The organism is Arthrobacter sp. efr-133-TYG-120, from assembly GCF_030209785.1.
Lineage (GTDB): Bacteria > Actinomycetota > Actinomycetes > Actinomycetales > Micrococcaceae > Arthrobacter.
This window is the reverse complement of sequence record NZ_JARVRI010000031.1, coordinates 1-56296: the sequence shown is the minus strand read 5'-3', so window position 1 is coordinate 56296 and position 56296 is coordinate 1. Positions and strand designations below refer to the sequence as shown.

Here is a 56296-nt window from a genome sequence, read left to right as displayed (position 1 = left end):
ATTCCTGGTCGTGGGTCACGGAAACCACGGAGGTGCCGGCGTCGAGCAGTTCGGAAAGGAACGACGCAAGCTCAGCCCACGTGTTCGCGTCCTGGCCGAAAGTGGGTTCGTCCAGCACCAGGACGCGGGGGTGCGCGGCGAGCACCGTCGCCACGGATAGCCGCCGTTTTTCGCCCCCGGAGAGCGTGTACGGATTGGCGTCCACGAGATGCCCCAAGCGCAGCCGTTCCAGCAACTCGTCCACCCGTTCCTCGCCATGGCCAAGATGCTTGGGGCCGAACATGAGCTCATCGAGGACGCGGCCGGTGACGAACTGGTGCTCGGGCTCTTGGAACACAGTCCCGATGCGGGAGATCAGCTGCTGGGCCTTCCACTTGAACGGGTCGGGGCCCGCGCCGTCGCTGAGCCCGACGGCGGCAGTCACCGCCCCGGATATCGGCGCCAACAGCCCCGCGAGGGTCAAAGCGAAGGTCGATTTTCCGGCGCCATTGGGACCGGTGATGGTCAGTGCCCGCCCGGCAAACACTTCGGCGTCGAGTCCGGACTGCACAGGACGCGGGGCGATCGTTTTGAACCCCCGGCGCCGTGTCCGTTCGCGGGACACCGCAAGCTCCTGGGTGGCGAGCAGCAACTCGCCCCCATTCCGGGAGCTCCCCGCCCCGGAGTCGGCCGCCGGTCCGGCGCCTGTTCCCGAACGTGGGCGGGTGGCCGGCACGTAACCAGGCACCCAGACGCCCGCAGCAGTGAGCATGTCCCTTGCTTGCGCCAGAACCGTGTTCGGGTCACCGTCCAGAAGCACCGCCGGCGTCGAACCTCCCGAGGAGGAACTGCCCGGCTGAAGCACCACAATCCGGTCCACGAGGTCTTTCCAGACCGATACCCGGTGTTCCACCACCACCAAGGTGGCGCCGGTCTTGTCCAGGCAGCGGCCCACGGCATCGCGCACTTCCAAGACGCCGGCCGGGTCAAGGTTGGCGGTCGGCTCGTCCAGGAGGATCAGGCCGGGACGCATCGCCAGTATGCCGGCGAGCGCAAGGCGCTGTTTCTGCCCGCCCGAGAGGGCCGACGTCGGGTGGTCGAGCGAAAAGTTGCCGCTGGCACTGCCACCGGCCCTCCGCAGCAGCCCGACGTCGTCGAGCGCTTCATGGACCCGCTTCCAAATCTCGTCCCGCGGCACGCAAAGGTTCTCGGCGCCGAACGCGACGTCGTCGCCCAGGCGGGAAAGCACCACCTGGGTTTCGGGGTCCTGTTGCATGAGTCCGGCACGGCCCCGCTGGGCCTTCGGGGAAACGCCGTCAACCAGCAACGAGCCGGTCTCGTCGGCGTCGTCGCCTTCCTCGCCCAGCACGCCCGCCAGGGCATGGAGGAACGTCGACTTGCCTGCGCCCGAGGGGCCAAGCAGCAGGACGCGCTCGCCCGGACGGATGTCCAGGTCCAGGGCGTGGATGGCCTGCGTGGTGCGGCCGGCGTGCCGCCAGCCCCAGCCCTGCGCGGAAATGGCGGCGGGTCGCACCACGGCAGAGGTGCCGGAATCAGGACTGGGCATCAGGAAAAGACGGGCTCCGAGGCGGCCTTGCGTGACGCGAACGCGCTCAGGACACCGGTCCTGGCCAGGCCGCGGGTAGCGATCCAGGACAGGGCACCGGCAATGACGGCCCCGGAGATCGTGCAGAACACGATGTACGCGAGCTTGTCGACCGGCTCGTAGGCTATGTTCCAGCCCCACGGCAAGAAGGAGTCGTTCAGGCCGCAGAACAGGCCCGCACCGGCACCGGCCAGCAGGGACACCGGCAGGTTGAACTTCTTGTACATGAAGGCCAGGAAAATGAGTTCCGCCCCCAAGCCCTGGAGCAGGCCCGAGATCAGCACCGTGGTGCCGTACTGGGAACCCATGATGAGCTCGCTCGTGGCGGCCACTGTTTCGCAGAAAATTGCCGCACCGGGCTTGCGGACGATGAGCATGCCCAAGACTGCCGGAATCATCCAGCCGCCGGCGATCAGGCCACTCAGGGGCGGGTAGCCCGCGGACATAGGCGTGGCAACCAAAGCCATCTGGTCCCATGCCCAGAAGATCACGCCACCGGCGATCGAGATGAGTGCCGCCACGACGATGTCCACGACGCGCCAGTTGTAACCAGGCTTGGTGAGGCCCGGCCTTGCAGAAATACCAGTCATTTTGTCCTCCTGAGGAACAGGAGGGGAAAGTGTTCCCGGTTGCCTGCGAGCGGCTTCCGCCGCGCCGGTCCGGACACTATGAGAACTCGACTCCCTTGCGCCGGTACTAGCCGGATCAGGTTCGAGGGTCTGCGGCTGTCCGCACTCTCAGCGCCCGTCCTCCGTGCCGCATTGCTGCGTGCCCGACGGCGGCGCTCCCCTGTCGTTATCAATCCACCCTTTTGGGCGTGGTTCAGTTTACACCTTGGCGGGGTTGCGGGCGCTGTGTTGGCGTCCGCGGAACGGTCACAAACACGCGGGGACGAGGGATTCTGCTGGATCACTCGCCGGGTGAGCGCAGGCCGGCCCGGAATGGCGCGGGCGGCCGCAGAAACTGGGACAATGATCCAGCAGAATGTGACGCGGCAGAGCGGGCAAAGGAGCGGTCTTGGCAGGCAATGGCGAAGCGAACAGCACCACGGTGGCGGAACCGAGGCTCGCCGCAAGCGTGATCCTGGTCCGGGATGCCGCGGTTCCCGGGGGCTCTGAAGGTGCGGCGCAGGCTTTGGAGGTGTTCGTCCAGCACCGGGTTTCCACGATGGATTTCGCCGCGGGCATGGTGGTCTTCCCCGGGGGCCGGGTGGACCAGGTGGACAGCTCCGGCTGGGACTTCGCGGACGACGTCGTCGAGCAGCACGCCGCTGCATGGCACCGGAGCAGCATCGCCGTCGAGCCTGCCTCCGCCAGGTTCAACGCCGGCCGGGTGCTGGCGGCCGCGCAGCGTGAGGTGTTCGAAGAGGCCGGGCTGAAGCTTGACGCCGCCACCCTCCGCCCGTGGGCCAACTGGGTCACTCCGCAGGACCAGCCCAAGCGCTTCGACACGTACTTCTACCTTGCCTGCCCGGTTTCCGGTGCCGAGCCAAGGCACCAGACCACGGAAGCGTCGTCGTCCTTGTGGATGCCCGTCCGCGGAATCCTGGACGCCGAAGTCGCCGGAACACTCAAGCTCATGCCGCCCACGCTGGCGCTGCTGGATGAGCTCCTCGCCCTCGGCACAGTGGAAGCGATACTGGGCGAGGACCGTGACATCGTGCCTGTCCGTCCAAAGCCCGGGGCCTTGGAGGAGTTCTTCCGGCAGAGGCGCCAAGCTCCATCCGTTGCTCCGGAACTGCCCTGAAGTGGGGTTAGGCTGGGGACGGTCCTGTTTCCACCCGCAAGGAGTCCCGGAATGAACCTCCTCATCAAACTGCTCGGCACCGGCGTGAGCATCGGCGCTGGCTTTGTCGGCACCAAGCTCGTCAATGCGCTGTGGGAAAAGTCCACCGGCAAGAAACCTCCCAAGGGTCACGATGATATGGAGGCAAGCCTGCGCTCTGCACTGACCTTCGCCCTGATTTCGGCGACTGTCAGCGCCGTCATCCAGGTTTTCGCAAGCCGCAGTACCCAGCGCGCCATCTCGCGTTTCTCGAAGACACAGGACATCGTCTAGGCTGACGGCCCGCCGTTGGCGCCGTGAGGGCCTGGGCTCCCACCGTTCCCGCTGTGGGGAGTTGTCGGGTCGGCTTGGGCTTTCTCCGCTGCCCGTTGACCGGCGGCCCGCAGCACCACGGCCTCGAGTTCGTCGATGCTCAGCAACTCGGGGTGCAGGTGCTTGGTCCGGTAGCCTGCGCGGCCCACCATGTGTGCGGACACCGGCACCGTCAGCAATTGGAAGATCCAAGCGACGGCCAGGATCGGCCACACCCACCATTCGCGCATCTGCAGCCCGATGGCCGCCAAGACGAGGAACAGCCCGAGCACTTGCGGCTTGGTAGCTGCGTGCATGCGGCTCATCAGGTCCGGGAAGCGCAACAGGCCGATCGCCGCGCCCAATGACATCACCGCACCGACGATCAGCAGCACCGCGGTGACGGCATCGATGACGGCATCCGCTCCGGTGGCGTCAGGAGTCATTGACCTGTCCTCTCCGGTCGGCCACGAAGCGCGCCACCGTCACCGATCCGATGAAACCGATCAGCGTCAGCGCGACGAGCAGCACGAGGTTGTTGAGGTGCCTGTTGACGGCCATGTCGATGGCCAGCGCAGCACCCAGTATGGCGAGCAGCACGTCCGAGGCGAGCACCCGGTCCAGCAGGGACGGCCCGACGGCGATCCTGTAGATCGCGCCGGCGGCGGCGAGGCTAAGGATCACCGCCGTGACGATCAGCACGATGTCTTTCACGAGCGAGCTCCCCTCGTTGCAGGCCAGCCTTCGGCCTGGAGTGCGTCCATTTCCGCCTGGGTACCCATGATCCGGATCAGCGAGGCCTCCGTGTCTTGGACTTCCTTGCGCAGCTTGGCGGTGTCCACATCGTTGCGGACATTGAGCCCATGGATATAGAGCGTGGACGTCGAGCGGTCCACCTCCACCACCAAGGAACCCGGAATCAGCGAAATCACGTGCCCTGTTGCGGTCACCATGAGGTCGGAATGGCTACGGAGGGGAACAGCGACGACGGCGTTGGTTACCAAGGGCCCGCGGAAGACCGCGAGGTACATGACCTGGAAGCTCGCGGCCACCACTTTGCCAAGGAACACGACGGCGAAAGGAATGGCGCGCAGCACGTTGAATCGTCCGCTGAGCTCCACTGGAGGCAAGTAGAAGACCCTGGCTACCACCACGGCGATCAGCGCACCGAATACCAGGTTGCCGGGGCTGAAGTCCCGCCAGAGCGCACCCCACACGACCACCAGCCAGACCAGCAGGGGCAACTCGGTGCGGAACGAAATCCGCTTGCGGCTCACTTGCCAACCCCCTGCAGTGGGGTCGACGCACCCGGCGCAGCGATGCCCGGGACTTTGGCATTCCCGCCGAGCACGGAATGGATATACGCCGTACGGTCCAGCATCTGTTCCGCGGAGTTTCCGGCCAATTGGAACAGCGGACCTGCGAAGACTGTCAGCGCCACGCCAAAGACCACCAGCGCGGCGGTTGGCCCCACCATGGTCCTCGGAAGCAGGCCGACGGCGGCAGTGTCCTTGAGGACGGCGGCCGGGTAGTCAGCGTCCTCGGGCTTCCGCCAGAATGCGCGGTTCCAGACGCGGGCAATGGCCAGCAAGGTCAAGAGGCTCGTGACCACCCCGCCCACCACCAAGGTAATGGCCAGTGGTGTCCCGAGGGCGATGCCTGCCTGCAGGAGTCCGAGCTTCCCCAGGAACCCGGAGAAGGGCGGAATTCCCGCGAGGTTCATGGCCGGAATGAAGAACAAGAGCGCGAGGAGTGGAGACAGCTTTGCGAGCCCACCCAGCCTGTCCACCGACGAGCTCCCACCGCGGCGCTCGATCAAGCCGGTCACCAGGAACAGGCTCGTTTGGACAGTGATGTGGTGGGCCACATAGAAGACGGCGGCAGCAAGCCCGGCTACGGAAGACATGGCAAGCCCGAACACCATGTAGCCGATGTGGCTGACCAAGGTGAAGGAGAGTAATCGTTTGATGTCGCTCTGGGCTATGGCACCAAGAATGCCCACGAGCATGGTGAGGAGCGCAACCACCATCAACGGGGTGTTCAAGGTATCGCCCGGGAAGAGCAGGGTCTCCGTGCGGACCATGGCGTAGACGCCCACCTTGGTGAGCAAACCGGCGAACACGGCAGTGACCGGTGCCGGTGCGGTCGGGTACGAGTCAGGCAGCCAGAAGGACAGCGGGAACACGGCGGCCTTGATGCCGAAGGCCACGAGCAGCATGACGTGGAGCAGGTTCCTGGTGCCCGGATCCAATTCGGCCAGCTTGATAGCCAGATCCGCCATGGTGATGGTTCCGGTTGCTCCGTAGATCATCGCAATGGCGATCAGGAACAACACCGAAGACACGACGGAAACCACCACGTAGGTGACCCCGGCGCGGATGCGCGGACCGGTACCGCCCAGTGTCATGAGCACGTAGCTCGCCGTCAGCAGGATCTCGAAGCCGACGTACAGGTTGAAGAGATCACCGGTGAGGAAGGCGTTCGAGACACCGGCCACCAGGATCAGGTAGGTCGGGTGGAAGATCGACACCGGTGCCTCACGGTCGCCGTCGGCCATGCCCTGGCCGGTGGCATAGATCAGTACCGCGAGGCTGATGACGGAGGAGACCACCAACATGAGCGAGGAGAACTGGTCCACCACCATCACCACGCCAAACGGCGGCTGCCAGCCGCCCAGGGTGACGGATGCAGTGCCTGTGGTCCATACCGAGGCAAGGAGCCAGCATTCCAGGAGCAACGTGAGGGACAACAAAGCGATGCTGACCGCGCGTTGGGCCAGCGGGTTCCTGTTCAGGGCGAACGTCAGTGCGGCACCGAGGATGGGAAGCACGACGGCGAGCGGCGCCAGGCTGGCGATGTTCACAGGGGGCCTCCTTCCTTGGCTGCTTCGGTGACTGCCGTAACCGGGAATTCGGATGTTTCCTCGGGAACCACCGAGTCGTCTTCGGCGTCAAAGCTGGGTGTCTTCGCGACGCGCCTGTCTTCGGCGTCGTCCTGGATGTCGTCCTGCCGTGCCAATGCCCAGGTCCGGTAGATGATGCCGAGCATGAATGCCGTCACCGCGAAGGAAATCACGATCGACGTCAGGATCAACGCTTGCGGCAAAGGATCGTTGTAGTCGCGCGGATCCGTCGATTTGTTGAACAGCGGGGCAAGTCCGGCATATCCACCCGTCGCCAGGATCAGCAGGTTGGTGGCGTTTGCCAGGAGCATGAGCCCCAGGAGAACGCGGGTCAAGCTGCGTTCCAGGATCAAATAGATCCCACAGGCGTAGAGCACTCCCATGACGATCAACAAGGTCAAGTTGACGCTCATGGGGTCCCCTTCCCGAGCGAGGTTGTTGCCGACTGCGCCGTGGTTGCGGCCGTTGGTGCGGAGGTGGGAACTTCCAATCGGGCATCCCCTGAATCCCGGACGTCTCCGCTGGCGGTCTCTTCGAAGTGTTCGTCGATCTCGGCTCCCAGGCTCCGCAGCACGTCCAGGGCCAGGCCTACGACCACGAGGTACACGCCGATGTCGAAGATCGTGGAGGTCACGAACTTGATGTCCCCGAACAACGGTAGCCAGAACTCGATGATGGCGCTTTGGAACACCTGGCCGCCCAGAAGCAACGGTACGAAGCCCGCTGCGGCCGCCGTCGCAAGGCCGGTTCCCAGCAGCATGCCGGCGCTGATCGGTGCGGCTTCCCGCAACTCGAACCGTCCGCCGGCCAAGTAACGGATGGTCAGGGCAAGCCCGGCCGTGAGTCCGCCGGCGAAGCCGCCACCCGGAAGATTGTGTCCCGCCAACAGCAGGTACACGGAGAAAACGATCATCGAGTGGAAAATCAGCCGCGTGACCACTTCGAAGATGATGGAACGCCGTTCCGGTGCAAGGGTTCGGCCGGCCACGAGCCAGGGGTCCGTCAGGGAGCCCGCGAACTTGCGGACGAGTGCCAGCGAGGCGTCGTCGCGCGAACTGCCCCCGGCGGCGGCGCGCCTTCCCACCGTGCCCTCGGGAATGGTGGCGGCCTTGTTGAGGCGCTCGCCCCTGCTGCGGACAAAAATCAAGCTCGCGACGCCGGTGGCAGCGACCGCCAGCACCGAGATCTCGCCGAAGGTGTCCCACGCCCGGATGTCCACCAGCGTCACGTTGACCACGTTGAGTCCGCCGCCGCCTTCATAGGCCAGCCGGGGGAACGAAAGCGATACAGGCTCGGCGATGCGGGCGCCCATCGCGTAGATCGCCACGAAGATCATGGTGACCGCGAACGCCACGCCAATGATGACGCGAACCACCCGGTACTTGCCGCCGGTGCGGTCACGGAGCTCCGGAGGGAGGCTGCGCATCGCCAACACGAAGGCCACCAGGATGATGGTCTCCACCAGCATTTGCGTCAATGCGAGGTCCGGGGCTCCCTGCAACGCGAACATGAGTGCGATGCCGTAGCCGGTGACCGACACCATCAGCACGGCGAGGAAGCGCTTGTTGGCTCGGACCGCCGCGAGAGCGCCAACAACGATTCCTGCCGCGGCGATGAGCTGGAGCGGGGAATTCGGGTCGATCACATAGAGCCCGCCCGGGAGCGGCTTGTTGGCCACGATGAGTGCCGTCAAGGGGACAGCGAAAGCCACCGTGAGGATGACCGCAAGGTAGAAGTACAGGGAACCGCGCTGCGTGCGCCCCGTGACCCACACGGCGACGTCGTCCAAGGCGCCGATGGTGCGCTGGTACGCGCGGTCGCCGTCCACCCAGTCCGGGATACGGCCCTGCGCCCGCGACACGAAGTTCCGGCCGTAGAACATCGCGACGCCGGCCGCGAACGTCACGGCGGTCAGTCCCAAGGCGGGCGTCAGCCCGTGCCACAGCGCGAGGTGGCTGGCGCTGGCTGCGTTTGTTCCGACTGCGTTGGTTCCGGCAGCGTTTGTTCCGGCGTCGGGCACCACAAAAAGCGCCGCATACGGCTGGATCCAGCCGTCAACGGGATCCGGCCACAGGCCGTACACGATGGTGAGGAAGCTCAAGATGGCCGGGGCCGCCAGGAACGATGGCTGGATGGCTTTGAACGGAGTCCGCTCCACGCCCGGCTTGGTGGCGAACGCACCCCACATGAAGCGGGCGCTGTACGCGAATGTGAGGATGGATCCCAGCACCAAGCCGACTAGCAGGACCAGTCCCCACGGTTGGGAAGCAGGGGCAGCGCCGGAGTGATCTGTGCCGTAGTGGACGAACGCTTCGAACACGGATTCCTTGGCCACGAAACCCGCCAGCGGAGGTATGCCGGCCATGGACGCGGCAGCGATGCCCGCCACGATGGCGAGCGCCCTTGAGGACTTGTATACGCCCGAGAGCTTGCGGATATCGCGCGTGCCGGATTGGTGGTCGATGATGCCCACCACCAGGAACAACGCGGCCTTGAAGAGTCCGTGCGCCAGCAACAGCGCGAGGCCGGCCAGTGCGGCGTCGGGCCGGCCGAGACCCACCACCATGGTGAGGAAGCCGAGCTGGCTGACGGTTCCATAGGCAAGGATGAGTTTGACGTCGGTCTGCCGGAGCGCCCGGTAGCCGCCTACCAGCATCGTCGCCAGGCCGAGCCCAAGCACCAGCGGCAACCAGTAGGGGCTTTCGCTGAACCCCGGCGCCAGGCGGGCGACGATGTAGATGCCGGCCTTCACCATGGCCGCTGCGTGCAAGTAAGCGCTCACCGGGGTGGGCGCGGCCATGGCGCCGGGGAGCCAGAAGTGGAAGGGGACCAGCGCCGATTTGGTAATCGCACCTACCAGGATGAGTACGACGGCGGCAGCAACCGCACCTTGCGCAGGTCCCGTGACGAGGGTGGCCGCTTGGGTCATGATGGCCGAAATCCGGTATGTTCCGGAGGCCTGGCCCAGAATGATGAGGCCCACGAGCATGGCCAGGCCGCCGGCGGTGGTGACCATGAGCGCCTGCAAAGCCGAGCGCCGCGCGGACAGGCGGGTCCGCGCATAGCCGATCAGCAGGTAGGACAGGACGGTGGTGAGTTCCCAGAAGATGAACATCATCAGGAGGTCGTCCGCCGTCACCAGGCCGAACATCGCGCCGGCGAAGGCAAGCAACTGGGCCCCGAATCCGCCGAGGTCGGCATCCTTGTTCTTGAAGTACCGGGCGCAATAGACCAGGACCAGCGCGCCGACCCCCAGGACCAGCAAGGACATCACCCACGCCAGGACGTCCATGCGGAAGGCGAATTCAAGCTTGAGGTTCGGAATCCACGGGAGGGTCTCTTCGATAAAGCCGCCCGTGGAGGCCCCGCCTTTTCCGGGATAGATCCGGTCGTACTGCAGGAGCAGCCAGATAAAGGCGAGGGTGGGAACGGCAGCAAGGACGTAGAAGGCATTCCGCTGAAGTTTCCGGAAGATCCAGGGCGCCACAGTTGCCGCTGCAAAGGTCACGGCAAGAACTGTGATCACTGGAATCTCCGCAAAGTCAGGAATAAGTTGTCAAAAGTTGGAGCAGGCGGTCAAGCGTTGGGTTCGGTGCAGGTAGTTTATCAACCATGAACATGGCAACTGCGCCTGAGGCCCCGCACCCGGCATCCGAGCTTGCTTCGGGGCCAGCCCTGTCGAACAAGGGCCAAATCCTTGCGTGGGCATCCTGGGACTGGGGTTCCGCGGCATTCAATGCCGTCATGACCACCTTCGTGTTCACCGTCTACCTGACGTCCAAGGCATTTGGCGGGGAAGACTCGGCGTCGGCGACGTTGGGTGCCGCGCTGGCGATTGCCGGCGTCGCGATTGCGCTCCTGGCACCGGTCACCGGGCAGCGCTCCGACTCCGGTGGCCGCAGGAAACTGTGGCTGGGGGTCAACACCGCCCTCGTGGCTGTCCTCACGGGCTCGTGCTTCTTCGTTTTCCCCAAGCCCGAGTTCCTGCTGCTGGGCGTCACCTTGGTTGCGCTCGGAAATGTGTTTTTCGAGTTCGCCGGTGTCAATTACAACGCCATGCTGGCCCAGATCTCCACCCCTGCCAATATCGGCAAAGTGAGCGGCTTCGGTTGGGGAATGGGGTATCTGGGCGGGATTATCGCGCTGCTCGCGGTGCTGCAGCTTTTCGTCCAGCCGTCTTTTGAATGGTTCGGGGCCTCCACCCAGGACAGCCTGAATATCAGGCTCGTGGCTGTCTTTTCCGCGCTCTGGTTCTTCATCTTCGCGCTACCGGTCCTCTTCGCCGTGCCGGAGCTCTCCGTCAAGAAAGCGGAATCCCGGCTCGGGTTCCTGGCCTCTTATGGTTTGCTCGTCCGCCGGATCAAGGCCATCTATCGAACCAGCCCGCACACCATCTACTTCCTGCTCGCGAGCGCCATCTTCCGCGACGGCCTGGCGGCGGTCTTCACCTTCGGAGGGGTCATTGCTGCCGGGACTTTTGAATTCGAGCTCAAACAAGTCATCTTCTTCGCGATTTTCGGCAATGTGGTGGCCGCCGTTGGCGCCATGATCGGCGGATTCCTGGACGACAGGATCGGGCCCAAGTCCGTCATTGTCATTTCCCTCATGGGACTCCTGGTCGCCGGCACCGTCATCCTGGTGCTTGGCAACGGCGACTACGTATTCTTCGGGACCCATTGGGCAGGCAGCACGACTTTCTGGGTGTTCGGACTGTTCCTGTGCCTCTTCGTGGGACCGGCGCAAGCTTCCTCCCGCGCCTACCTCGCGAGGCTGGCGCCCGACGGCGAATCCGGCGAGCTGTTCGGGCTCTACGCCACCACCGGCCGGGCCGTGAGCTTCCTGGCGCCGGCACTTTTCACCCTGTGCATCACCTTGGCCACGCCCCTGGTTGCCCCGGGCGCGGCCCAACGCTGGGGGATCCTGGGCATCATGGTGGTGCTCCTGGCCGGCTTGCTGGTGATCCTGCCCGTCAAGGCACCCGACAAGACGGAAATCGCCACAGTGCCGCTGAGCTGACAGATGGGGCTCACACAATCTGCCACAAACCCTTGATCTTTGATTGTTAGTAGAGTTTACTAACTCACATGGAAGCCCTTCGTGACCGCCAGCGCACCGATCGAGCAAGCGCAGCGACCCTGCCTTCGGACGGGCGCGCCCACAATCTCTCCTTGGTGCGCCAAACGCTCCACTCTGCAGGGGCGATGAGCCGTGCGGAACTTTCCCGGGTCCTGGGCCTGACCCGTGTCACGGTATCGGACCTCGTCTCGGACCTCCTCGAACGCGGCCACGTCGTGGAACTGGGACAGTCCGATGAAGTCCGCCCCGGCAAGCCGGCCATCCTGGTAGACATCAACCGCCGGGGCCTCCAAGTGATCGGCATGGACTTGGCGGAAAATTCCGTGCTGCGTGCCGCCGTCCTGGACCTTGACGGCAACATCCTCGAAAGGGTCGAGCGGTCCATCTCCGAGGAGACCGGCCCGGACGTCGTCAACGAGGTCCTCGAACTCGCTTCGGAAGCCGTCGGCCGGGCCACCGCCACGCTGCTCGGGATCGGCGTCGGGACCCCCGGCATCGTCAATGCGGGCGGCGAGGTCACCACGGCCCCCAACTTCGGATGGAAGGACGTCGCCCTGCGCGATCTCCTCCAGGAGCGGACCGGCCTTCCGACCCTCGTTTCCAACGATGCCGACGCCGCAGTCCATGCGGACCACACTTTCGGCGGCGGCAGCGACGACGAAATCCTCGTGAAGATCGGCCGCGGTGTCGGTTCAGGACTCATCGTGGGCGGCAGGCGTGCCCGGGGCGCCCACTCCGCGGCTGGCGAAATCGGTCACGTCACAGTCGGCACCGACGGCGGGACCGTGTGCAAGTGCGGTAAGACAGGCTGCCTCGAAACCTGGATGTCAGTCCCCAGCCTCGAACGTGCCCTGGCCGAAGCGGCGGCGAGCTCCCAACCGGAGGCCGCGGCCGCCGTCGTACTCCGGGAAGCGGGCGAGCGGCTCGCCATCGCCCTCGCGCCCGTGGTTGGCGCCCTCGATTTGGGCGAAGTGGTCCTCAGCGGACCCCGGGAGCTTTTGGAAGGCCCCCTTCTCAACGCCGTCCAGCAGACCCTGCTTGAGCGGCTCTTGCACCAGGACCCTTCACCGGTGTCCGTCCGTCTCGCGGCAGACGCACAGGACATCGTCCTGCGCGGAGCCGCCGTGATGGTCCTGTGGAACCAGCTTGGTGTGGCCTGAGTGCCGCCCCGCCGTTTCCAACCCTGACTACAGACCAAGCGTCCCTTCGAAGGAGCCGGACATGGACACGATTCAGTCCCCCGCTACCCACTCTCTTGCCACCGGGCCCGCCCGCGCCCACCTCCGCCGTCTCGCGGCAGGCACCCTCATGCCCGGATTTACCGGCATCGCCGTCCCCGTCTGGATCCTTGAAGCGTACGACGCCGGGTTGGCGGCTGTGTGCCTCTACGGCACCAACGTGGCGTCCCCCGTCCAGTTGCGCGAGCTCTGCGCCGGGCTCCGCGCGCATTCCCCGAACACGCTCATCGCCGTCGATGAAGAGGGCGGCGATGTCACGAGGCTGCACTACCTCACGGGATCGACGCAGCCCGGGAACGCGGTGCTGGGGCGTCTGGACGACGTCGAACTGACCGCCGCCAGCGCCAGCGCCATCGGCCGCGAGCTCGCAGGCCTGGGCATCAACTTGAACCTGGCCCCGGATGCCGACGTCAATTCCGCTCCGGACAATCCCGTGATCGGAGTGCGTAGCTTCGGGGCCGAACCGGGCCTGGTGGCACGGCATACCGCCGCCTGGATCCGTGGACTCGAAGACGCCGGTGTTGCGTCCTGTGCCAAGCACTTCCCGGGCCACGGCGACACCACCGCCGACTCCCACCTGGCGCTCCCTAGGGTCACGGCCGACGCCGCCACCCTGGACGCACGCGAACTGGTCCCGTTCCGCGCGCTCGTCGCGGCTCGCGGGGCCACCGTCATGACGAGCCATATCCTGGTCGAAGCCCTGGACCCGGACCACCCCGCCACGTTCTCCCCGCGCATCCTGCAGGACCTGCTGCGCCGTGACATGGGGTTCGAGGGCGTCATCATCACGGACGCCCTGGACATGGCCGGCGCGTCCGCCCAGACCGGCATTCCGGAAGCAGCCGTCCGCGCACTGATCGCCGGAGCGGACCTGCTGTGCCTTGGTTCGGAAACCGGACCGGCCCTCTTCGAACAGACGATCACCGCGATCGCCGATGCCGTTGGCGACGGGCGGCTGCCCATGGAACGCCTGGCAGACGCTGTTGCCCGCACGCAAGCACTGTCCTCGCGGTTCCCCGCCGCGGGTGCCGCGGAAATCCAGGAAGCCGCCATCAGGGGCCAGCTCGGCCTGCCCGGCCAGCCGCAGCATGCCGGGGTGCCTGCCGCGCCGAAGGCGCTCGACGGGGAGCGCATCGCCGAGGCCTTCGAGGTGTCCGAAGCCGCCGAAAGGTGGCTGGCGCGGGAGGAACCCGTAGCGATCGTGCAGGTCGAAACCGGGTCCAATTTCGCGGTCGGCCGCGTGCCGTGGGGCCCTGCCGCCACAACTTCGGCAGTGGTCCGCGAAGGCGAGGTGCCCGACGGCGCGCGGGTCGCCGTCGTCGGGCGCGGCTTGGATGCCGAACACCCGCTGTGGACCGTCTTCGCCCGCTTGAGGGCCGAGGGGCACGCGGTGATCGCCGTCGAGTGCGGCTGGCCGCGCGGCGGGGCGGACATCGTCACCTATGGTGCGTCGCTCACGGTGTCCCAGGCCCTGACGGCGCTGCTGAACGGCACTGCCAAAGCCTGACCGCACCACGCCCAATCCATCGACAGAAAGTTGCCATGGAAGTCATTGTCACGCCCACTCCGGAATCGGCTGCTTCGGCCGCCGCCCAAGCCGTCCTCTCAGGACTCCCTGCGGGCGCGGGACCAGTACTGGGACTGGCCACCGGTTCGTCTCCGCTGGGACTGTATGCGGAGCTCGCAGCCGCGGCCGCTGCGGGACGCGTGGATTTCTCGGCCGCCAAGGGATTCGCCTTGGACGAATATGTGGGCCTTCCGGCTGGACATGTCCAGTCCTACCGCGAGGTCCTGATCCGCGAGGTCTGCGAAGTCATCGGGCTTCCCATGGCCGGGCTGAATGTCCCCGACGGTAGCGGCGCCACCCAGGCCGAGCTCGAAGCGGGAGCGGCTGCCTACGACGCCGCCATAGCTGCCGCCGGCGGGGTCGACGTGCAGATCCTCGGCATCGGCGCCAACGGCCATGTGGGCTTCAATGAGCCCGGATCCTCGCTGTCCTCGCGGACCCGTTTGAAGCGGCTCACGGCCCGCACGAGGCTGGACAACGCCCGTTTCTTCGAGCACGACGGCGACGTCCCGACCCACTGCATCACCCAAGGATTGGGGACCGTGCTGGAGGCGCGCCGGCTGGTGCTCATCGCCACCGGCGCCGCGAAGGCCGCCGCGGTCGCTGCCGCCGTCGAGGGCCCGCTGACGGCGTCGTGCCCGGGTTCGATCCTGCAATGGCATGCCGACGCCGTGGTGGTTCTCGACGAGGCGGCAGCGTCCGGATTGGCTAACCGCGAGTACTACGACGACGCCGCGCGCGGCCTGGCTTTGGCCCCCTAGAAAGGCGCGGGCCGCTTTGCGCGACGGCCCCGAGTGGCATCATTCCGCCGCCCCTTCAAGAGGGCTAGGGTGGACGTATGAACGTGGATGAGACAGAACTTCCAGGCCTCGGGGTCCGCAAGGATTTCATCACGGCCTCGGGACGCCGGATCGGTGTTGTCGAGATGCGGGAGGGTGAGACCGAGCTTTTCGTCTCCACGTGGGACGATCCCGATACCTGCCAGGCATCCATCCCGTTGACCGCAGACGAAGCCGCCGCCCTGGGCAACCTCCTGGGCGGTCAGCACATCGCCATGCGTTTGGCCGAAGCCCACAAGGAAATCCCCGGCATTGTCACGCGGCAGTTCTCCATCACCGCTGACTCCCCTTTCAACAACCAGCCCATGGGCAAAGCCCAGATCCGCACCCGCAGTGGTGTCTCGATCGTGGCGATCATGCGCGAAGGCGAAGTGGTTCCCTCACCGGCTCCCGACGTCGTCCTTCACACGGGTGATCTGCTGGTGGCTGTCGGTACGCAGGAAGGTCTTGACTCTGCGGCTGCCATTCTGCGCAACGGCTGACGTTCATGGACCCCCTGGCCCTGACCCTCATTGAGCTGGGCGCAGTCGTTTTCTGTCTCGGCCTCTTGGCTCGCTTGGCCGGCAGGATCGGCATGTCGCCCATTCCGCTCTATCTGGTGGGGGGACTGGCGTTCGGGGCGGGTGGACTGATCAAACTGGATGGCATGCACGAGTTCGCCCATCTTTCCGGCGAAATCGGTGTCATCCTGCTCCTGTTGATGCTCGGCTTGGAATATACGGCGGCGGAACTCGTCACGGGGCTGAGGCGCTCGTGGCAAGCCGGTGTGCTGGACCTGGTGTTGAACTTCCTTCCGGGTGCCGGCATCGCCGTGTGGCTCGGTTGGGGGCTTGTCGGGGCGATCGTCATGGGCGGTGTCACCTATATTTCTTCCTCCGGCATCGCCGCGAAGGTGATCACGGACCTCGGCCGGATCGGTAACCGTGAGACGCCGGTGGTGCTGGCCATCTTGGTTTTCGAAGACCTCACCATGGCCATCTACCTTCCGATCCTGACGGCGATCCTCGCAGGCGTGGGCTTCCTGGGCGGGCTCCAGACGGTGGGTATTGCGCTGGCCGTGGTCACCTTGGTGCTGGTGGTGGCCCTCAAACACGGCCACCGGGTATCCCAGGCCGTGCACAGCGAAAACTCCGAAGTCTTCCTGCTCAATCTCCTCGGAGCCGCGCTCTTGGTGGCCGGCATCGCGTCCGCCCTCCAGGTCTCCGCGGCCGTGGGGGCGTTCATGCTGGGCATTGCGATTTCGGGGGCAACGGCCCACAACGCGACGCGGATCCTTGAACCGCTCCGGGATCTCTTCGCGGCCATCTTCTTCGTAGCCTTCGGCCTCAACACGGACCCGTCCAGCATCCCGCCGGTCCTGGGCTGGGCCCTGCTCCTGGCACTCGCGACAGCCGTGACCAAGGTACTGACCGGATTCTGGGCGGCAAAGCGGGCAGGGATCGCCGTTCCCGGCCGTTTCCGCGCCGGGGCCGCCCTGATTGCCCGCGGTGAATTCTCCATTGTCATTGCGGGCCTGGCCGTGGCGTCGGGAGTCGTACCGCGCGAGCTTGCCGCCCTCGCTACCGCGTATGTGCTGCTCATGGCCATCATCGGACCGCTCGCAGCCCGCTTCGTGGAGCCCACGGTCAAGGCCTTCCGCAAGTCCCCGCGCAAACCGAAGGCCTCCGAGCCTATTGCGTCCTTCGAAGCGTGAGCATCGGCCGTTCCCCGACGCTCGCTCACTTTTGGGGCGTTTCCTTTGGACGCTCGCTCACATGATGAGCGAGCGTCTCCGCTATTGCCCACATATCTGAGCGAGCGTCTTGGAAAACCCAAGCAGACAGGGGCTAGACCGTCGTCCGGTGGAAGTTCAAGTGGCTGCGGCTCGCGGTGGGGCCGCGCTGGCCTTGGTAACGGTTGCCGTATCCGCCGGAACCATAGGGATGCTCAGCCGCCGAGGAGAGCCGGAAGAAGCACAACTGGCCGATCTTCATGCCGGGCCACAGCTTGATGGGCAACGTGGCAACGTTGGACAGCTCCAAGGTCACATGGCCTGAGAACCCGGGGTCGATGAAGCCGGCCGTGGAGTGCGTCAGGAGGCCGAGGCGCCCCAGCGAAGACTTTCCTTCAAGGCGTGCGGCGACGTCGTCCGGCAGGCTCACGGTCTCGTACGTTGAACCGAGCACGAACTCGCCCGGGTGCAGGATGAAGGGTTCGTCGCCCTCCACCTCAACCAGGCGGGTCAGCTCAGGCTGCTCCTCGGAGGGGTCGATGTGCGCGTATTTGTGGTTGTCGAACAGCCGGAAGAAGCGGTCAATCCTCACATCCACCGAGGACGGCTGAACCATCGCGGGGTCGTAGGGCTCCAGGACGATACGTCGGGAGTCGATTTCGGCACGTATGTCGCGGTCAGAGATCAGCACAGGATCAAAAGTACCGTATCCACCCCGTACCCCGTGGTGCCGGAGTGGCGCATGGGACTATAGTGCACCACATAGACTGCCGTTACCGCTGTTGTGTTTGGGAACGGTGGCACGATGCGAATCTGGGGAAACATTGAGACGAATTGCGGTGCCCGTTGCCGTAGTGGTGGCCTGCCTTCTCACGGTGATGGCCCCTGCCTCCGGACCGCTAACCGTCCCGGCCCTGCCCTCCGGAACTGCCGCCCCCTCCACCTCAAGCACCACCGCAAGCGCTGAAAGTACGACGACGGCGTCCGCACCGCCGTCGGGATCCGGCCTTCCACAGGCCGCACCTGCGCCGGGGTCACCAACTGCCACCCCCGCAGCACCAGCAGCGGCCGCCCCCGCCCAAGCGGCACCCGCTGCTGCGGGCACCGCGTCAACGGTCCAAGCGGCGGCCTCGCCCGCGCAGGCAAGCCCCCCCGTCGCCCCAGGCAACGGCACGTCACCCCAGGCAGCGGCCGGCCCGCCCCCGGTGCCCTCCATCCCGCCGGCTTCGGGCCCGGACCCGCTCCCCGGCGCCGCAGGGGACGTCCCGCCGCCGGATCCGGCTCCAGCCCCGACCAAATCCTCCCCCGCGGCCGTCCCGCTCGTCTCAGCGCAAGCATTGGTCAATGACGACAATTCCGCCCAGGTTCTGGCCGTGTTCAACGCCATCAATGCCTACAGGACGTCGCTTGGCTTGAACCCGGTGAAGTACAACCCCACGGTGTCCACTCTTTCGCAGGACTGGTCCAACAACATCGCCAGCCGCCAAGTGATTGAACACCGCCCCAACTTCTGGACCGATCCCAGGGCCTTGAACCCCAACAACGGCGCAGGTGAAGTCATCGCTGTCCGCTGGGATCGGGATGCCGCCCAGCTTGTCGAATGGTGGAAAAGCTCGCCCGCCCACGACGCACTGCTGCGTGATCCACGTTTCAACGTGATTGGCGTCGGCATCACTTTCACCGACGGCAACTACCAAACCACCCCCAATAGCTACACGATGTGGGGCGTGGTCAATCTCTTCGGCTACACGACGCTGCCCGCCGGCACAGTCAACAGCCCGGGCGCGGGCACGGCCCCTCCCCAACTTCCGCCACCGACGGTCTGCGACCCCATCGTGAAGCACGAGCCGCCCACGCTGGACCTCAGTGCGGCAGCCATCCGCAGCGCAGGTGACCTCGTCGCCGTCGACCCTTCGGGAAACCTGAGGGACTACCCTGCACTTGGCAACGGCACGTTCGGTCCCGCCCGGACAGTCGGGACCGGTTTCGCCGGGGCGAAAGAAGTGATGACCACTGATTGGGACCGCGACGGCGTGATCGATGTCCTCGTCCAGATGCTGGACGGCAGGCTCCTGCTCTACCCCGGAGTGGCGAGCGGAGGGTTCAAAGCCCCAGTGGTGTTGGGCCTATCGGGTTGGCAGTCGATGACCATGGCCGTGGGCATCTGGTGCGGCAACAACCGGCTCCCGCAGATCCTCGCCATTGATTCCAGCGGCGCGCTTTACCTGTACCGGAACGTGGGGCTAACCGCCATGGTGGGGCGGACTCAAGTGGGCACGGGCGTCACTGCCATCCGGCTCAGCATGGTGGACTACGACGCCGACGGCTTCCAGGACCTGCTGGCCGTGGAAGCAAACGGGAACCTGCGCCTCTACCGCGGCTCCGGGCTCACCACGCCGAAGTCGGAGGCAAGGCTGGTAGTGGGAACCGGATGGACGGACTACTCCGGATTGCGCTCGCTCAACGGTGTCACGGGCCTCAACACGACTGGAATCGCGGGCCTCCTGAGCAACGGAACGATCGAATATTGGGACCTGACCGGCGGACGCCTCACGACGCCGAGCACTCCGGTCACCGGCTTGGGCGGACTCAAGCTGGCGCAGTAACTGGGCCCTAAGCCTCGGAGGTCTGCTCCTCGATGACCGACTTGAGCTGCTCCAGCTGGACTACTTCCTCTTCCATGGTCTTCTGGATCATGCTATTCATGAGTTTCTGCAAGCCCTTGGGGTGGTACTCCAGCGCGAACCGCAGGCGGGTATTGGGCCCCTCGGTGCTGAGGTAGTAGCCGCCGGTGGGCCGCGCAGGACCGGCAACGACGGCGAAGCGCACTTCGGCGCCCGGCCTGGCTTCAGTGATTTGGAAGTCAGCCGCGATCGGCCGCCCGCCCGGCCCCGCCAAAGTCTGCTGGTAAACGGCGCCTTTTTCGCCGGCATGTCCGGAACGGAGGGAAATGCTGCGGATTCCACTGCGCCACAGGGGATTGTTGAGCCCGTCCACCAGGAATTGGTAAACGGTCATGGCGTCGCGACCAATGAGTACTTCATGCTCTGCAAATGCCACGGAATCCTCTTTCGGCGTACGGCTCTTGGACATAGCCGGGTTCCCCATGACACAGCAGCTAACTGCTACAGAATAGTCAGGCGTGGCGCAGCGCAACACACCCACGTCGAGCCTTAACCGAATCTTTACGAGCCCGGCAGGGAATTTGATGAGACCGTGATACCGGTGAGTCTGTGTCCGGATCAGCGCGCCATCTGCGCTAAGCTGGGATCTGCTCCGGCTGGTTTGCGGAGCAATGCGGGCGTAGCTCAATGGTAGAGCGCTAGCTTCCCAAGCTCGATACGCGGGTTCGATTCCCGTCGCCCGCTCCATTTCTGCCCTGATACAAGGTGCCCAAGCCCTTGGGTGTATCGTCAGGAGCTAGGAGCCATTTCGGCTCTGCTCTAGGGAGCGATCATGGCTGACAAATCACCTCGCCAAGCTGCATCGAAAAAATCCGGCAAATCCATCAAAGAAAAGCGCGCGGATAAGAGGGCTTCAGAGTCCTCCGCGACCACGGTGGCCAAGCCGGCAACCGGCAACAAAAAGTGAGCGGCCATATAGGTGCCATGACCCTCGGCATCCTGTCGACATCGCGGAAGCCGGACGAGCGCCGGCTGCCCGTCCATCCCCTGCATCTGGAGCGCATTGCTCCGGAACTCCGGCAACACATCCGGCTGGAGCGCGGCTACGGCGAGCGCTTCGGCTTTTCGGACAGCCAACTTGAGCCGCTGGTCGGTGGCATGGCAAGCCGTGAAGAACTGATCTCGAATTCGGATGTCATCCTCCTGCCCAAACCGCAGCCGGAAGACCTGGCCGACCTCCGCGACGGGCAAGTCCTCTGGGGTTGGCCGCACTGCGTCCAGGACAGGGCCATCACCCAACTCGCCATCGACAAGAAGCTGACCTTGATCGCCTTCGAGGCGATGAACCATTGGGCCAGCGACGGCGGCTTCGGGCTTCACGTGTTCCATAAGAACAACGAACTTGCAGGCTACTGCTCCGTCATCCATGCCCTTGCCCTGACGGGCTCGACGGGTGACTACGGGAGGCGGCTGAGCGCCGTCGTGATTGGTTTCGGAGCTACGGCGCGTGGCGCGGTCACAGCCCTGAACGCGCACGGCATCCACGATGTCCAGGTGCTGACCAACCGCGGAGTTGCGGCGGTCGGTTCGCCCATCCACTCGGTGCGCATAGTGCAGTTCGACCACGACCAGAACGCCCCTTTCCTGAGCGAGGTCATTACCGATCGCGGACGCAAGCCGCTGGCTCCGTTCCTTGCCGCCGCCGACATAGTGGTCAACTGCACGCTGCAGGATCCGAACTCGCCGCTGACGTACCTGCGGACCGAGGACCTGGATGCGTTCCAGCCGGGCAGCTTGATTGTTGACGTCTCCTGCGACGAAGGCATGGGCTTCAGTTGGGCGCGGACCACGACGTTCGCCGAGCCCATGTTCACGGTGGGCGACCACATCAACTACTACGCCGTGGACCACAGCCCGTCCTACCTGTGGAACTCGTCCAGCTGGGAAATCAGCGAGGCGCTCCTGCCGTTCCTCGAGACTGTCATTTCGGGCCCCGAGGCCTGGGACGCCAGCGAAACAATCTCGCGTGCCATCGAGATCCGCGACGGCATCATCCGGAACCCGGACGTGCTCCAGTTCCAAGAGCGCTCAGCCGACTACCCGCACCTCGCGGCGTAGTCGCCTCGTAACCTCATAATGCGGCTGAGCCGGGCGCCTTGTGGGTGCCCGGCTCAGCCGCGTTTTGGCGACACTCCGCTACGCCGACTGCGGGACGATCCGCACCATCCGGCGTCGGTCCCGGACATTCACTTTGAGCCGCAACTCAGACTTCCGGGCCAGCACGACGGCGACCGTCGCCGCTGCAAGCGCCGGCACCCCGCCTGACACCAAGAGTGCAGCGTGCGGATTCAAGTGCTCGGCAAGCCAGCCCATCATGGGTCCACCAATGGCTTGGCCACCAATGAGCACCATGATGTAAAGGCTCATGACGCGGCCGCGGATGCTCATGTTGGCGCTGACCTGGACCAGCTGGTTGGCGGCGGTCAGGAACATGAGGCACCAGAATCCGGAGAGGACCATGGCAGCGGAGAGCCACACCATCGATGGCGCCAACGCGGCCAGGCACAGCATCAAGCCATACATCCCGGCGCACAGCACCACCGAGCGCAGGCGCAACTGGCGGCGGCGGGCCGACGTGATTGCTCCGGCGAGCGCGCCAAGGGCCACCATGGCGTTGAGCAAACCGTAGCCGCCGGCACCGGCATGGTAGATGTGGTCCGCGAAGGCAGCGAGGAGCACGGGCAGGCTCATCGCGAAGACCGCTACAAAGCCGGCCATGAGCCACGGCCAGTAGATCGTGGGCTTGCTGAGTGCGTATCGCAGTCCCTCCTGCAGCATCCCCTTGCGTTTTGGCACGGGCGTGCTGACATAAAGCTCATTCTTGCGCAGCATCAAGAGCATGGTGACCGTGGAGCAGCAAGCCACCGCGTTCGCCGCGAAGGCCCAGCCCGCTCCGACCGCGGTCAGCAGCACGCCGGCCAGGGCGGGACCAATGAGGCCGCCCAACTGGAATGTGGTGGAGTTGACGCTAATCGCATTGCGCAGGTATTTCGGCCCCACGAGTTCGTTGACAAAGACCTGCCGTGCGGGCTGGTCGAGGACCGTCACGAGGCCCAGGACAAAAGCGATCACGTAAACGTGCCACACCTCGATGTGGTGGCTCAACGCCAACACGGCAAGGATGGCAGCCAGGGAGGCCGCGACGCTTTGACACAGGATGAGGATGCGTCGCTTGGCGAAGCGGTCCGCCATCATGCCGCCCCAGGGGCCCAGGAAAAGCGACGGCGTGAACTGCAATGCCACCGTTATTCCGACGGCGGTGACGGATCCGGAGAGCTGTAGTACCAACCAGTCCTGGGCGATTCTCTGCATCCAGAGTGCGATGACAGCTACGAAGTGGCCTACGGCGAAGATCCGGAAGTTGGGTACTTTGAGGGAAATGAAGGTGTGCCGCCAAGGCAGCCGTTCGTTGACGACGGCAATCGGCTGGGTGACCGTGTCAGGGTCGGCAGCGTGCGGAATTCGGCTGCTTGCGGCGAGTGAATCGATGGCAGGTTGGCTGACGTTTGCCGCTGAGGGCGGTGGGGGTGCCAAAAGTAGTCCTTGGATAGGCGTTTCGCTGGGATGCCTTTAACGCTAGGGTTGGCCGCGGTGATTATGGAAGTGAATTGGCCGTATAACTAGCATTGCGAAGTGCAATACACCGGCGTGAGCGGCGGTGAAGGTAGCTATCCAAGGAGTCCCGTGTTCGAACCCGTGCAGCTGCGGTCCTTCCTGGCCGTGGCCGAGACTTTGAGTTTCACGAAGGCAGCCGAGCGCCTCGGCCTCGCCCAACCCACGGTCAGCCAGCATGTGCGAAAGCTGGAGATGGCGGCCAAACGGGCGCTCGTAGCCCGCGACACCCGGGATGTCCGGCTCACCGACAATGGCGACGCCATGGCAGGCTTTGCCCGCAATATCCTCTCAGCGCACGATTCCGCGGCGAGGTACTTTTCCGGTTCAGCCATGCGCGGCCGTTTGAGGTTCGGAACCGCCGACGACCTCGCGATCACGGGGCTGCCTCGGATCCTGCGCGAGTTCCGGCAGCTGTACCCCCAGATCAACCTTGAACTCACGGTCAGCCAGAGCGACCAGCTCTACAAACGGGTCAATGCGGGCCAGTTGGATCTCGTCTTCGTGAAGTGGGTGGGCGAGGCGAAGGACGGCACGGTGGTCCGGCACGACAAATTTGCCTGGGTCGGGGTCGAACAAACGGTGCTGGACCCAGCCAGCCCCGTGCCGCTGATCTGCTATCCGGCTCCGAGCGTCAGCCGGAAACTGGCCATCGACGCGCTGGAGGCCATGGGCCGGACGTGGCGGGTCACCTGCTCGACCAAGCAGATCGCCGGTGTCCTGGCAGCGGTGCGTGCGGGCATCGGCGTCGCCGTGATGCCGTCGTCGTTGGTTCCCGAGGACCTCACGGTGATCACCAAGCGCTTCGACCTCCCGCCCGTGGGCGACGTCGACTTCACCTTGATCCGCAACCCCTTGGCGAACGCCGAGGTGGTGGATGCGCTGACGCAGGCGATCATCGGCAGAACACTCAATAAGCAGGCGTAGCAAGCGCCACCAAACCGCGCGTGGCTAAACCGCGCTGCGCTCCGGGGCGAGCGCCTGCGCGGCGAGAAGGACGGTCCGGACGATCGCCTTCCGGCGCCGCTCCGCCCTGATTGGCCCCTTGCTGCCGGCCATGAGGCCATCCAGCTCGGGCAGTACCGGCCACGCGTCACACAACGCAATGATGGTGAGCATCAGATCGGCCGCGTCTTCCTTGGACGTCCCCGGCATGGCCCGGATGACACCGTCAACCTTGTTCCTGCAGTTCGCGGCCCGGTCCGGACGGTTCACCACATATTCGCCCCGCTCCAGGCCCTCCCAAAACAGCAGCCTCGGAAGGGTGGCGTCCTGGTGGTGATGGTCGAACAGGCGTCCGGCGTAATCGGCCAAGGCTTCGGGACCGGCGCCCTCGATGCGGACTTCGTCCACCACTTTGCTGAGCTGGGACGCGATCACGGCGTCGAAGAGAAGATCTTTCTTACCGAAGTACTGATAGATGCGTTCCTTGTTGACTCCGGCCGCAGCAGCGATGCGGTCCACCCTGGCGCCGGCGAGTCCGAATTGGCAAAACTCGGCAGTCGCCGCCTCAAGGAGGAGTCGCTTGGTCCGCTCGGTATCCCATGCCATGTGTCCATCTTAACAGATTCCAACCAAGTAGTTGCAGTTTTCGAGGGTGGGGTCTAGTCTGAACTCACGCCGAAAGCAACCAATTAGTTGGAGAATGTCATGAACACCCAAATCCCCGTTGCCGCATCCGCGGACAGCGCCGCGGTTGCGGCGTTTGCCGAGCCGGCCGCACACGCGCACTCTGCGCATCTGCCTTCCATGCACACACCGTCGGTGCATATGCGTGCCGTGATCACCTGGCTCGCCATTTTTCCCCTCGTGGCGATCGGCATGACGATCCTCGCTCCGCTCACGGAGTCATGGCACCCCGCGCTGCGCGCCCTCGTCCTGACCCTTGTTGTGGTTCCTACCGCCGTCTACCTCGTTGTCCCCAAACTGATCGCTGGCTACGGCTCGCTGAAGAGGCGGCAGGCACGGAAGGCCGCCGCCAAGGCCTAGCGTGTGTCAGGCATCACCCGGCGATCGGGCGGCCACACGCTAAACTTGTCACGTTATGAACCGCACAATGTTTAAGTCCAAGATCCACCGTGCCACGGTGACCCATGCCGATCTGCACTATGTAGGTTCAGTGACGGTCGACCTGGATCTGCTGGATGCTGCGGATATTCTCCCCGGCGAGCTCGTCTCCATTGTTGACGTGACGAATGGCGCGCGCCTGGAGACTTACACCATTGCCGGTGAACGCGGCTCCGGCGTCATCGGCATCAACGGGGCCGCGGCGCACTTGGTGCACGTGGGCGACGTCGTCATCCTCATCACCTACGCGGAGATGACCACCGAAGAAGCCAAGGCCTACCAGCCCAAGGTTGTCCATGTGGACAGGGCCAACAAGATCGTCCAACTCGGCAGCGATCCCGCCGAAGGCATCACTCCGGGCATCATGCGCCCGCCGCACGCCCTCAACAACGCCCAGCTGAACTAGGCTTCCCGTAGTCGCGGGGCACCTCCTTACGTGGTCCACATGGCGGAACATGCCGCCGTCGTGCCTTACGGGCGAATAAAGCTGATTTAGGCTGGGACTGTGAACCCACGCCGCCCCGCGCCCGTCCCCCTCCGGATGCCGTAGTGCTGGGCGTCCTTTCCGGGTTCTTCGTGGTGTGGGCCATCATCCTGGTGGGCATGTTCGTCGGCAAGCGCGGGATCCTGGGGGACAATGCGCGTTCGGTCCTCAGCGGCCTGACTTTCTTCGTCGCGAGCCCTGCGCTTCTCTTTGAAACCCTGGGCAAGGCCCGTCTTCACGATGTCTTCGCCGCTCCACTCCTGGTCACGGCGGTGGGCGCCGTCGCCACAGGCAGCCTTTTCTTCATCGTCGTGAAGTTCTGGCTCAAACGTTCCCTGCCCGAATCGCTTATGTCCTCCATGAGCGCTTCGCTAGCCAACTCGGCGAACCTCGGCATCCCTATCGCGGTGTTCGTCCTCGGCGACGCCAGCTATGTGGCGCCCCTGCTGATCTTCCAGCTCGCGTTCTTCACGCCCATGTACCTGATGGCGCTCGATGCCAGCACCAGCAGCCACCGCACCACTCCCCTGCGCTTCGTCCTGATGATCGTCCGGAACCCGATGATCGTAGGATCCGCCCTCGGTTTGGTGGTCGCCGGGACGGGCTGGCAGGTGCCTTCGCTCATCATGGAGCCGATCCATTTGATCGGCGGTGCCGCAATTCCCGCGATGCTGATGGCGTTCGGGATGAGCTTGAATGGTTCGCGGCCCCTGCAGAAGGACACGGGCCGCCGGACGGATGCCCTGCTGGCCAGCGGCTTCAAGCTGTTTGTCCACCCCACAATGGCGTACCTGTTCGCCCGCTTCGCGCTGGGCCTGGAAGCGCATGCGCTGTTCGCCGTGGTGGTCACGGCGGCCCTGCCCACCGCGCAGAACGTGTTCGTGGCGGCGAGCCGCTACAACACGGGAATCACCGTGGCCAAGGATACGGTCCTGATCACCACGGTGGTGGCCGTCCCGGCAATGATCGCAGTGGCCCTCCTGCTCACCTAAGTCCGCCCCACCCAACTAGCTCGCAGTAGGTGTCGTTTAGACGCCCCAAAACGACATTAAGTGCGAGTCAGTTGGGTGGGGCGGCTACTCTTCGTCCACCGAATCCAGGTACCTGTCCAGGAGTTGCGCGCAGCGGATGAAACCCAAATGCGAATACGCCTGCGGGTGGTTTCCCAAGTGGGTTTCCGTGCCGGGGTCGAACTCCTCCGGAAGCAGCCCGGTCGGACCGAAGAGCGCCACCAGCTGGTTGAACAACTCCAGCGCATCGTCCAGCCGGCCCACCGCCAGATACGCCTCAATCAGCCAGGTGGTGCAGATGTGGAACCCGCCCTCCAAACCCGGCAGGCCGTCGTCGTACCTGTACCGGAACACGGTGGGACCCACCCGCAGTTCCCGCTCGACGGCGGTGACGGTGTCCAGGAAGCGCTGGTCGCGGACGTCCAGCAGACCCGAGAGTCCGATGTGCAGAACGGCCGCGTCCAGGTCGGGGCTGTCGTAGGCCACGGTGTAGGAGCTCGCGGAATCATCCCAGCCCTCCCGGAGGACCTCCGAGCGGATGATGTTTGCCGTTTCCTCCCACTCGGCCCCGATGGGGCGTCGGAACCGGACCGCCGTGTGCATGGCCCGGTCCAGCGTCACCCAGCACATCACCTTGGTGTAAATGTGGTGCCGCGGCGCGCGCCGGGCTTCCCAGATGCCATGGTCAGGTTCGTGCCAGCGGGCCAGCACGGCGGACGCCATCTGTTCCATGAGCTGCCAGTGCTCGTCCGGCAGCGTGCCGCGGCGCCTGCTGAGGGTCTGGATGAGTTCGGCGATCGGGCCGAAGACGTCCAGCTGCACTTGGTGGTCGGCGGCGTTCCCGATCCGCACGGGCCGTGAGCCGGCGTAACCGGGCAGGCTCTCGATAATTGCCTCGGTGGACAACGGGGAGCCGGTCACGGAGTACAGGGGGTGCAGCCATTCCGGCCCGGGCGCGTTCTCCAGGATGCGGCCGAGCCAGCGGAGGAACCCGTCTGCCTCCTCGGTGGAACCCAGGTCCACGAGCGCATTGACCGTCATGGAGCCGTCGCGGAGCCAGCAGTAGCGGTAGTCCCAGTTGCGGGTGCCGCCGATCCCTTCCGGCAGCGACGTGGTTGGAGCCGCGAGGACGGCCCCGGTCGGCTCGTGCACCAGCGCCTTGAGGACCAGTGCCGAGCGCCGCACCAACGAAGGTTTCATGTCGGGCAGTTCCAGCCCACGGACCCACTGCCGGGATTGGTGCGCGACGGCGGCCCGCCGGGCAAGCTCTCCGGCGGGGTCCGGCGTCGTCGGCTCAGTGTCTCCGCACCTCAGGTTCATGACGATAGGACCGTACGCGAGGCTGACTTCAGCGGTGGCGGTTCCGTGCTTGCCGTCGCTCGTGACCGTGAAGGACACTCCGGGGGCGAACAGGATAATGGGATCCGAGGTGCCCACGACGTGCAGTTCTTCGCCGCGGATCTCCATGTTGAACGGAGCGTTGGCGTAGTCCGGCCGCGGGGCGAAAACAATCCGCGCGCTGCCGGTTCCGGAGAGGACACGGACCAGGCTGGTGATGCCGTCCGGTGCCGGCTCAAGGTAGTCGGTGACCGTGACGTCCGCCCAGCGCGTCTCCACGATCATGGTGTTGTCCACATAGCGCTGGCCCAGCACCTTCGACGCCTTGACCGGTTCCACACTGAAGTGGCCGGCCGGGTCTCCACCCAGGATGTGCGCGAACAAGGACCCTGAATCCGGGAGGGGATGGCTCATCCAGCAGATCTTGGCCTCCGGGGTGAGCAGCGCCGTCGAGGTCCCGTTGCCGATCATCGAATGCCGCTCCAGCCCCACTGCGTCCTCGCCGAACAGCCACGCTCGGCGCAGTTCGAACAGGATGGCGAGCACTTTGGCGAAGGATTGCGGGTCCGGCAAGCGATGGCGCGCTTTGGTTTCTCCGTCTCCGACGTGCAGGCCAAGATCCGGGCCCCGCAGGGTGGCGATCGCGAGCTCATCGCTGTCCGCGTCGCCGGCAAACAGGGCCGCGCTGGCCCCCAACTGTGTACGCAGATGCTCCAGCGCGGCGTCTTTGGAGGGTTCCACGATGGACAGGTCCAGAACGGATCCGTCCACAATGAAAAACAGTCCCACTTCACGGGCGATCTGGTGCGCCTCCCGGGTCACCCTGGCGACCACGGCAGGCGTGGCTGGCCGGGTGTGGATGGCTACCGCCACGGGCTTGCGCTCGATGCTGATGCCCTTTTCGAAGCCAATGGATTCGTTGAGGGCCGTGGCTGCCTGTTGAAGGACGGCTTCCGTGGCCATCGAGATGCTGTACGCGTAGGTCATGTCGAACTCGGCGCCGTGCGAGCCCACCAAGTGGACTTCAGCCGGCAGCCGCGACACTGCGGCAAGGTCCCGCAGCGACCTGCCGGAGATGACGGCAGTGTGCGTGTTCGGCAGCGCTGCCAGTGCCCGGAGAGCGACGGCGGCACTCCCCAACGGGAGTGTCTCAGTGGATACGCCTTCCGCGGCGCAGAGTGTTCCACCGTAGTTGCAGGCCACCAGGAGTCCCGGAGTGCGGGCAAGCATCCTCAGTTCCGCGAGCAGCTCCGGAGTGATTCCATCGTGCGCGGCCTCGGATTGGACTGCCGTCCGCAGGAGACCCAGCGGAAGCGATTTTGTCAGCAGTGCCGAATCGGCCACGGACAAATTGAGCGGAGTAGCCATGGGGACGATCCTTCCGGGGTGGATTCGTCCAGTTTCCGCCCGGCGGGTTTCGCCTCCATGACCCGCGTATTGCCGGGGTGTAACGAGTTTGCCTAGTTACGTTTGGGCGGCGCCCTACACTCGCGTCAGCCCCACGGCCTCCGCCACCAGCTCCACCGAACGCAGGCGCTGCTCCGTGCCCGTGCTTTGGTGGGCGACGATCAGTTCGTCGGCGTCGGCGTGGCGGGCAAACTCGTCAAGGTAATCGCGCACGACTTCCGGCGTACCCACTGCCGAGTACTTCACCATTTGCGCGATGTGCTGGCCTTGGGGCGAATCGAGGATGAGGTCCGCTTCGGCGTCGGTGAACTCGCGTCCACCGCCCAGGAAACGGGAGACGCGGTCCCGCTTGACCTCAAGGAAGAGCCGTTGGGCTTCAGCCGCCGAATCCGCGGCCACGACGTTGACGCCCGCGATCACGTATGGCTCCTGCAGCTGCTCGGACGGCTTGAACTCGCGACGGTAGACGGCGACGGCGTCCTGCAGCGCATTGGGTGCGAAGTGCGAGGCGAAGGCGTAGGGCAGGCCGAGCTGCGCCGCCAAATGCGCGCCGAAGAGCGAGGACCCGAGGATGTAGAGCGGCACGTTGGTGCCCTTGCCCGGTGTCGCTTCGACCCCTTGGATCCGGGTGGGTCCCGTGAGGTAGCCCTGCAGCTCCAGCACGTCCTGAGGGAAGGTGTCCGCGGCCATGGGATCGCGGCGGAGTGCACGCATGGTGTTCTGGTCGCTGCCGGGCGCCCGTCCGAGGCCGAGGTCGATGCGGCCCGGGTGCAGCGTCTCAAGGGTGCCGAACTGCTCTGCAATGGTGAGCGGCGAGTGGTTGGGCAGCATGACGCCGCCTGCACCGAGCCGGATAGTGCTGGTGTTGGCCGCGATATGGGCAATCAGCACGCTCGTAGCCGAGGAAGCGATCGAGCCCATGTTGTGGTGCTCCGCGAACCAAATCCGGCGGTAGCCGAGCCGTTCGGCCAGTTGCGCCATGGCGACGCTCCCGGCGAAACTCTCCGCCGCCGTCTGGCCTTTGCCGATGATTGCCAGGTCGAGGATGGAGAGGGGAACAGTCACGTGATGCCGGCCTTTCGAAGGTGGTTTCGTTCGAGGGGCCGGTCTCCCGGCCACTCTTGCGACAACGACGGCGGTGCCCGGGTTATTTCTCCAGCTTGCGTGGGTTCCGTCTCAGCTCGCGAAGATCCTGCACATCGTTGAACTCAACCTGGACGCGCTCGTCGCCGGGCGAAGAGAACCATTCGGCCGCCATCGACCGCCAAGACTCGATTCCCGTGTATTGCCATTGCCCCCAGGAATCGTAGATGTGGACGTTGTCGTTGTAGGGCGCCGCGAATGCGTCAACGTCCTTCGCGTGGACAGCGGCTGCGTGAGCTTCCAGCGCCTGATTGACCAGGGTTTGCTCATTGCTCACGAAAAATCTCCTCATGTGTCGGCAGTTGTGTGGGAAGCCTACACCGCGGTTGTTTTGTGACCCTTCGGGACCTCGAATGAACCCCAGTTAACCCTTGTATCCCCGCGTTTCAGAGCGCTTTGACCGGCTCTTGGCGCTGCCGGATAGTTGCAGCAACGCACACCATCCATCACTTTCGAAGGGGACTCCATGGCTATTTCACGCCTCAAAACAGGCACCGCACTGGCACTCGCCGTGACCGCGACTCTCGGCCTCGCCGCATGCTCGGACCCGGGCGCCTCAGCCGCGTCAGCGCCGTCGTCGTCCGCTTCCGCGGGCAAGACTTTCAACCTGTCGCCGGAGCAGAACCGCTTCCCTGTCACCAAGGACGACGCCGCTGCGTCGCTCGTCCCGGAGGCCATCAAGGCTGACGGCAAACTCACCGTGGTGACCACAGGCGGCACCGCTCCGTTGAGCCTCTTCGCGACGGACAACAAAACCCTCATCGGCAACGAAGTCGACCTCGCCTACGCAGTCGGAGAAACCTTGGGCCTAAAGGTTGAGGTCCTTCCCGTGGCTTGGGCCGATTGGCCCTTGGGTATTGAATCGGGCAAGTACGAGGCCGTCCTCTCCAACGTCACGGTCACGGAGGCGCGTAAGGAGAAGTTCGACTTCGCCACCTATCGCACGGACCTCCTAGGCTTCTATGCCAAGAGCGACTCCCCGATCGGTGAGATCAAGGAGGCCAAGGACGTGGCGGGCAAGCGCGTTATCGTGGGCTCGGGCACCAACCAAGAGGCGATCCTGTTGCGCTGGGACGCCGAGAACAAGAAGAACGGGCTGAAGCCGGTTGAATTCCAGTACTACGACGACGACTCCGCCTCCTCGCTCGCCGTGCAATCCGGCCGCGCGGACCTGACGTTCGGCCCGAACGCCGGAGCGGCGTACAAGGCCGCAAAGGACGGCAAGACCAAGCAGGTGGGAACAGTCAACGGCGGCTGGCCTCTTAAGGCGGACATTGCCTTCACCACCAAGAAGGGCAACGGTCTTGCCGTTGCAGCCCAGGCAGCCCTCAACAAACTGATCCAAAACGGCACGTACGGGAAGATCTTGGACCGCTGGGGGTTGTCTTCAGAGGGTATCGCGAAGTCGGAACTGAACCCGCCGGGCCTTCCGAAGAGCTAGCGCCGGCTCCGGGGTGTAACTTTCCACGTATCCGGAACCGCTGCGGACCGGACAAGCGAAAGGGAGTTCCATGGGCCAGCGCCTTGCCATCCTCGACGACTACCAAGCCGTGGCCTTCGACTACGCGCCGTGGGCCGAGCTCGCCGACGACGGCGTCGATGTCACGGTTTTCACGGAGCCATTGGCGGACGTCGCGGACTCGCTCCGCGACTTCGACATCATCATGGCAATGCGTGAACGGACCACTTTCGACGCCGGGCTCTTCCGGCAACTGCCGAAGCTGAAGCTCCTGGTCACCACCGGGATGGCCAACGCAGCCATCGATCTCCTCGCGGCCGCGGAGCAGGGCATCACGGTCTGCGGGACGGGCGGCTCGCCGGCCGCGGCGCCCGAGCTCACGTGGGCCCTGCTCCTGGCTTTCGCACGGAAAGTGCCGTTCGAGGACCGCCGGCTGCGCGCCGGAAATTGGCAGAGCACCGTGGGTTTCGAACTGTCCGGGAAGACCTTAGGAGTACTTGGACTCGGTAAGATCGGGAGCAAAATCGCCGGCTACGGCAAGGCGTTTGGCATGGAGGTCATTGCTTGGAGTCCCAATCTCACGGAGGAAACCGCGGCTGCGGCGGGTGCGCGCAAGGTGGGCAAGGAAGCACTCTTCCGGGAGTCCGACGTCGTTAGCGTCCACGTGCGGCTGTCGGAGCGGTCCCGGGGGCTCGTCGGGGAGGACGAACTGCGGCTCCTCGGGCCCAACGGTGTCCTGGTCAACACTTCGCGTGGACCGATAGTGGATGAGTCCGCCCTCCTCCGCGGACTGAACGAGGGGTGGCTCGGCGGAGCGGCCCTGGACGTGTACGACGTCGAGCCCCTGCCGGCGGACCACCCCCTGCTCACGGCCCCGCGAACAGTCCTGACGCCGCACCTGGGTTACGTCACGTCGCAAAGCTACGCCCGCTTCTACGGGGAGGCCTTCGAGGACGTCCGCGCGTGGGTGCGGGGCAATCCGGTGCGAGTGCTCACGGTTTAGGGCATCGAGTGGGGTTGAATGGTCGAGTGCCTGCTGAATTCTCGCTCCGTCCCGCCCTGCCCGCCGACGCTGCGTGGATCGCGGAACTGCGCGCCGTCGTCATGCGACCCGATTTGGAGCGGCTAGGGCGTTGGGATCCGGTCCGCGTCAGGGAGCGTTTCTTGAAGGCGTTCCAGCCGGAACACACGTTTGTCATTGCCGTGGAAGGCCAAGCTGCCGGTGTCATCGCCGTCCGCCCGGAATCCGACGCTCTGTGGATCGAACACTTCTACCTCGCTCCGGAGTTCCAGGGGCAAGGACTTGGTGCCGGCGTGCTCCGGCGGGTCATGGGCGAGTCCAAGGACCACCGGCCATTCCGTCTCAACGTGCTCCAGGGCAGCCCGGCCCGACGCCTCTACGAACGCCACGGCTTTGTCCTGGAAACCGAGGATCCGGTGGACGTGTTCATGGTCGCCGCGCCTGTCGGGCACTGTTAATCGATCCGTATCGGACTAAGTGACATCGCAGTTCGCCGGGCGTGTTCCAAGCGCGCCCAGAAGCCTGCCGGCACTTGAACTGGCAATTCATTGATCGGGAACCAGCGGACGTCATCGCTTTCTTCACTTACGGCGATCTCCACATCCGGGTTTGCTGTCGCGGCGAACCCCACATCCCAATGGGCGGCACATGAGAATCCCCCATGCAGATCGTGTCGGTCAAGATCCACGATTGCTGGAGAAAGCAGGACCAGGTCATCAATTCCGGACTCCTCGCGGGCCTCCCTCTGTGCAGCTTTCGCCACCGACGCGTCGTTCGACTCGACGTGACCGCCGAACTGCACCCAGAACTGCCCCTTGCGATGGAAACACAACAGAACACGATCGAATTCAGGCGAAAACACGAAGCAGGACCCGGTGACATGCTCCGGCCCACCATTTCGACGCAACGCGGCGTCCCCCGCCAAGTTCAGGAACTGCAGATACGCGTCCCGTAATCCCGATTCAGGAAGTGTCCTGAGGCTGGCAAGCAGATTGGCAAGAGGCATCCTGCTATTTTGCCGCACAGGGCAACGAACAACTCAATGCCACGACGAGGGGTGTGATGCGTCGGATAGATGTCACCCTAGGTGCCCGTTAGCCGATCCTTTACCGGGGTGGCGCTAGGTTATGTGCACGAGTGGCAAGACACCGTCACGGCGGATGGAGGCCTCTGTGAGCATGCTGTGCTTGCCACTCTGCTTCTGTTGGAATCCTGAGGCGAGATTACCGCCCGTTTGCGGGCACCGGTCGGGCGCCGGCGTTCGGCGCCTTAGGTCCGGTCGTGGAGGGTGACCTGGTAGCCGTCCGGGTCGGAAAAGGTGAAGGTGCGACCGAATGGGCCGTCTATCGGGGCCGCGATGATGGTGTGACCGTCGGCGACAAGAGCGTCGTGGATGGCTTGGACGTCGGTGGCGTGGAGCCAGATCGCAGCGCCGATGCCGGGCTGAGCAACAGACGCGAGATCGGCGCCGGGAACGATGTCTCGAAGTGCGAATGCGATCGGGGTCGTCTCAAAGACGACAGCGTGGGGCGGGCCCGCCTGGGAGCGGACGAGGCCGAGGTACTGCTCGTAGAACGCCTGCGACGCGGCAAGATTGCGAGCTTGGAGTGAGATGAAGTCGGGACCGGTGACGGGCATGGGATACTTCCTTCCGTTATGTCAGTTATCTGACACAACTCAGGCTATGTCAGAATATTGACATGAGTCAAGACGGAGTCGACCTGGAGACGTCCCTGGGCTACCTGCTGAAAGAGGCGTCGAGCGCCCTCCGCACTGCCATGGAGGCAGCGCTGCGCCCACTCGGGATGACCGTGACGCACTACTCCTGCCTGGAATTGCTCGCACAGCGCCCAGGCATGTCCAACTCCGAGCTCGCGCGAGGAGCGTTCGTGACACGGCAATCGATGAGCGTTCTGCTGCAAGCCCTCGAACGAGACGGATACGTGACCCGGCCGGCGGAGGCACCCGTAGGGAAAGTTCTTCCTACGCAGCTCACGCCGCGCGGTCGACGGAGCCTTGAGAAGGCGACAGTTGCAGTCCGATCCGTCGAGGTCAGGATGCTGGGCGGTTTGACGCAGGAAGAGCAGTCCGATGCGTATCAAATCCTGCGGAGCATGATCCAGTCTCTGCGCGACGACGAAGGTGGATCGCGGCGATAACTGCGCAGCGACAAGTGGCAGCCTAGCTGCCCGCGAAGGTGTCCCGATGACCACCGCCCGCGGGCTTCACCGTTTAGGGCCTCCATGGGAACCACCGTGATGAATGCCGGCGTTCATCCCCAATTGGCCGCTCAAGAAGTTTGCGGTTATGGTTTTGGCTATGGAGATTGAGGTCGACAGAGCCTAGCCACCTGACGTTCGGTGGCCGCCCGGTTGTTTGCGCTCATGCGCACCCGGCGAGAAATCTCGCTTTCAGTTGTCCGCAGGCGCTATTCCCTGCGGTCCAGCTTCGCTGAAAGATTCCGTACGTCAGGTGCAGTGCCCTCCGAAGTAGCGCGCGTTTTCGCGCCCCGGAGTGAGCACGTCGACCCATGACTGCGCCCTTGATGGGCAAGAACCAAAGGACTGTGTCTCATGTCAGCACAATCAGCCATCACCTTGCACGACCTGTCATTCGAGTGGCCCGACGGCACTCCCGCTCTTCACCTGCTCAATGGCACCATGGCCACCGGGCGGACCGGACTAATCGGCCGCAATGGTGCAGGAAAATCGACCCTGCTCCGTTTGATCGCCGGCACACTGACGCCGACCCTGGGCCGGGTCGAAACCGTCGGTGACGTGGGCTACCTTCCTCAGACCCTCACCCTCGGGCAGCACACAACGGTCGCCGCATTGCTCGGCATCGACGGCATGCTCACGTCGCTCCATGCCATTGAGGACGGCGACGTCGATGAGCGCCATTTCGACACGGTCGGCGACGACTGGGACATTGAGTCGCGGGCAGACGAGGCTCTGCACGAAATCGGCTTCTCCGCGCGTGATCTCAAGCGCCAGGTCGGGGAGCTCTCAGGTGGCGAGGCAATGCTCATCGCGCTGACCGGGCTGCGCATCCGCCGCACCCCGGTCACCCTCCTCGACGAGCCAACCAACAACCTTGATCGGCGCACCCGGGCCAAACTTGCCGACTTCGTCGACAGTTGGCCGGGCACCCTCGTGGTGGTCAGCCACGACCTCGAGTTGCTTGAGCACATGGACTCCACTGCTGAGCTTCATGCCGGCAAGCTTGACGTGTTTGGTGGCCCTTACAGCCTTTTCACCGAACATCACGAGCAGGAACAGGCCGCCGCCATCCAGGCAGCCCGCAGCGCCCAGCAAGCGCTGAAGGTCGAGAAGAAACAACGCGTCGAAGCCGAAACGAAGCTTGCCCGCCGCGAGCGCACAGCGAAGAAGACCCAAGCCAGCGGCGGCATCCCGAAGATCCTGGCCGGCAACCGTGCGAGCAAGGCGCAAGCATCTGCCGGCTCGATGCGCTCGACCCTCGACGACAAGGTGCTGTCAGCCCAGGCCGCCGTCGACGCCGCCGACGCGAGGGTCAGGGAGGTTGAGCACATCCACCTCACCCTTCCCGATCCCGACGTGCCACGGAGCCGCCGGATCGCCGAGCTGAGCGACGGTTCCCGCACGATCGTCATCCAAGGCCCCGAGCGCGTGGCCCTGGTGGGACCCAACGGCTCAGGCAAATCGACGCTCCTCAAACACCTCGTCGAGAGGCGCCCTGCAGAATCCTCGGGCCGGATCACCGGAAAGCTGCTGACCGGCCGGGTGGGATACCTCCCGCAACGGCTCGACGGCCTGGACGATTCCCGCTCAGCGCTGGACAACGTGCGGGCAGCGGCTCCGGCGTCGGCGCCCGGAGACATCCGCAATCAACTCGCACGCCTCCTCCTCCGGGGATCCACCGTTGATCGCCCGGTCTCCAGCCTGTCAGGAGGAGAACGGTTCCGGGTCAGCCTCGCGAAGCTGCTCCTGGCGGAGCCGCCCGCCCAGCTGCTGATCCTCGACGAGCCGACGAACAACCTCGACATTGCCAGCGTCGAGCAGCTCGCCGAAGCCCTGGACGCCTACCGTGGCGCATTGCTCATCGTGAGCCACGACCTCGGGTTTCTCCGGCGCCTCAACATCGACACGGTAGCCGAGCTCGACGGCGAAGGGGGCCTGCGCGAGCGCACGGAGCCACTCACCTAGGGCCCGCAGCAAATCAGAGCTGTTGTTCCCACACGGTCAGTTGGAGCCGCACCAGCTCCGCGTCCGGGTCGCGCGAACCGCCGTCGTCGGTCTGCAAGCCGACGACGGCGGCCGCGACTCGCGCACGGAAGCTCACCGCGCGCCCCCGGCGAGTACCGACTCCAACGACTCCGAACGCACCGGCGTCGTGAGGCCCAGGTTCTCGCGGAGGGTCCTGCCGACGTATTCCGTGGGGTACACGCCACGTTCCTGCAGCTCGGGCACCAAGTGGTTCACGATGTCGTCCAGGCCGGTGGGGATAAGCCACGGCGAGATGTTGAAGCCGTCGACGGCACCCACCCGGGCGTACTCGGCCAAGGTATCGGCCACGGCTGTGTAGGATCCGGTGAACGTCGCGTCAACCCTGGACGTCCTGGAGCTCACGAACTGCCGGATGGACAGGCCCTTCTCCTTGGCCTCGGCGCGCCATTGCTCGGCGAGCTGCCGGGCTTTGGCCCCGTGGAAGCCGCTCCCCCGGGTCTCGGAGGTCTCCTCCACCACCGGATCGATCTCCGGAAGCGGACCATCGGGATCGTAGGCGGACAACTCCCGGCCCCAGAACTGTTCGAGATACGCAACTGCCTGCTGCGGCCCGATCTGCAGGCCGCGGACCCACTCCTTCTTCTCGCGGGCTTCCTCGTCAGTGGCGGCGAGGATGAACTCGCTCGCCGGCATGATCTGGACGTCGTTGGCACCCCGTCCAGCAGCCAGGGAGCGCGAGACGATATCGGCGCGGAACTCCACGGCGTCGTCGAACTTCGGGTGCGCAGAGAAGATCACATCCGCTTGGCGGGTGGCGAAGTCGCGTCCTTCCGGGGAATCACCGGCTTGGAACAGCACTGGCCGGTACTGTGCGCTGCGCGGCAACCGGGGCGTGACGTCCACCGAATAGTGCTGCCCGGAGTGGTGCACGCGCCGCGCATGGCCGGGAACCGCCCAGGAATCCGCGCAGACGGACGAGGAGACCGCTCCGTCCTCCCACGAATCCCAGATCTTCTTGGCGGTCTCCACGAATGCTTCGGCGTGGATATAGCGATCGGCGTGGTCCAGGTAGCCGCCCCGCCGGAAGTTGGCCCCGGTCCACGCGTTGTCCGTGGTGACGACGTTCCAGGCTGCGCGGCCCCCGGAGAGCAAGTCGAGGGAGGCGAGCCTGTGAGCGAGGTCGGCGGGATCGTTGTACGTCGTATTCTGCGTGGCCACGAGCCCGATATTGGCCGTCACCGACGCGAGCGCCGCCAGCATGGTCTGCGCGTCCGGCCTGCCCGCGACGTCCAGGGCGTGCGGTCGTCCGAGATGTTCCCGCAAGCGCAGGCCCTCGCCCAGGAAGAAGGCTGCGAACAGCCCGCGCTCGGCGGTCTGGGCGATCCGTCGGAACGACTCAAAGTCGGTCTGCGAACCGGATTCAGGCGCTTTCCAGATGGTGCCGGAGTTGACGCCCTGGAAGAAGATCCCGAACTGGATCTTCCCGCTCGGCTGGAATTTAGCACGGTCGTGCTGTGTCATGTTCTCTCCTCAGTTTTCCAAGCCAACGACGGCGGCGCCCGCCGCGCCCACGCTCGCGTACCGGCTCAGCGGCCGTTCAAGACCCAGCAGTTCCCGGAACGTGCCGCCCTGGGCAACAGGCTTCAGGACCGCACGGCGACGGAGCTCAGGCAGCACCAGCTGCGCCAGTTCCTCAAGCTCCACGTCCAGCACAGCCGGATGCAGCCTTACGCCGTCGGCCACAGCCAGCAACCCGGCAAGGAAGTCCGCCAATTCCGCCGCCGTGCCGACGAAGCGCGCCCGGGAACTGGTCCACGGAGTAAACGCGTCCAGTTCGGCGAGCCGCGCGGAGGCGCTTTGCCCACGCGAGTCAAGGACGACGTCGAGCTCCGCCACTACCGCCGGGCCGCCCGCAAGAACCGGGCCGCCCCCAACAGCGGTCCGGGCACGCACGTCCGCAACCTCCTCGGCGAGAAGTGAAGGCGTCGGAGCGGACACCAGCACCACGTCGGCGTCCGAACGAAGCAAGCCAGCCTGGGCAACCACGGGCAATTGCCCCTGCAGCGGGCGCGGAATGATGGAGGGCCCTTTCACGGAATACCCGGCCCCTGCGAAATCCGCCGGCGTCTCGAAGTCGACGTAGTGCAGTTTGTTAACGTCGAGGTACCGACCGGTGGGGACGTCGCGGATCACGGCGTCGTCCTCCCAGGAATCCCAAAGCCGCCGGCTCACTTCCACCGACGCCGCGGCCTCCTGCGCCAAGGCGGCACCTTCAACAAATGAACGCCCGACGGCGGCAGCCTCCTCCGCGGAGCCGCTCGCCGCGACGAGCCAACCCGCCCGTCCGCCGGAGACGTAGTCGAGGCTCGCGAGCTGCGTCGCGATGTGGAAAGGCTCGGTGTAGACGGTGTCGACTTCCGGAACCAGCACAATGGAACTCGTGACGGGCCCCGCGAAGGCGGCGCGCTGAAGGGCGTTCAGGCGGCCTGCAACATCTCGCCCGCCAGCGCCGGAGCCGTCAGTCCCAGACCTATCAGCGAACGTCGCCACATGAATCCCGGCCGATTCCGCCGCCAGCACCGTGTTCCGGATCCGCGAACCGTTCAGCAACTCATCCGGGGCATGCCGGGCTTTGCGCCAGGCCGCGGGGTGGGCGCCGTCGCCGTCGAGCTCCAAGGCCAGGAATCCGGGCTGGCCCGGACGGGAGATGCCGCTCATTGCTGCTCCTGCCTTTCGTAAGGGATCTGTTCGCCGGCTTCGATGGCCACGCTCAGCCGGTTTTCCGAGGGTGGGAGCGGGCACGTGGCAAGGTCCGTGTAGGCGCACGGCAAGTTGACGGCACGGTTGAAGTCGAGCACCACGGAGCCGTCCGATTCCGGGGTCACCGTGAGCGAGCGATTGGCCGCGTAGGTGGTCTTGCCCGACGTCGCATCCGTGAACAGCACCGAGAGTGTGCCCGGCGCATGTCCGTTGAAGGCCGTGAGCACCAAGTCCTGGCCCGCGAGGTTGAAGTGGAGCTCGCCGGGCGCCTCGTAGACGTGCTGGATACCCTCGACGGCGGCCCCCACTGTGGTCGGTCGGGGAACCTCAAACGGCACGAACGTACCGTTCACCGCGAACGATGCATCCGGTGCGTATGCGGGCGTTCCGCGGTATTCGTTGAGCAGCGGATTCCCGGGGTGCCGCGGCCGGACGATGTACTCGCCGCCGCGCTTGGCGAGCTCGACGACCGTGTCCCCCGCGTTGAGGTTGAGGCCGTCTCGTTCCGCGATGGGGCCGAAAACGACGGTGGCCCCGGCGGCGTCGGTGTTGAGTTCCCGGCCGTCCCGAAGCAGGCTTTCGCCTGGTCCTAAAACCACAGTGACGACGTCGTTCTCCACACTCCAGGCGCCGGGCACCCCGTCGAGCGGAGCAGCTTCGGAACCAAGCCAGTGCAGATGGGTGACAGCGAGGAATCCGTGCGGATCGGCCCGGTGACGCTCGTGCTCGGCGTGCCATTCCTGCCAGGCGGCGGTGAAGGCCGCAGTGGTGGACGTAGCCGTTTCAGTGGGCGTAGGCATGATTCCTCCTGCGGTTTGCATGATCTGTGGTGACAGTTCCGGAAGCGTCCGGTGACGTGGCGCCAGCGAATTCCGGGCGGCCACCAAAGGGATCCGCCGGTTCCCACAAGGTGGTGGGCGCGGCGGCGCGGACGGCCGGGATGACCTCGAGCGCGAACCGCTCCAGGATCTCCAGCTGCTGCTCGAAGGGCAACGTGGTGGGCAAGGAAATGGACTGAAGATCGTGGCCGTAGAGCGAGTGGTAGCTCAGGATTTTGTCGATCACCTGTTCCGGACTGCCCACCAGTGCTGGCCCTTCAGCCACGGCATGCTCGATGTCCCGGAACGGCGAATTGTTGCCCGGGACGTTGCGTCCAGCGGTCAAGGCCTCATAAACAGGCCCGAACTGGCGCTTGGCTTCCTGCGTGGTGTCCGCGACGAACACGCCGCCTGCGCCGGAACCCGAACCGAGGTACTGGTGCCGAGGATCGTGGCCGTGGCGTTCGTATTCCTCGCGGTAGTGGTCGATCAGGATCTTGTAGTTCTCGCGAGGCTGGATGGCGTTGGCCGTGAAAAGTGGATCGCCCCACTGGGCGGCGAGGGCAGCCGAGGTCAGGGTTGTAGCCGAGCCGTGCCAAATCCGCGGCGAACCCGCAAACGGTCGCGGCGTCGTCGTCGTCGCTTCGCTCAATGCGGGCCGGAAACGGCCGGACCAGGTGACGTTTTCTTCACGCCACAGCCTCCGCAACAAGCCATACTTTTCGGCGAGCAGCTCCCACTGATCATCGAGGGAGAGCCCGAACAACGGATATTGCAGCACTTCGTTGCCCTTGCCGATCACGAGTTCCAGGCGGCCCCGGCTCAGCTGATCGATCGTGGCGTAGTCTTCGGCCACCCGCACGGGATCGAGCACCGACAAGACGGTGACGCCGGTCTGCAATCGAATACGGTTGGTGACCGCCGCGATGGCGGCGAGGACCGTCGTCGGGGACGATGAGATGAACTCACCGGCATGCCTCTCCCCCACAGCGAAACTATCGAAACCCAATTCCTCGGCCCGGCGCGCAGTCTGCACCACTTGGTTGAGCCGCTCGGCCGTCGAGACGATTTCTCCCGTCAGCGGGTTCTTCAGGTGCGGAATGATGTCGAGTACCTGGAACTTCACTGTGTTTTCCCTGTCTGGGCACTCCCGAAGTTTGCCTCTGTCACGGTCTTCGATTCCGGCAAGGCTTCCTGCGAAAGGCCCCAGCGGTCCAGGACCTTCCCGTAGGAGCCATCCTTGATCGCCGAATTCAGGGCATCCGTGATGGCCGGAGCCAGGCCGTTGCCTTTGAGGGTGGTGGCCGCGACGAGGGTCTCTGAAGGCCAGCCAGCGTTGACTTTGCCCACCACTTTCAGGTCGTCCCGCGTGTTCTCGCGGTAGGAGACGGACGGATAGGGCGCGATGTTCAGGTCCGTCCGGCCCGAGGAGAGCGCCAGGATGGTGTCGGCGTCGGAGGAGTAGTACTGCAGTGTTGCCGGAGCCTTGCCACGGGATTCCAGGTCCTTGTTCCAGGCCAGGAGGATCTTCTCCTGGTTGGTGCCCGAGCCCACCGAGACCTTCAGCCCGGAGATGTCGTCCGCACCCTTGATGTTGTACGTGGACGATTTCTTGGCTTCGAATCCCATGTACGCGGCGCGGTAGGTGGAGAAGTCGAACAGTTTCACCCGGTCCTTATTGATGCCCACGTTCGAGAAGACCGCTTCGAAATCGCCCGACTGCGTCTTGAGCGGCCAGTTCTCCCAGGAGGTGACCTGCACGTCCAGTGCGAGGCCCAGCTTGTCGGCCACGAGCTGGGCGATGTCCACCTCGACTCCGATCGGGGTCTTGTCATCCGTCGCATGGAAGGACAGCGGGATGGACCCGGCCGTGGTGGCAACGGTCAGTTTGCCGTCCTTGCCGATCGCGGCCGGCACGGCGGCTGCCGCGGCGGGATCCTTCTGCGCCCGGATACGGTTCTGCTCGGGCGAGGTGTTGTAGACGACGCCGTTGCGGGCGGCACTCGCCGACGGGCTGGCCCCGGCCGCGGAGGCACCGGGGTCGGAGCACCCGGCGAGCGCCGGGAGTACGACGGCGGGCAGCACCGCGAGCGCGAGAAGCCTGGTTTTGATGCGTGGCATTGGGTTGGTTCCTCAGATGTTGAAAGCTGGTTCGATGACTTTGGAGAAGAAGCTCCGCGTCCGGGGTTCACGGGGATTCGCGAAGATCTCCTGGGGACTGCCTTGCTCAACGATCTGGCCCTGATCCATGAAGACCACGATGTCTGCGACGTCGCGGGCGAAGCCCATTTCGTGCGTGACGATGATCAACGTGGTGCCGGAGGTGGCGAGTTCGCGGATGACGTCCAGGACTTCGTTGACCAGCTCCGGATCGAGCGCCGACGTCGGTTCGTCGAAGAGCAGGATCTTAGGGTCAAGGGCAAGCGCCCGGGCGATGGCAACGCGCTGTTGCTGGCCGCCGGACAACTGCCGCGGATAGGCGTCGGCCCGGTCCTTGAGGCCCACGCGGTCCAGGAGTTCCAGCCCGCGCTTGCGCGCTTCGGCCTTGTTCCGGTGGAGCGCGACGACGGGTGCTTCCGTCACGTTTTCCAGCGCGGTGAGGTGCGGGAACAGGTTGAAGTTCTGGAACACCATGCCGATGTCCGTGCGTTGCTTGAGGATGTCCTTTTCGCGCAGTTCGTGCAGCTTGTTTCCGCGGACCTGGTAACCCACCAATTGGCCGTCGATGGTGATGTACCCGCCGTCCACCTTTTCCAAGTGGTTAATAGTCCGCAGAAGCGTGGACTTACCCGAGCCGGAGGGTCCCACGATCACGGCGACGCCGCCTGGCGGCACCGTCAGGGACACACCCTTGAGGACTTCCGTTCCCCCAAAGGACTTGCGGACGTTGGTGATTTCCACGTGGCCGCGGGTTGCAGCGGCGGCCGGCGCCGCCGTCGTCGGGCTCTCAGCGGGAAAAGCAGCGGTGCTCATCGGGCGTCCTTCGCTCGGTCAAGGTTCACGGGTGCGTGGGTGGCAAAGAACTTCCTTGCCTTCTGCAGCGGAGTGAGCGGCAAGTTGCGGACGGCGCCCTTCGAATAATGCCGCTCGATGTAGTACTGGAAGACGCTCAGGACCGAGGTAATGGCGACGTACCAGAGCGTCGCCACGAGGAGCAGCGGAAGGACTTGCTGGGTGCGGTTGTAGATGACCTGCACGGTGTAGAAGAGCTCGGAATAGGCCAGGACATAGACGATTGAGGTGCCCTTGACCAGGCCGATGATCTCGTTGAAAGCGGTGGGCAGGATGGCCCGCATGGCCTGCGGCAAGACGATCCTGGTGGAGCGTCGCCACGCCGGAATGCCTAGGGCCGCGGCTGCCTCGAGCTGGCCCTGATCCACCGAGAGGATGCCGCCACGGATGATCTCCGCCGAGTACGCCGCCTGGTTGAGGGTCAGGCCCAGGACTGCCGCAGCGAATTGGCTGATGAGCGTGGTGGTCTGGACCTCGAAGAAGCGGATATCCGTGAAGGGGATGCCCAAGCTGATTTTCTCGTAGAGGTAGCCAAGGTTGTACCAAAGCAGCATCTGCACCAACAAGGGAGTGGAACGGAAGATCCAGGAAAACGTCCAGGACACCGACAGCAGCAGTGGCGAGGCCGACAGCCTCATGAGGGCCAGGATGAAACCGAGGACAAAGCCGAGCGCGCCGGAGATGGCCGTCAGCTTGAGTGTCTCCACGAGGCCGTTCACCACGGACTGCGCGGTGAACCATTGCGCCACCACGCCCCACTCCCAGCGCGGATTCGTCGCGAGGGACCAGGCCACCGCCACGACGCCAAGCGCCACCACAACCGTGCCTACCCAGCGCCATGGATGCCGGGCCGGGACCAGCTTGTAGCCGGAGTAGTCGCTTGGGGCACCCGGGGCGGCAGCACCCTCGGCTGCACTCCGGGCGGCGGCACCCGGCCCGGCGGCCGGCGTCGGGCTTTCCGTGACGGCGCTGGCGGGCGCCGGTTCCGGTGCAGATTGCTGTGCGGACTGCGCCACTGTGGTTGCTGCTGAACTCATGCGCCACCTCGCTTCGTATGGGTTGTTGGCTATCGGATGGCTGCCAATCTAGGGGCGCTCCCGAAGCGGCTGCAAGGCAGGTTTTTGCACTTCTTCATAGGGATTCATCGCGCTTCGCGCGGCTTCATACGGAGCCATATGAGTCCGTTCTTTGCGCTTGTTGACGCACCGTGACGCGTGGTGAACGGCCGTTACCCGGGCCTCGACCGAGGGCCCGCCGGGTCCCTAGGCTCGGGTACCACCAGCCACCGCCAACAGGAGTTGCCATGCCGCCCTTCGCCCCCACGATCGTGTTCATTGGCGGTGGCCCGCGCTCAGCCGGCATCCTCGAACGGCTCGCGGCCAACAGGTCCGGCCTCTTCGACGGGCCCCTCTCCATCCACGTCGTCGAGCCGTACGAACCCGGTTCCGGGAGGATCTGGCGCTATGACCAGAGCCCGGGACTACTGCTCAACTCCACGGCAGCGGACGTCACGATGTTCACCGACAACTCCGTGGCCTGCGACGGTCCCTCCGTTGACGGTCCGGGCCTCGCCACATGGGCAACGGGCGTGCTCGACGGTTCCATCCGCGACGTCCCGGAGCTGGAAGCCCACCTCCTCGAGCAGCTCCGGGTGCTGACACCGGCCTCGTTTCCTAGCCGGCAGCTCCAGAGCAAGTACCTCGAGTGGTTCTTCCGCCGGGCCGTCGCGGCACTCGGCCCGGACGTTTCGGTGACGGTCCACCGGGATACGGCAACCGCCGTCGAACGCCACTCTCCGGAGGGTCCGGGAGGGCCCGACGGCGGTGCGAAGTACCGCGTGCGGCTCGCTTCAGGCGGGGTGCTGGAGGCAGACCTCGTGGTGTACTCGCTGGGCCACACGGACTCCCGCGCCGAGCCGGAATCGGCGCGGTTGGCCGAGTTCGCCGCCCGGCACGGCGGGTTCCACGCGGCGCCGTCGTACACCACCGACGTCGACTATTCGGCGATCGCACCCGGCCAGGACGTCCTGGTTTCGGGCATGGGGCTGGCGTTCGTGGACCTTCTGGTGCTCTTGTTCGAGGGCCGCGGCGGCCGCTTCGAAGACAGGCCCGACGGCGGCCTGGACTATGTGCCGTCCGGCGCCGAACCGCGGCTCTGGGCAGGCTCCCGGCGCGGAGTGCCGTACCACTCCAAGATCTCCTCCACCCTGCGCGGCGAACCCGTCGGCGCACCCCGGTACTTCACCGCGGACGCCGTGGAGTTGCTGCTCGCCGCGCACGAGGAGCTGGATTTCCGGACCCAGCTGTGGCCCCTCATCGCCAAAGACGCCGGCTACGCCTACTACCGCGAGCTCTTCACCGGCTATCCGGAACGCGTCCACGGCGGCTGGGACGAATTTTCGGCGCGCTTCGATGCCCTGGATTGGTACAGCCGCGAACGCGAAAACCTCGTGGCCTCGGCGGTCCCGGACCCGGCCCTCCGTCTCGACCTCGAGGCCCTGGACCAACCGTTCAGCGGTTGCGCCTTCGCGGACCATGCCGCGGTGCAGAGATCAGTGGCGAACTACATTGAACGCGACCTCATGCTCCGCACGAGTCGCGACCATTCGGAAACCCTGGCCTTGTTCACGGCCCTGCTCCGGGTCTACATGGAACTCGGCCGGCTGGTCCCTCAGGAGCGGCTCAATTCGCGCTCCCAACAAGCGGTGCATGGTTGGTGGCACGGCTTCTTCAGCTTCGTGGATTCCGGCCCGCCGCCGCACCGGCTGCGCGAAATCCTTGCCCTGCACCGGGCCGGATTGCTGCAATTCCTGGGCCCGGGCATGTGGGTGCGCCCGGACGAGGCCAGCGGCCGGTTCGTGGCCGGTTCATTCCAATCGCCCGTGGTGGTGGATGCGGCGGCGTACATCGAGGCCCGCTTGCCGTCGCCGTCGGTGGCACGGTCGGCGAACCCCGCGCTTGCGGACCTGCACGACGCCGGATGGGGCACCGAACAGTCACTCCTCACCTCGGACGGCCCGCACTCCACCGGTAAGCTGTTGGTCTCGGGTTCGCACGAAGTCCTGGCTCCCGACGGCGGACGGCAGGCGGGGCTTTTCGCCGTCGGACCCTGGACCTCGGGTTGGGGCGCTGGTGCGTTCGCGCGTCCCGGAACCAACGCAGCGCCGTTCCGCGAGAACGACGCCCTGGCCCGCCGCCTCCTGGCCGAACTCTCCGCCCCTCACCCAACCAGCCCCGTCCACCCAACCAGCCCAGCCCACCCAACTAACTCGCAGTTGTTGTCGTTTTGACGCTCCATAACGACAACAACTGCGAGTTAGTTGGGGACATTCACGAAAGGTAAGCCATGACAACAACGCCGACCCTGCCGCCGTCGGGCCTTTCCGTCCTGACGTTGCCCATGCGCGATCCCCGCGTCAAGCCCCTCCTGGACGAACTCGCCGTCGAATACACGACGCGTTACGGGGACCTCTTCGGCAGCGGAGGCGCGGCCGAGGAACTCAACAGGTACCCGGCTGGCGAGTTTGCCGCACCCCACGGCGCGCTGCTCATTCTGCAGGAGAACGGGGAAACCGTGGCTGGCGGGGCATTCCGCCGCTACGACTCCCGCACGGCGGAGCTCAAACGGATCTGGACGCATTCGGCCCACCGCCGTCGAGGGCTGGCCCGGGTTGTCCTCGCGGAACTGGAAGCCGAGGCATCCCGCCGCGGCTACCGCCGCATCTACCTCACCACCGGTCCGCGGCAGCCCGAAGCCAAGAACCTGTACCTGGCCACGGGCTACACCCCGCTGTTCGACGTCGACGCGGATCCGGAAGAGATCAAGCACCTGGCGTTCTCGAAGGACTTGGCGCCCATCGAGGCGTGAGCCTACCCCACAGCCTGGCGCGCCGCGGCTTCGATCCGGGCGCGGTGATCGGCCCATTCTTCGGTGGTTCGCTGCGACAGGTTCAGGTCCCCCGGACCTTTCCCCGCCGAGCCGTCGATCAGCTCACGAAGTATGTCGGCATGCCCCAAGTGCTGGGCTGTCTCGACGCACATGTGCACCAGGATTTGATGGAGCGTCACGCGTCGGCGTTCTTCCGGCCACCACGGCACTTCCCCCGGAGCGTCGAGTGGGAGCGATTCGATGGTTGCATCGCTGTGCTCGGCCGAGAAGCGGTGCAGTTCGATGATCTCTTCCCTGCTCTCTTCCTGCGGAACCCACAGGTCCGCGTCAGGTTCGGCATCGTCGGCAAACCACGGTAGATCCCGGCCGCTCGGCCGGCCAAAGACCTCCCCGAAATACCCAAGCTCCACACTGGCCACATGCTTGACCAGTCCCAAGAGGTTGGTGCCGGTGGGGGTCATGGGCCGGCGGACGTCGTACTCGTCGAGTCCGTCGAGCTTGGCGAGGAGCTCGCCGCGACGGGCGCGCAGATATTTGAGCAGAACCGCTTTGTCATCCATCCGGGCACTATACCGTTGCCGAGCACGGCAAAACTTTCCCGCCACACCGCGGCCCTGGACCACTAGGCTATGCGCATGGCCAAGAAAACAACAGCTGAAAAACTTGCCACGATCCAGCAGGGATACACCCTCGATGGGCCCACGATCGAGCTGGGTGCCGCCATCGTCGACGGCGAAGTCCACAAAGAGGCCCAAGTCCGGTTGCCGCTGTCCATGATGAACCGGCATGGCTTGGTGGCCGGGGCCACAGGCACCGGCAAGACCGTCACCCTGCACATGATGGCCGAACAGCTGTCCACGGCCGGCGTCCCCGTCTTCCTGGCGGACATCAAGGGAGACCTTTCAGGACTCGCCACCGCGGCGACGGCCAGCGAGAAACTCACGGCCCGCACCGCAAGCCTCGGCCAAGAGTGGGTAGGCAAGGCCTTTCCGGTCGAGTTCCTCTCATTGGGCGGGGATGGCAACGGCGTTCCCGTCCGGGCAACCATCACCTCGTTTGGCCCCATCCTGCTCTCGCGCATCATGGAACTCAACGACACGCAGGAATCCAGCCTGCAGCTGATCTTCCATTTCGCCGACCAGAAAAAACTGGAACTGATCGACCTTAAAGACCTGCGGGCCGTCATCCAGTTCCTGACCTCGGATGAGGGCAAGGCTGAACTCGAAGACCTCGGCGGACTCTCCAAGGCCACGGGCGGCGTCATCCTGCGCGAACTCGTCAACCTCGAGGCCCAAGGCATGGAGAAGTTCTTTGGCGAGCCGGAGTTCGACACCGCAGAACTCCTCCGCACAGCCCCGGACGGCCGCGGCGTGATCAGTTGCCTTGAACTTCCCACGCTCCAGACCAAACCCATGCTGTTCTCGACGTTCCTGATGTGGTTGCTTGCGGACCTTTTCGAAGACTTGCCCGAAGCAGGAGACCTGGACAAGCCCAAGTTGGTGTTCTTCCTCGACGAAGCCCATCTGCTCTTCTCCGACGCATCCAAGGCCTTCCTCGAAGCCATCACCACCACGGTGCGGCTCATCCGGTCCAAGGGGGTCGGGATCTTCTTCGTCACCCAGACACCCAAGGATGTCCCTGCCGCCGTCCTCGGCCAGCTTGCCAACCGGGTCCAGCATGCCCTGCGCGCATTCACCCCGGAGGACGCCAAAGCCCTCAAGGCCACCGTGTCCACGTTCCCGGTGAGCGACTACGACCTTGAGGAAACCCTCACTTCCGCCGGTATCGGCGAAGCGGTCATCACCGTCATGAACGAAAAGGGCGCGCCCACGCCCGTGGCGCTGACCAAGCTGCGTGCCCCGGAATCCGTGATGGGACCCAGCACGGACGAACTGATCCGCAGCACCATCGCCGCTTCCCCGCTGCTGCCGAAGTACGGCACGGCCGTGGACAACATTTCGGCCTACGAGAAACTCACTGACAAAGGGACCGCGCCCTCCACCGGAGAAGCCGCACCAGGTCGGCCGCCGGTACCAGCCTCCGTTGATCCCCAATCCGTGGACGCCGAAGCCCGCAGGATCGAGGAAGAAATCCTTGGCCGTCCCAGCAGCCGCCCGCTACCAGGCTCCGAAGCGTGGCCGCCCGCACCCGCGCCGGTCCAAGCACCGGCTCCGCAGCAAGGCGGCGACGGCATGATGGGCGATCTCGCGGGCGTCCTGGGTGGTGCGCTCGGCGGCGGAATCAAAAGCATGGCACGGTCCTTCGGCACGCAACTCGGCCGGGAATTGCTCCGCGGAGTGTTCGGAACCTCATCGCGCCGGCGCCGCTGAAACGGAGCCGCCACCCGCCGTCGGACCCTTCCCAAATGCGTGTCCAGATGTCACGTGAGGGGAAGGATGCCGGGGTATTGCGGAACCGGCGGGTAACGTAAAGGGCGTGCAGTTGAGTCAAGCGTTGGTCAAGACCGCGGCCGGGTGGCTGCTCGGTCTGATGCTTGCTGTGGCCGCTGCGATCGTTTCCATCAACCTGGTGAGCAACTCCATAGCCAGCCCCCAGCAGCAAGTGCGCGATTACCTGTCGGCCCTCCAGCAGGGGCACGGCGGGGAAGCCCTCGGACTCCTGCACGCCTCCGTGCCCAACGCCAATGCGGCCATGCTGGACGGTACCGCCCTGCAGACGGCGGCGTCGAAGATCACTGATATCAAACTCGGCAACGCCGAATCCCGTGGCGGAAACCGGGTGACGGTCCCCATGGACTACCAGATCGACGGCAAGGCGCTGCATTCGGACTTCCTCCTGGAACGGACGGGAACCGAGTGGCTGTTCTTCGGCAAGTGGTCCTTCGTGCCGTCATCCTTGCCGACCATCGAGGTCACCGTGGTGAACGCCAACGAGGCCACCCTGAACGGGGTCCCGGTAAACCTGCCCAACGGCCGCAACAGCTTTGCCGTGTTTTACCCCGGCCAATACGAAGCCAGCCTCGCCGGCAAATACTTCTCGGCGCCGACTACCAGCACGTCAGTGACTACAGGCGCCCTGCCGCAGGCGCCCCTCAACCTTTTGACCAAGCCCACCGACGCCATGATCAAGGTGGTGAGCGACAAGGTCAAGGAATTCCTGGACACCTGCGCCGCGGACGCCACCAAGCAACAAAAGCTCCAGCCCGATTGCCCGTTCTACCACGTGACCAACAGCCGGGTGGTGGACGGGACCATCAAGTGGCAGATCACGGAGTACCCCAAGGTCAGCATCGACCCCTTTAACGGGCAGTGGGTCGTGGCGCCCCTCAACGGCAAGGCCAAGGTAACCGCCCGCGAAATCGACCTCTTCAGCGGACTGGTCGGCGACCTCAGTGCCGTTCACGACTTCAGCTTCACCACACGGTTGGACATAGGCGCGGACACCATCACGGTCACGCCGCTTGTGAGCTTCTAGGTTCAGCTGCGGCCCGCCCGGTCCAGCCAGCCCCTGCCTAGTCCATCCCGCGCAGGTCAAGCACCAACTCGGAGTCGCCGTCGGCCTGCAGGACCACGGGGATGCCCCAGTCCTGCTGGTAGAGGTGGCACGCGGCGTGATCCGGGATTTCGCCGTCCTCAGTTTCCGGGCCATCACACGCAGCCGCGCGGGCCGTAATGTGGAGGATCCCCTCAGGCACGTCCGCGGACAGCTCAAGGGTCCGCAGCAGGCCTACCGACGTGCCACCGCCGGAAAGCAGCAGCTCAGGCGGGGTCGAGGAGATCTTCAACTGCGTAGGGTCGCCCCAGCGGTCGTCGAGCTTCTGTCCGGTCGGGGCCGTGAAGCGCACGGTCAGCTCCACGTTTCCCGGCGCCACGGGGCTCTTGGGCCGCTGCGTCTGGGATGCTCCCTCGTCCACCTGCTGGGCTTCCTTGGGGATGGGAACGAGAACTAGCTGGTGCTTGTTTGATTCCACCACCGCCAGCAGCGGTTCGCCGCCTTCCGGGTAGACCACGACGACGTCGCTCGGCTCGGCGAGACCCCTCGCCAGGGTGGACACGGCCTTAGCCGCCGGATCGTAGCGCCGCACGGCACCGTTGTAGGTGTCTGCGATGGCCACGGAGCCATCGGGGAGCACTGTGACGCCGAGGGGGTGCTGCAGGCGGGCTTCGGGGGCCTCGCCGTCCCGGAAACCGAAATCGAAGAGGCCCTTGCCCACGGCCGACTCAACAGTCACACCTGATTCGCCAACGACCAGCCGGCGGAGCGCCGAGGTTTCGGAGTCGGCCACCCAGATGTTGTCATCCGCATCGACGGCCAGGCCGGAAGGCTGGGCGAACCAGGCTTCCTCGGCGGGGCCGTCAAGCAAACCTTCAAGGCCCGAGCCGGCCAGGATGGATACCTCGCCGCTGAGAGGCTCAAAGGCGAAGATCTGGTGCGTGCCGGCCATCGCGATGACAACGCGCTGCAGCTTCTCGCTCCACACCACGTCCCACGGCGAGGACAGGGACACCCCGGTCCCCACACCAAGTACCCCGACGTCGAGTGCGTCGGCCGCGAAGTCAGCCGGACCGCCGTCGGGGTGTTCAGCCCAAACGCCGGCACCGCTTTCCGTCACACGGGCCGGGCCGGCGTCGAGCAGGCGCTGCACGCCGTTTCCGGCAACAGTCTGCACGTAACCCGAGCTGAGCGTGACGCCGCGGAGGCGGTGGTTCACGGTGTCCGCGACCACTGCTTCGTAGCCAAGCTGCCAAGCCAGCGACGACGGGAGCACCGCCACGCCCTGCGGCTCGTTGAACTGCGCGATTTCCGCCGCACCATCCAGGTAACCCTTGGTTCCGGAGCCGATGACACGCTCAACCGTCTCAAGGTCAGGACGAAGTTCCACCAAACGGTGGTGGCCGGAATCGACCACCAGGTAGTTGCCGTTGTCCAGCTGGGTCGCCTTGCCGGGGAAGCGCAAGGTGCCCGACGTCGGGACGGGCGCCACGTAGGGGCCATCGCCGCGGTGGAGGGTCCCCTTGGCTTCGTGCTCGGCCACGAGTTCCTCGAGGAGCACCGCAAGGCCGTCTGCGTGGCCCTCACCGGAAAGGTGCGCCACGATGTAGCCCTCGGGGTCCACAGCCACCAGCGTCGGCCAGGCGCGGGCCGTATAGGCCTTCCACGTAGCGAGCTCGGGGTCGTCCAGGACGGGGTGGTGGATTTCGTAACGCTCGACGGCGGAAGCGAGGGCCACGGGATCGGCCTCGTGCTCGAACTTGGGAGAGTGCACGCCGACCGTCACCAGGACGTCGGAGTACTTCTCCTCGAGGGGGCGCAGCTCATCCAGGACATGGAGGCAGTTGATGCAGCAGAACGTCCAGAAGTCCAACAGCACGATCTTGCCGCGCAACGCTTCCAGGTCCAGGGCCTTCCCACCGGTGTTGAGCCATCCACGGCCCACCAGTTCAGAGGCGCGGACACGCAATTGGGTGCGTACGGTTTCGCTCATCAGCGTCCTTCCAGGTTGGTCTTGCTTTCGGGCTGCTTGGAGTCCCGATCAATCAGTTTCGCATCGCGGTCTGCAAGCCGCGCAAACATATCGTTGTAAGCATTCAGGTCGGCGTCGTTATTCCTGTCCGCCGCCCGGTCGGTGCGTTTGGTCTCCCGCTCATCCGAACGCGACCACATGACCGCGACGCCGATCGCCACCAGCAAGGTGGGAACTTCGCCGATTCCCCAGGCCACGGCGCCGCCTGTCTGCTGGTCGAGCAAAGCCGATTGTCCCCAGGTCCGGCCGAGGTTGCCGAAGTAATCGGCGGCAAGCAGTCCAGTGCCTCCCATGATGGATACGCCGAAGAAGGCGTGGAAGCCCATCGTGGCGAGCAAGAGAAGCAGCCGCATCGGGTAGGGCGCACGACGCGGCAGCGGGTCCGTGCCGATCATGGTGAGGACGAAGATGTAGCCGGTGAGCAGGAAGTGCAGGTTCATCAGTTCGTGGCCCACGTGCTCACGCATCGCCCAGCCGAACGCGTCCGAGAAGTAGAACAGGACGATCGAACCGGCAAAGTTCGCCGCGGCGAAGAGCGGGTGGGTCACCACTTGGGAGAACTTCGAGTGCACGAACACCAGGAGCCATTCACGAAGGCCACGGGAGCCATCTCCGCGTGATCCCTCGCCGCGCGACGGCAGGGCCCGCAATGCCAACGTCACCGGGGAACCCAGGACCAGGAACAGCGGCGCCACCATCGTCAACGCCATGTGGTCCACCATGTGGGCGGAGAACAGTATGCGGCCGTATACCGACGGCGGTCCGGACGTGATGTAGGTCAGGACGAGCAGGCCGATCATCCAGTTCACCGCACGGAACCACGACCAGGAGTCACCGCGGCGACGGACCTTGGCCACGCCAAGGATGTAGCTCGCCGCGCCGAAGAGGGCCACAGCCACCCAAAGCCAGTCGAAGCGCCACTCGGTCAACCATCGCGCGGGCGTCAGTTCGGGCGGCAGCTCGTAACCGGACAGGATGAAGGCCGGCGAGGCGTCGGGCGAGTAGGTGGTGGGCAGCGGCGGTGCCGAACTGGCCAGCGCGACGGCGAGTCCCGACGTCGCGCCCATCACCAGAAGTTCAACCAACACCAGCTGCCACAGCACGCGGCGCGTGGTCATCGACTTGCGGCCCAGCTGCGGGATCACCCACTGGCGGTGCATGAAACCGATGCCGCCGAGGACAACGGTGGCAAGCGCTTTCGCCAGGATGATCTGCCCATAGGGGGTGCCAACCAAGGCCGAAAAACTGGTCACACGAATGCTCGCGTTCACGACGCCCGAAGCGAAGACCAGCACGAAGGCGAAGCCGGCCAACGCGGAGAACCGGCGCAGGGTCTGCTCAGTAATGTCCTTGGTGCCTGTTGCCTTGGAACCTCGCAGGAGGCTCGAGAGGACCGCAAGCATGATGATGCCGCCCACCCAGGTGGACACGCCCACCAAGTGAAGGCCGAGCGAATTGATGGCGCCCTCGTGGTCGTTGGAACTCGCGGAGTGCCCGATCAGCGCACTCGGGATTAGTCCGCCCAGGGCCAGGACGAGCGTCAGCGCTAGTCCCGCCAGCGAGCGGACGCCGAACAGCGCCGTCGTGACAATCGCAGCGATGATCGTCACGGCGAGCCACGCCTGGCCCGTCTGGATGTCCGTCATGAAGTAGACGAGGGATGCAGTGAACTGCGCGTCCCCGGAGAGGCTCTGCCCGGCCACATCCGAGTACGTCAACACAAGGACAGCGACGGCGGAGAGCGTCCAGGCAGCGCCTGCTGCTGCCGCTACGGCCAACGCACGCGTGAACGCCGGGTGTTCCGGGGCGTCATCGCCCCTGGATCGGGACAGGTGCTTGGGAAGGATAACGACGGCGAAGATCAGCCCGCCGATCACAGTCGCCAAGGAGACGTTGTGAATGGCTTTGGCGGCGGGCAGCCCCCAGCGGACCAAGGCGCCCGGGTCAGAGACTTGGCGCGCGGCCGAGGCGCCGGAGAAGATCAATGCGCCCGCTAGAGCCAGGAAGAGCGCAGCGAAGCCCGCAAGCTGCCACGGTAGGGAGATCCCCTCCACGGCAGCGCCTGCCTTCATTCCCGGCTTGGAAGCGGGCGAGGGGGCAGTGGAGGGAGTTTTGGCTGATGGCACCTATCCATTGTCCGCTAACGTCGGCGGCGCGGCGAATCGAGCGGGTTAAAGCAGAAAGGCGGCAACCCGCAGGTTGCCGCCTTTCCTAGGCGTTCGCCGAAGTGTCTTACTTCTTGGCGACAGCTGCCTTCAGCTTGGAGCCGGCGGTCAGCTTGACGCTGTGGCCAGCGGCGATCTGGATGGTCTCGCCGGTCTGCGGGTTGCGGCCCGTGCGAGCTGCGCGGTCGGTGCGCTCGATGGCGAGCCAGCCCGGAATGGTGATCTTCTCGCCAGCGGCGACGGAAGTCTCGAAAACTTCGAACAGGGCATCGAGCACGGAGTTGACTGCAGCCTGGCTGGTGCCAGCCTTGCCAGCTACCTCGGAAACCAGTTCGCTACGGTTCTTAGCCATTTGTGTCCTCCTGGACTTTACGATTTTGGAGCCCACACACGGCATGCGTGCGAGCCACTGTTCGAAAACTTACCAGCTTGGGAGGACTCGGCCAGCAAATTCCGCGTGTTTCCGCGCTTTTTTGACCAAATTCACCCTATTTCGGGCGCTTTTGGGGGTCAATTCCGCCGCGGGCGAACTCCCGAACCCCCGACGCTCGCTCACTTATAGGGGGTTTTGAGCGGACGCTCGCTCACATATGCCGGCTCCCGGCGGGACGCCCGCTCACGTATGGCGGGTCCCGGCGGGACGCTCGCTCACTTATGGCGGCTCCCGGCGGGACGCCCGCTCACATATAGCGGCTCCCGGCAGGACGCCCGCTCACATCATGTGAGCGGGGGTCCGGGGAAACC

The 56296-nt window shown here is 65.2% G+C and carries 53 protein-coding genes, 1 tRNA gene and 1 riboswitch (1 of these 55 cut by a window edge); of the genes, 25 read left to right on the top strand and 29 right to left on the bottom strand.

What is annotated here, in order from left to right; translation table 11 throughout:
• Both QRN51_RS17710 and QRN51_RS17705 read right to left on the bottom strand, forming a co-directional pair.
• Positions 1-1546: the 5' portion of an ABC transporter ATP-binding protein gene (locus QRN51_RS17710; RefSeq protein WP_284991149.1), read on the bottom strand. Its footprint begins 83 nt before the window's first position; 1546 of the gene's 1629 nt are visible here — the first part of the coding sequence; the start codon lies at positions 1544-1546; its stop codon lies off the left edge, out of view.
• A complete protein-coding gene (locus QRN51_RS17705) occupies positions 1546-2175 on the bottom strand; it encodes an ECF transporter S component (protein ID WP_236813309.1) in 630 nt (209 codons plus the stop codon). Before QRN51_RS17705 ends, QRN51_RS17710 begins: the two co-directional genes overlap by 1 nt.
• 74 nt (positions 2176-2249) lie before the next feature.
• Positions 2250-2386, bottom strand: a riboswitch (TPP riboswitch).
• Positions 2387-2602: 216 nt separating this feature from the next.
• Here QRN51_RS17705 and QRN51_RS17700 point away from each other — a divergent pair.
• Positions 2603-3331 carry an NUDIX hydrolase gene (locus tag QRN51_RS17700; RefSeq protein ID WP_284991148.1) on the top strand — a complete coding sequence of 243 codons (729 nt, stop codon included), beginning with the start codon at positions 2603-2605 and terminating at the stop codon, positions 3329-3331.
• A 51-nt stretch (positions 3332-3382) separates the two neighbouring features.
• Positions 3383-3643, top strand: a complete 261-nt coding sequence (locus QRN51_RS17695) for a DUF4235 domain-containing protein (RefSeq protein ID WP_059389844.1) — start codon at positions 3383-3385, stop codon at positions 3641-3643.
• Here QRN51_RS17695 and mnhG read toward each other — a convergent pair.
• The 6 genes from mnhG to QRN51_RS17665 are packed head-to-tail and all read right to left on the bottom strand — an operon-like array spanning position 3640 to position 10089.
• Positions 3640-4107, bottom strand: coding sequence for a monovalent cation/H(+) antiporter subunit G (gene mnhG / locus QRN51_RS17690; protein ID WP_284991147.1), 468 nt, complete (start codon positions 4105-4107; stop codon positions 3640-3642). The genes QRN51_RS17695 and mnhG overlap by 4 nt on opposite strands.
• Positions 4097-4375, bottom strand: a complete 279-nt coding sequence (locus QRN51_RS17685; RefSeq protein WP_059389843.1) for an MrpF/PhaF family protein — start codon at positions 4373-4375, stop codon at positions 4097-4099. Before QRN51_RS17685 ends, mnhG begins: the two co-directional genes overlap by 11 nt.
• Complete coding sequence (locus QRN51_RS17680) at positions 4372-4938, bottom strand: Na+/H+ antiporter subunit E (protein ID WP_059389842.1); 567 nt, start codon at positions 4936-4938, stop codon at positions 4372-4374. Before QRN51_RS17680 ends, QRN51_RS17685 begins: the two co-directional genes overlap by 4 nt.
• On the bottom strand, positions 4935-6524 hold the full coding sequence (locus tag QRN51_RS17675) for a Na+/H+ antiporter subunit D (protein ID WP_284991146.1): 1590 nt from the start codon (positions 6522-6524) through the stop codon (positions 4935-4937). The genes QRN51_RS17680 and QRN51_RS17675 overlap by 4 nt, the downstream gene beginning before the upstream one ends.
• Positions 6521-6976 carry a Na(+)/H(+) antiporter subunit C gene (locus tag QRN51_RS17670; protein WP_059389840.1) on the bottom strand — a complete coding sequence of 152 codons (456 nt, stop codon included), beginning with the start codon at positions 6974-6976 and terminating at the stop codon, positions 6521-6523. Before QRN51_RS17670 ends, QRN51_RS17675 begins: the two co-directional genes overlap by 4 nt.
• Complete coding sequence (locus QRN51_RS17665) at positions 6973-10089, bottom strand: Na+/H+ antiporter subunit A (RefSeq protein WP_284991145.1); 3117 nt, start codon at positions 10087-10089, stop codon at positions 6973-6975. Before QRN51_RS17665 ends, QRN51_RS17670 begins: the two co-directional genes overlap by 4 nt.
• 86 nt (positions 10090-10175) lie before the next feature.
• On the opposite strand from QRN51_RS17665, the gene QRN51_RS17660 reads away from it, so the two are divergent.
• The 6 genes from QRN51_RS17660 (at position 10176) to QRN51_RS17635 (ending at position 16976) form a co-directional block, all read left to right on the top strand.
• On the top strand, positions 10176-11579 hold the full coding sequence (locus tag QRN51_RS17660; RefSeq protein WP_284991144.1) for an MFS transporter: 1404 nt from the start codon (positions 10176-10178) through the stop codon (positions 11577-11579).
• A 68-nt stretch (positions 11580-11647) separates the two neighbouring features.
• Entirely contained in the window at positions 11648-12799 is a 1152-nt protein-coding gene (locus tag QRN51_RS17655) for an ROK family transcriptional regulator (protein WP_284991143.1), read from the top strand.
• Between the two features lie 61 nt (positions 12800-12860).
• On the top strand, positions 12861-14384 hold the full coding sequence (locus tag QRN51_RS17650; protein ID WP_284991142.1) for a glycoside hydrolase family 3 protein: 1524 nt from the start codon (positions 12861-12863) through the stop codon (positions 14382-14384).
• 35 nt (positions 14385-14419) lie between these two features.
• Positions 14420-15205, top strand: a complete 786-nt coding sequence (locus QRN51_RS17645; RefSeq protein WP_284991141.1) for a glucosamine-6-phosphate deaminase — start codon at positions 14420-14422, stop codon at positions 15203-15205.
• Between the two features lie 77 nt (positions 15206-15282).
• Positions 15283-15765 (top strand): cation:proton antiporter regulatory subunit, encoded by a 483-nt coding sequence (locus QRN51_RS17640; RefSeq protein ID WP_059389838.1) that lies wholly within the window; start codon positions 15283-15285, stop codon positions 15763-15765.
• 5 nt (positions 15766-15770) lie between these two features.
• Positions 15771-16976, top strand: a complete 1206-nt coding sequence (locus tag QRN51_RS17635) for a cation:proton antiporter (protein ID WP_284991140.1) — start codon at positions 15771-15773, stop codon at positions 16974-16976.
• A gap of 133 nt (positions 16977-17109) precedes the next feature.
• Here the strand turns inward: QRN51_RS17635 and dcd are convergent, their stop codons facing one another.
• The gene (gene dcd, locus QRN51_RS17630) at positions 17110-17685 is read right to left on the bottom strand and encodes a dCTP deaminase (protein WP_059389836.1); all 576 of its coding nucleotides are present in this window, start codon (positions 17683-17685) and stop codon (positions 17110-17112) included.
• Between the two features lie 148 nt (positions 17686-17833).
• On the opposite strand from dcd, the gene QRN51_RS17625 reads away from it, so the two are divergent.
• Positions 17834-19600 (top strand): CAP domain-containing protein, encoded by a 1767-nt coding sequence (locus QRN51_RS17625; protein WP_284991139.1) that lies wholly within the window; start codon positions 17834-17836, stop codon positions 19598-19600.
• 7 nt (positions 19601-19607) lie between these two features.
• Here QRN51_RS17625 and QRN51_RS17620 read toward each other — a convergent pair whose 3' ends face one another.
• Positions 19608-20054, bottom strand: coding sequence for an SRPBCC family protein (locus tag QRN51_RS17620; protein ID WP_284991138.1), 447 nt, complete (start codon positions 20052-20054; stop codon positions 19608-19610).
• A 237-nt stretch (positions 20055-20291) separates the two neighbouring features.
• Between QRN51_RS17620 and QRN51_RS17615 the strand changes: the two genes are divergently transcribed.
• From QRN51_RS17615 to QRN51_RS17605, 3 genes are all read left to right on the top strand, one after another.
• Positions 20292-20365, top strand: a tRNA-Gly gene (locus QRN51_RS17615).
• An 85-nt stretch (positions 20366-20450) separates the two neighbouring features.
• Positions 20451-20585: a hypothetical protein gene (locus QRN51_RS17610; protein WP_264637052.1), complete on the top strand. Its 135-nt coding sequence runs from the start codon at positions 20451-20453 to the stop codon at positions 20583-20585.
• A 17-nt stretch (positions 20586-20602) separates the two neighbouring features.
• Positions 20603-21736, top strand: a complete 1134-nt coding sequence (locus QRN51_RS17605) for a N(5)-(carboxyethyl)ornithine synthase (RefSeq protein ID WP_370872243.1) — start codon at positions 20603-20605, stop codon at positions 21734-21736.
• A 78-nt stretch (positions 21737-21814) separates the two neighbouring features.
• On the opposite strand, the gene QRN51_RS17600 is transcribed toward QRN51_RS17605, so the two are convergent.
• Positions 21815-23212, bottom strand: a complete 1398-nt coding sequence (locus tag QRN51_RS17600; protein ID WP_059389832.1) for an MFS transporter — start codon at positions 23210-23212, stop codon at positions 21815-21817.
• A gap of 150 nt (positions 23213-23362) precedes the next feature.
• Here QRN51_RS17600 and QRN51_RS17595 point away from each other — a divergent pair, with 150 nt between their 5' ends.
• Positions 23363-24217: a LysR substrate-binding domain-containing protein gene (locus QRN51_RS17595; RefSeq protein WP_059389831.1), complete on the top strand. Its 855-nt coding sequence runs from the start codon at positions 23363-23365 to the stop codon at positions 24215-24217.
• 24 nt (positions 24218-24241) lie between these two features.
• Here the strand turns inward: QRN51_RS17595 and QRN51_RS17590 are convergent, their stop codons facing one another.
• Positions 24242-24841, bottom strand: a complete 600-nt coding sequence (locus QRN51_RS17590; protein WP_059389830.1) for a TetR/AcrR family transcriptional regulator — start codon at positions 24839-24841, stop codon at positions 24242-24244.
• 99 nt (positions 24842-24940) lie between these two features.
• Between QRN51_RS17590 and QRN51_RS17585 the strand changes: the two genes are divergently transcribed.
• From QRN51_RS17585 to QRN51_RS17575, 3 genes are all read left to right on the top strand, one after another.
• A complete protein-coding gene (locus QRN51_RS17585; protein ID WP_284991136.1) occupies positions 24941-25279 on the top strand; it encodes a putative antibiotic biosynthesis monooxygenase in 339 nt (112 codons plus the stop codon).
• Between the two features lie 55 nt (positions 25280-25334).
• Positions 25335-25763, top strand: a complete 429-nt coding sequence (gene panD, locus QRN51_RS17580; RefSeq protein WP_172465683.1) for an aspartate 1-decarboxylase — start codon at positions 25335-25337, stop codon at positions 25761-25763.
• Positions 25764-25906: 143 nt separating this feature from the next.
• A complete protein-coding gene (locus tag QRN51_RS17575; protein ID WP_059389827.1) occupies positions 25907-26833 on the top strand; it encodes an AEC family transporter in 927 nt (308 codons plus the stop codon).
• Between the two features lie 84 nt (positions 26834-26917).
• Here QRN51_RS17575 and QRN51_RS17570 read toward each other — a convergent pair whose 3' ends face one another.
• The 3 genes from QRN51_RS17570 to QRN51_RS17560 form a co-directional block, all read right to left on the bottom strand.
• Positions 26918-29557, bottom strand: a complete 2640-nt coding sequence (locus QRN51_RS17570) for a trehalase-like domain-containing protein (protein ID WP_284991135.1) — start codon at positions 29555-29557, stop codon at positions 26918-26920.
• A gap of 114 nt (positions 29558-29671) precedes the next feature.
• Positions 29672-30661, bottom strand: a complete 990-nt coding sequence (locus QRN51_RS17565) for an LLM class flavin-dependent oxidoreductase (RefSeq protein ID WP_284991134.1) — start codon at positions 30659-30661, stop codon at positions 29672-29674.
• Positions 30662-30743: 82 nt separating this feature from the next.
• The gene (locus tag QRN51_RS17560) at positions 30744-31016 is read right to left on the bottom strand and encodes a nuclear transport factor 2 family protein (RefSeq protein ID WP_284991133.1); all 273 of its coding nucleotides are present in this window, start codon (positions 31014-31016) and stop codon (positions 30744-30746) included.
• 189 nt (positions 31017-31205) lie between these two features.
• On the opposite strand from QRN51_RS17560, the gene QRN51_RS17555 reads away from it, so the two are divergent.
• From QRN51_RS17555 to QRN51_RS17545, 3 genes are all read left to right on the top strand, one after another.
• Positions 31206-32180, top strand: a complete 975-nt coding sequence (locus QRN51_RS17555; RefSeq protein ID WP_284991132.1) for an ABC transporter substrate-binding protein — start codon at positions 31206-31208, stop codon at positions 32178-32180.
• A gap of 70 nt (positions 32181-32250) precedes the next feature.
• Positions 32251-33201, top strand: coding sequence for a D-2-hydroxyacid dehydrogenase family protein (locus QRN51_RS17550; RefSeq protein WP_284991131.1), 951 nt, complete (start codon positions 32251-32253; stop codon positions 33199-33201).
• A 26-nt stretch (positions 33202-33227) separates the two neighbouring features.
• Positions 33228-33677, top strand: coding sequence for a GNAT family N-acetyltransferase (locus QRN51_RS17545; RefSeq protein ID WP_284991130.1), 450 nt, complete (start codon positions 33228-33230; stop codon positions 33675-33677).
• Here QRN51_RS17545 and QRN51_RS17540 read toward each other — a convergent pair.
• Together QRN51_RS17540 and QRN51_RS17535 are read right to left on the bottom strand one after the other, a co-directional pair.
• A complete protein-coding gene (locus QRN51_RS17540; RefSeq protein WP_284991129.1) occupies positions 33674-34225 on the bottom strand; it encodes an NUDIX hydrolase in 552 nt (183 codons plus the stop codon). The genes QRN51_RS17545 and QRN51_RS17540 overlap by 4 nt on opposite strands.
• Before the next feature lie 263 nt (positions 34226-34488).
• On the bottom strand, positions 34489-34857 hold the full coding sequence (locus QRN51_RS17535; RefSeq protein ID WP_284991128.1) for a VOC family protein: 369 nt from the start codon (positions 34855-34857) through the stop codon (positions 34489-34491).
• A 62-nt stretch (positions 34858-34919) separates the two neighbouring features.
• Here QRN51_RS17535 and QRN51_RS17530 point away from each other — a divergent pair, with 62 nt between their 5' ends.
• Positions 34920-35378 (top strand): MarR family winged helix-turn-helix transcriptional regulator, encoded by a 459-nt coding sequence (locus QRN51_RS17530; RefSeq protein WP_284991127.1) that lies wholly within the window; start codon positions 34920-34922, stop codon positions 35376-35378.
• A 414-nt stretch (positions 35379-35792) separates the two neighbouring features.
• Positions 35793-37403: an ABC-F family ATP-binding cassette domain-containing protein gene (locus QRN51_RS17525; RefSeq protein WP_284991126.1), complete on the top strand. Its 1611-nt coding sequence runs from the start codon at positions 35793-35795 to the stop codon at positions 37401-37403.
• Between the two features lie 13 nt (positions 37404-37416).
• On the opposite strand, the gene QRN51_RS17520 is transcribed toward QRN51_RS17525, so the two are convergent.
• From QRN51_RS17520 to QRN51_RS17485, 8 genes are read right to left on the bottom strand one after another with little or no spacing between them, the layout of a single operon-like run.
• Positions 37417-37539, bottom strand: coding sequence for a hypothetical protein (locus QRN51_RS17520; RefSeq protein WP_284991125.1), 123 nt, complete (start codon positions 37537-37539; stop codon positions 37417-37419).
• Entirely contained in the window at positions 37536-38945 is a 1410-nt protein-coding gene (locus tag QRN51_RS17515; protein ID WP_284991124.1) for an NtaA/DmoA family FMN-dependent monooxygenase, read from the bottom strand. The genes QRN51_RS17520 and QRN51_RS17515 overlap by 4 nt, the downstream gene beginning before the upstream one ends.
• A 9-nt stretch (positions 38946-38954) precedes the next feature.
• A complete protein-coding gene (locus QRN51_RS17510) occupies positions 38955-40142 on the bottom strand; it encodes an LLM class flavin-dependent oxidoreductase (protein ID WP_284991123.1) in 1188 nt (395 codons plus the stop codon).
• Entirely contained in the window at positions 40139-40984 is an 846-nt protein-coding gene (locus QRN51_RS17505; RefSeq protein WP_284991122.1) for a DUF1684 domain-containing protein, read from the bottom strand. The genes QRN51_RS17510 and QRN51_RS17505 overlap by 4 nt, the downstream gene beginning before the upstream one ends.
• Complete coding sequence (locus QRN51_RS17500; protein ID WP_284991121.1) at positions 40968-42128, bottom strand: LLM class flavin-dependent oxidoreductase; 1161 nt, start codon at positions 42126-42128, stop codon at positions 40968-40970. The genes QRN51_RS17505 and QRN51_RS17500 overlap by 17 nt, the downstream gene beginning before the upstream one ends.
• Positions 42125-43123, bottom strand: coding sequence for an ABC transporter substrate-binding protein (locus tag QRN51_RS17495; protein WP_284991120.1), 999 nt, complete (start codon positions 43121-43123; stop codon positions 42125-42127). Before QRN51_RS17495 ends, QRN51_RS17500 begins: the two co-directional genes overlap by 4 nt.
• Before the next feature lie 12 nt (positions 43124-43135).
• Positions 43136-43975 (bottom strand): amino acid ABC transporter ATP-binding protein, encoded by an 840-nt coding sequence (locus QRN51_RS17490; protein WP_284991119.1) that lies wholly within the window; start codon positions 43973-43975, stop codon positions 43136-43138.
• Positions 43972-45051, bottom strand: coding sequence for an amino acid ABC transporter permease (locus QRN51_RS17485; protein WP_284991117.1), 1080 nt, complete (start codon positions 45049-45051; stop codon positions 43972-43974). The genes QRN51_RS17490 and QRN51_RS17485 overlap by 4 nt, the downstream gene beginning before the upstream one ends.
• A 266-nt stretch (positions 45052-45317) precedes the next feature.
• On the opposite strand from QRN51_RS17485, the gene QRN51_RS17480 reads away from it, so the two are divergent.
• Both QRN51_RS17480 and QRN51_RS17475 read left to right on the top strand, forming a co-directional pair.
• Positions 45318-47303 (top strand): FAD/NAD(P)-binding protein, encoded by a 1986-nt coding sequence (locus QRN51_RS17480; RefSeq protein ID WP_284991116.1) that lies wholly within the window; start codon positions 45318-45320, stop codon positions 47301-47303.
• A gap of 56 nt (positions 47304-47359) precedes the next feature.
• Positions 47360-47881, top strand: coding sequence for a GNAT family N-acetyltransferase (locus tag QRN51_RS17475; RefSeq protein WP_284991114.1), 522 nt, complete (start codon positions 47360-47362; stop codon positions 47879-47881).
• Positions 47882-47883: 2 nt separating this feature from the next.
• On the opposite strand, the gene QRN51_RS17470 is transcribed toward QRN51_RS17475, so the two are convergent.
• The gene (locus tag QRN51_RS17470; RefSeq protein ID WP_059389807.1) at positions 47884-48462 is read right to left on the bottom strand and encodes a DinB family protein; all 579 of its coding nucleotides are present in this window, start codon (positions 48460-48462) and stop codon (positions 47884-47886) included.
• Between the two features lie 75 nt (positions 48463-48537).
• Here QRN51_RS17470 and QRN51_RS17465 point away from each other — a divergent pair, with 75 nt between their 5' ends.
• Both QRN51_RS17465 and QRN51_RS17460 read left to right on the top strand, forming a co-directional pair.
• Entirely contained in the window at positions 48538-50232 is a 1695-nt protein-coding gene (locus QRN51_RS17465; RefSeq protein ID WP_284991112.1) for a helicase HerA-like domain-containing protein, read from the top strand.
• Positions 50233-50344: 112 nt separating this feature from the next.
• Positions 50345-51337, top strand: coding sequence for a zinc ribbon domain-containing protein (locus QRN51_RS17460; RefSeq protein ID WP_253257532.1), 993 nt, complete (start codon positions 50345-50347; stop codon positions 51335-51337).
• 37 nt (positions 51338-51374) lie between these two features.
• Here the strand turns inward: QRN51_RS17460 and QRN51_RS17455 are convergent, their stop codons facing one another.
• The 3 genes from QRN51_RS17455 to QRN51_RS17445 all read right to left on the bottom strand — a co-directional run bounded on the left by QRN51_RS17455 (position 51375) and on the right by QRN51_RS17445 (position 55904).
• Positions 51375-53348, bottom strand: a complete 1974-nt coding sequence (locus QRN51_RS17455; protein WP_284991111.1) for an NHL domain-containing thioredoxin family protein — start codon at positions 53346-53348, stop codon at positions 51375-51377.
• Positions 53348-55459, bottom strand: a complete 2112-nt coding sequence (locus QRN51_RS17450; protein WP_284991160.1) for a bifunctional copper resistance protein CopD/cytochrome c oxidase assembly protein — start codon at positions 55457-55459, stop codon at positions 53348-53350. Before QRN51_RS17450 ends, QRN51_RS17455 begins: the two co-directional genes overlap by 1 nt.
• Positions 55460-55619: 160 nt before the next feature.
• Positions 55620-55904 carry an HU family DNA-binding protein gene (locus tag QRN51_RS17445; protein WP_184739845.1) on the bottom strand — a complete coding sequence of 95 codons (285 nt, stop codon included), beginning with the start codon at positions 55902-55904 and terminating at the stop codon, positions 55620-55622.
• Between the last annotated feature and the right edge of the window lie 392 nt (positions 55905-56296).

Coding starts and splice junctions, on each gene's coding strand:
- QRN51_RS17535 (WP_284991128.1), bottom strand. CDS start 34,857: ATGCCCGTCACCGGTCCCGACTTCATCTCACTCCAAGCTCGCAATCTT.
- QRN51_RS17585 (WP_284991136.1), top strand. CDS start 24,941: ATGAACACCCAAATCCCCGTTGCCGCATCCGCGGACAGCGCCGCGGTT.
- QRN51_RS17705 (WP_236813309.1), bottom strand. CDS start 2,175: ATGACTGGTATTTCTGCAAGGCCGGGCCTCACCAAGCCTGGTTACAAC.
- QRN51_RS17530 (WP_284991127.1), top strand. CDS start 34,920: ATGAGTCAAGACGGAGTCGACCTGGAGACGTCCCTGGGCTACCTGCTG.
- QRN51_RS17555 (WP_284991132.1), top strand. CDS start 31,206: ATGGCTATTTCACGCCTCAAAACAGGCACCGCACTGGCACTCGCCGTG.
- QRN51_RS17450 (WP_284991160.1), bottom strand. CDS start 55,459: ATGAAGGCAGGCGCTGCCGTGGAGGGGATCTCCCTACCGTGGCAGCTT.
- QRN51_RS17540 (WP_284991129.1), bottom strand. CDS start 34,225: ATGCCTCTTGCCAATCTGCTTGCCAGCCTCAGGACACTTCCTGAATCG.
- QRN51_RS17445 (WP_184739845.1), bottom strand. CDS start 55,904: ATGGCTAAGAACCGTAGCGAACTGGTTTCCGAGGTAGCTGGCAAGGCT.
- QRN51_RS17570 (WP_284991135.1), bottom strand. CDS start 29,557: ATGGCTACTCCGCTCAATTTGTCCGTGGCCGATTCGGCACTGCTGACA.
- QRN51_RS17490 (WP_284991119.1), bottom strand. CDS start 43,975: ATGAGCACCGCTGCTTTTCCCGCTGAGAGCCCGACGACGGCGGCGCCG.
- QRN51_RS17525 (WP_284991126.1), top strand. CDS start 35,793: ATGTCAGCACAATCAGCCATCACCTTGCACGACCTGTCATTCGAGTGG.
- QRN51_RS17670 (WP_059389840.1), bottom strand. CDS start 6,976: ATGAGCGTCAACTTGACCTTGTTGATCGTCATGGGAGTGCTCTACGCC.
- QRN51_RS17660 (WP_284991144.1), top strand. CDS start 10,176: ATGAACATGGCAACTGCGCCTGAGGCCCCGCACCCGGCATCCGAGCTT.
- QRN51_RS17610 (WP_264637052.1), top strand. CDS start 20,451: ATGGCTGACAAATCACCTCGCCAAGCTGCATCGAAAAAATCCGGCAAA.
- QRN51_RS17605 (WP_370872243.1), top strand. CDS start 20,603: ATGACCCTCGGCATCCTGTCGACATCGCGGAAGCCGGACGAGCGCCGG.
- QRN51_RS17505 (WP_284991122.1), bottom strand. CDS start 40,984: ATGCCTACGCCCACTGAAACGGCTACGTCCACCACTGCGGCCTTCACC.
- panD (WP_172465683.1), top strand. CDS start 25,335: ATGAACCGCACAATGTTTAAGTCCAAGATCCACCGTGCCACGGTGACC.
- QRN51_RS17655 (WP_284991143.1), top strand. CDS start 11,648: ATGGAAGCCCTTCGTGACCGCCAGCGCACCGATCGAGCAAGCGCAGCG.
- QRN51_RS17485 (WP_284991117.1), bottom strand. CDS start 45,051: ATGAGTTCAGCAGCAACCACAGTGGCGCAGTCCGCACAGCAATCTGCA.
- QRN51_RS17650 (WP_284991142.1), top strand. CDS start 12,861: ATGGACACGATTCAGTCCCCCGCTACCCACTCTCTTGCCACCGGGCCC.
- QRN51_RS17695 (WP_059389844.1), top strand. CDS start 3,383: ATGAACCTCCTCATCAAACTGCTCGGCACCGGCGTGAGCATCGGCGCT.
- QRN51_RS17590 (WP_059389830.1), bottom strand. CDS start 24,841: ATGGCATGGGATACCGAGCGGACCAAGCGACTCCTCCTTGAGGCGGCG.
- QRN51_RS17510 (WP_284991123.1), bottom strand. CDS start 40,142: ATGAGCGGCATCTCCCGTCCGGGCCAGCCCGGATTCCTGGCCTTGGAG.
- mnhG (WP_284991147.1), bottom strand. CDS start 4,107: ATGACTCCTGACGCCACCGGAGCGGATGCCGTCATCGATGCCGTCACC.
- QRN51_RS17645 (WP_284991141.1), top strand. CDS start 14,420: ATGGAAGTCATTGTCACGCCCACTCCGGAATCGGCTGCTTCGGCCGCC.
- QRN51_RS17550 (WP_284991131.1), top strand. CDS start 32,251: ATGGGCCAGCGCCTTGCCATCCTCGACGACTACCAAGCCGTGGCCTTC.
- QRN51_RS17475 (WP_284991114.1), top strand. CDS start 47,360: ATGACAACAACGCCGACCCTGCCGCCGTCGGGCCTTTCCGTCCTGACG.
- QRN51_RS17470 (WP_059389807.1), bottom strand. CDS start 48,462: ATGGATGACAAAGCGGTTCTGCTCAAATATCTGCGCGCCCGTCGCGGC.
- QRN51_RS17495 (WP_284991120.1), bottom strand. CDS start 43,123: ATGCCACGCATCAAAACCAGGCTTCTCGCGCTCGCGGTGCTGCCCGCC.
- QRN51_RS17455 (WP_284991111.1), bottom strand. CDS start 53,348: ATGAGCGAAACCGTACGCACCCAATTGCGTGTCCGCGCCTCTGAACTG.
- QRN51_RS17640 (WP_059389838.1), top strand. CDS start 15,283: ATGAACGTGGATGAGACAGAACTTCCAGGCCTCGGGGTCCGCAAGGAT.
- QRN51_RS17465 (WP_284991112.1), top strand. CDS start 48,538: ATGGCCAAGAAAACAACAGCTGAAAAACTTGCCACGATCCAGCAGGGA.
- QRN51_RS17515 (WP_284991124.1), bottom strand. CDS start 38,945: ATGACACAGCACGACCGTGCTAAATTCCAGCCGAGCGGGAAGATCCAG.
- QRN51_RS17480 (WP_284991116.1), top strand. CDS start 45,318: ATGCCGCCCTTCGCCCCCACGATCGTGTTCATTGGCGGTGGCCCGCGC.
- QRN51_RS17635 (WP_284991140.1), top strand. CDS start 15,771: ATGGACCCCCTGGCCCTGACCCTCATTGAGCTGGGCGCAGTCGTTTTC.